The organism is Shewanella donghaensis, assembly GCF_007567505.1.
Classification (GTDB): domain Bacteria; phylum Pseudomonadota; class Gammaproteobacteria; order Enterobacterales; family Shewanellaceae; genus Shewanella; species Shewanella donghaensis.
Genome location: NZ_CP041783.1, coordinates 288358 through 346028, shown reverse-complemented (window position 1 = coordinate 346028; position 57671 = coordinate 288358). Strand labels below are relative to the sequence as shown.

Sequence of the window (57671 nt, the reverse complement as noted above, 5' to 3'; positions counted from 1 at the left end):
TCAAATACAAAACATTCACCTTCCCAAAGACTTTGCTCTTGCTTCACTTCTTCAAGGTATTTTAAAATGCCACCTTCAAGGTGATAGACCTCTTCGAAGCCCTGCTCTTTAAGATACGCTGTCGATTTTTCACAGCGAATTCCACCAGTACAGAACATAGCCACTTTTTTGTGTTTCGCAGGATCGAGGTTTTCTTTAACGTATTCAGGAAATTCTCTGAAGGTTTCAGTGACTGGGTTGACTGCGTTTTTAAAGGTACCGATTTGAACTTCGTAGTCGTTACGGGTATCAACTAATAACACTTCTGGATCTGAAATCAGCTTGTTCCAATCTTGTGGTTTTACATAGGTGCCTACCACTTCACGAGGATCAATACCTTCAATGCCCATTGTAACGATTTCTTTTTTCAATTTTACTTTCGTGCGGTAAAACGGCATTTCATCATCAAATGATAATTTGCACACGATGTCATTTAAACCTTCTTGCGTTGCCAGCCAAGTCAGTAAGCTATCGATACCCTGCTGCGTACCGGCTACTGTGCCATTAATTCCCTCATTCGCGAGCAATAAGGTACCTTTAATCTCCTGCTGTTCCATATGCGCTAATAAAGGCGCTTTAAGTGATTCAAAATGTGGCAAAGCAACAAACTTGTATAATGCGCAAACGACAACTTGTGACATGAATATCTCCGCTAGCTGGAACTTAATTTCCAGTGCAATTAATAATAAAAAGTAAACTTGGCGACTAAAAAGGTGATACACCTCAAAATGCGGCGCAAAATTGTAACTTAATCACATATTCATAGCTAGTTATAGTGCTAGTTATAGCGTTAATTGTAATAAGTGAAGCCCTTATCATTAGGCCACCACTAAAAATATCTCACACAGTTATTGTAAATAAACATAGAATAACGCCATTCACTTTTCTCACTTTATGATAACAAACTATGTCTTCTGCCATTCTTTATACTTTCAGGCGCTGTCCATACGCCATGCGTGCTCGAATTGGATTACATTTATCCACTTTAAACCCAGAGGTTAGAGAAATCGAGTTACGCAATAAACCTGCAGAAATGATACAGGCTTCCCCTAAAGCCACGGTGCCCGTTTTGATTATTGAAAACCTCGATATCGATAGCTCAAAAGTATTAGAAGAAAGCATCGATGTATTGAAATATTCGCTATTAAATTACTCAGATAAAAATAGTGAATATTTATGCACTGATGAGTACTCGTTATTAATGAAGTCAATAACAGATAACAAAGCCATGGAACTGATTAGTTTAAATGATAACCAATTTAAGCCTTGGCTGGATAAATACAAATATGCCGATCGCTTTTTAGAACAACCTGAAGCGTTTTACCGCGAAAAAGCATGTGAATTTATTGAAGTTTTAGAAACTAAACTAAGCGAAAATAATCAATTAATTACTAGTTCACCGACCATTGCTGATTATGCTATATTTCCATTTGTTAGGCAGTTTGCACATGTGAATAAACCTTGGTTCCAACAAAGCCCGTATGTAAAGGTAAAACAATGGTTAGAACTGCACCTAGAAAGTGAATTATTTAAAGCGGTTATGACAAAATACCCTTTATGGTTAGATATGCCAGAGACGGTTACAAGACTAAAATAACAGCAATTAATCAATAATTGCTTATATAAAATGCGCCATGTCAAACTTTTGTATATTTATTCAAAACTATAATTGATAACAGGCATAAATATACGCTATCTTGTGTCACCTATAAGATGGATTTTATATTGATTTTACTGCTAATTTTCAAAATAGGATTAAGCTTAAATAAGTCTCTTAGTAGTAACCAAGGATGTAGACATGGAACAAATGGATTTGGTGGTTATACTCGTGCTGCTTTTAGCCGTTTTACATATTATGTTTTGCTATCGTGCAATCAACAGCGCGGCTAACATTGATAATATAAAACGCTTTCTTTGGGTTACCATAAGCCTAATTTTAGGGCCTTTGGGATACTACCTGTTTCAAAACTTACTACCTTTAGATTCTTTAGATCCTAGCGATTGAGTTTGTAAACGTCCCCAATAAATTAAACTAAAGGCTCAAAATGAACCTTTAGTTTATATTGATATTCTCATACCACAATCTTCAATTTTTTATTTCAAAAATCGTGCAAATTGACGGCCAGGCTTTAACGCTTTTAGTGGCGCTTTAACTGCTGGCGTACCGACATATAAAAAGCCGACTATCTGATCATCCAGACCTATTCCTAAGCCTTCATTAACAATTGCACTAAACGCAAAGTCGCCAGTTCGCCATACAGCACCTAATCCTAATGAGAATGCAGCTTGTTGCATTGCCATCGTGGCACAACCAGCTGCCAGTTGTTGCTCTAATAGAGGCACTTTGGGATGCTGCTGGCTTTTTGTTACAACAGTAATCACCATTGGAGCTCGGTGAGGCATGCCTTTCACTTTCGTTAAATAAACCTCATCAGCGCCTGTTGATTCTGCAGCCTTAACAAAAATGTCTGCCAAAGTATCTAAACCTGACTCTGTTGCAATAATAAATTCCCACGGCGTTAACGCCCCATGATCCGGCGCTCTTGCGCCCGCATTAAGAATAAAATCTAATTGCTCTTCACTAGGTGCAGGAAGTGTCAGTCGAGGTGTTGATTGGCGAGTAAGTAGTAGTTCTGAAGCGTCCAATTGAATGTCCCTGTCTTTCAATGCGTGAACCCATTAAAACAAAGGTTGCACGAGAATAGTTGAATACAAAATGATATTAACAAAAATCCCACATTAGAGTGGGATTTTTGTATGTAAAATTGAATAATGATTTTGCAGCTCAATTAAACAAAGACTTAAACAATATCTAAGCCTAATTTGACTATTTGATTAGCTTACACGCTTAGCTTAAACGCTTAGAAATGAAGTAATCGACACTGGTATAACGCCCACCGCCTAATACCACTAAAGCAAACAGCATAATTAAATAGGTTATAGCAAACTCAATACCGTTATTTAAAATCACGAAATTACCTGAACTGGTCAGCCATTCATAATTGCCATGTTGTTGTAAAATTGATTTTGCCGCTGCCAGTTTTTCAGCAGACTCGAGAACCTTGTCGTTTGCAAGCCACGAACTCGCATCAGCAATCGCTAACCAGCCATTATTGATATGCACAGCAAATGCTGCGACAAACATAGTAAACATCATCGGAATAGCCACTAATCGAGTAGCCAAACCAATGAGTAATAATGCTCCGCCAAATAGCTCTGTACCTGCTGCTAGCGCTGTCATTACTTCTGGCATAGGTAAGCCTAACCCCCAATCAGGATTACCAAACCACGCGGCGGTATCGCTAAAATGGGAAAGCTTATTGTATCCAGCTTGCATTAACACTGGCGCTAAATAAACTCGCAGCGCAAGTGGCGCTAGGCCTTCGATATGCTTCAGTAAATCTAAAAACTGTTGGTATAGTTTGACCATGGTAATTCCTTTTTATCTCATTATTAAATCACTAGACCTTAATACCAGCAGTTATATTTCATCGCTTTGCATCGTCTTTTACAGCTACTCGTTCATATCTGCTGATAATTCGTTTAAATCGACAATTAATTCAGCCACTTTTTTGTTCAAATGTCGGCGCTGTTTATCAGATAAACTGTTATTGATATCAATCATTAACTGCCCAAACAGTCGTGTGTTTTCATTAGCATTTTCTTGATATATTTCTGATTTTAGCTCGTCTGGTTGGGTCATCAATAAACGCATTCGTTGTTCAAATAATTGATGATCAGAGCGTTGACTTAAGGCTGACTCAAACTGTCTTAACCATTCAAGCCTGTATTCAAGCCACATATCAAGTGTCGCAAGCCGCTGTGCATTAAATAGTTTTATGAGCTGACGTTGTTCAGATGTAACATTACCGAGCCAATCATCAGTCCTATCAACCATTCTTTCATTGGCGTCTTCTAATAACTGTAGTTGAGTTTTGCCTGCGTACTTTGAATTTAATTCAGTGTTGTCAGTATTGAGCTGCTTTATAAACTCTTTAACTTGTTGATCACTGAGGCTAGTTAGGATGGGAAGTAAATCGGGTAACACAAAATCAAAGATACGAAACCAATGCGCTTTGGCGCCAGTAACCTGTTGCTGCCAAATTTCGGTAGTTAAGGTTTGTTGATTCACTGATGTGGAAAGTGCTTGTAATTGTGCACTGTAGCGCAACAATTCTTCTTGTTGATGCCAAATTAAAAACTTATCCAGCAGCTCATCAAACTGGGCTTGTTGTTTAGTATCCAAGGTGACGTACTCTTCCACCCGCCACTCAATCGCCCAGTCTAAAAAGAAGTAACTAAATTTGGTTGAACACCCTGCTAAAAAGATAACAAGTATTATTGGAATCAATGGTTTTTTCAACGACAATTCTCCTATCAACAGCTTAGACTTAAAACTAAATAGTTTTAAAACAACACTATTTTAGAATAATGGCGTTAAGGCACTAAAGATAGGTATTTATTGAATAGGTCAAAATATTGCTGCTGTGGCAATTGTGTATTGGATGCCATCATTAATGCCCAAGCGGCGGCATAAAGCCAAAAGCAATGACTCATTTCCCCAAGAAAACTGCTTGCTGTATCGGTCAAATTAGGATGTTGCTGCAAATACTTTGAGGTAAGTTCATCCGCTTGCTGCTGCGTTAATTGGTGTGTTACAACGACAGCGACTAAATCAAATAATGGATGACTGGCAGCGCAGTATTCAAAATCAATACATTGTAATTGGTCACCATCAAACAAAATATTATAGGGAGATAAATCTCGATGGCAAAATTGTGGATTAACTACACAAGCTTCTAATTGTACAAGCCATTCTTGCATGTCAGAGTGCTTTTGAGTGAGCATATAATAATGACTCAACCAAGTTTTAGCTTTAACATGAGTGCTGCTTGAATCACTTGACTGAATTCTTGATTCAGCCAATAACTGAGACATGGAAGCGGAGATATCCAACAATGACTTAGCGTAGTAATCCCACTGCTCGGTTACGGTAATTTGCTTTGGAGGTAAAGCTAACATCGATAACGGCGATAATAAATCTAATAAGTAGCTGACAGGATCATATTCACCAAATACTGAGGCTTGCGGGCGACTTGGATCTTCAAAGCGATATTCACCATAAAAACCTGCCCATTTAAACTGTCTCGAATGAACAAGTGAATCTAAAGGTGGATAAAAAGCTGTATTAATCGATTCACAGCTTGGAACGAACAGCGATTCATTGATGAATTTACTGAGGTAAAAATGTTTATCATCACTGAGCCAAATGAGTTCAGGTGCTCGATTTATCGCTTCCGTTAATCTCCAGCAAGTGACTTCGTTGCCGCGATCACACCATTGGGCATTATCTTGATTCACTCGTAACACCCAATCACTGTTACTCATAAAGTTACGATCGTTTTTAACTTTTCTGTTGTTTTCAATAGTACTGCAACTCTCAATATTATCCTGAAAGCCATTTTCACTATTGTTATCACTACCGCTTTCGCTATAAGGGGCTGACAAAACAATATGAAAGTTCTGATTGCTCAGCCCATCAGATAGCAAGTTAACTTGATGACATTGTTGATTAATGACTTCTACTAATTTTCTGGGCAGTAATGTTTTTAACACTAGTGGTAAGTACAGCCAAGGATTAAAGTCCGTCATCATTTATCCGTCTTAACTCGCAACCGCTAGGTCATGATAGCTTGATGTTTGTTGCATTTTCTTACGCCACATGAAGTAGCCACTTAATGCCATAAACACATACAAGATGAATAAACCAGATGTGAGCATTAGGCCTTTTTGGAAATATAAGTAGATAGATACAAAGTCTATTACTACCCAATACAGCCAATTTTCTAATACTTTTTTAGCCACTAAATAGGTAGTCATTATCGCAAAGCAAGTGGTTAATGCATCGATATAGGGGAAAGAGGCAGTAGTTTTTGTGGCCATGAAGTATCCCACGATTAGCGAGACTACAGTTGTAAAACCAATGAGCAGTAAATGAGTCTTAAGCGACCAACTGGTAATGACTAATTCATTGCCAGCACTATCTGTGCTGTTAGTCTGATGGGTTGAGCGCCATAACCAAAAACCATAAATAGCCATCGCCATGTAATACACATTAAGCACCGACTCCATCAATAATGATACTTTCCAAAACAACACCGTATAAATTGCCGTACTCGCAAATGCGGCAGCCCAACACCAAATGTTGGTTTTCATAGCTAATAGCAAATAAGCCATTGCAAGAATCACTGCGACGGCTTCCCAGCCTGTCATGACAGAGGCTTCCGTGATGGCAATTTGAACGGATTGAATAATCTCAGATAACATAATGATGGCTACTATGATTTTGAATGTATGTGAATGGTTATAAACAGTTATTCGGTGTGGCTTAAATCCAGCTCACCACCAATAAATTTACACACAAATACCGCTTTGCCCCACTTTTGATGAGCAGCTTCCATTTCAATGGCAAGCATAGACATCACATCTGCATACTCTCCGCATACTTGAGTCGCCATGGCATTGGTTTTTCTTTCAATATTTGAGTAACTGTCTACACGGCCAATAAACCACTTAATCGGGTCTAAATAGTTTTCATTGAACGGGTACATGCTGATTTCGGCAGTCAATTTCATGGAAATTCCTTAATCGAGGTAAAAATACTGCCACAGTTTATCAAAGTTTGAGATTAAAAAACTTATCAATCTTTTTTAAATCATGGCAGATTTTGATCGTTAAACATTGTTATTAATGATAAAAATATGACTACATAAATAACTTAACGCAGCATTTCTGCAACTACATAAACTTTACGTTTAACGTGATACCAAGTTGACGAGGATCACCATAACGAACATATTGCTTATCAGACCAATCTAAATCTGGCTCGTTTCCAAAAAAGAAGCCTCTCGTACCGTATTGCTCATCAAATAAGTTACGCCCCCACAAATACGCTGACCACATTTGAGTTTCATAACCTACTCGGGCATTAAATATAGTATAAGCATCTGATTTAGATTCGTTACTGTCAGAATAGTAGAAGTCACTTTTACCACTGGCATTTAGGTTAGTAAACCAACCTGAATCGCTGACGTAACTCATACCTGCGCTATAGGTAAACTTAGGAGCATGAGCTTGGTCACGACCACTTAAATCAACAATATTGCCGTATTTATCATTGTATTGATAATCGCCGTATGTCGCATCTAACCAACCTGCGCTGCCATAAAACTGAATGTTATCTGTTGCGTAGTATTTAAAATCGACTTCTGCACCAAAGTTTTCTGAACTACCGGCATTTTCGGTATAGAGAATAAATCGTTGTTGGTCTTCTGGATCTTGCTGTGATGCTGATACTTGTTGATCGCGTCTATCCATATAGAAAAAGGCGACGTTAGTATCTAACTGACCTTGCAGCCATGAAGATTTAAGCCCTAATTCGTAGTTATATAAAATTTCAGTATCAAATTCTTTTTTATCAGCTAGTTCTGGTGGTAGTGTCATATTAAAACCACCCGCCTTGTAGCCTCTAGCCACACGAAAATACGCATTGTGATCTTCATTTAATGCTTTAGATAAGGCTAAATGACCGCCCCACATACTTTCTGTTGGCGAGAACTCATCGCCATTTGAGTCAGAATACTCACTTTCGCGGCGCTCTAGACGAACGCCGGCAGAAAAGACATAGTCATTGCCAAACTGGGTATCTGTTTGAGCAAATATGGCATAGTTAGTCGCTTCGTATTCTGATTGTAATACTTCATCAGGCCAACCGTTGTACTCAGAATATAGATCATTGTCTTCTTGCAAGTTCATGCCATATAAACCAACAAGCCAATCAGTCGAGTCTGAAAATATTTTGCCCGCTTCATTTGAACTTATACGGAATTCTTGAGAAATAGTCTGGCGTTCGCCCTTTTTGTCCCAGGTGTAATCATAAACGCAAGGCTCTGTGCCAATAGCATTCCAATTGTCATCGTAAGCAGCACACTGCTTAGACGCCCAGTAATCAGGATTAGCCCAGTCGCCATCGTAGTTATGATGATGATCAGTATTGGCAAATGAAGTTAATGAAGTCAGCTCAAATTTGTCAAAACTGGTAAAAATAGCTTTTAAGCCTGCACCTGTGGTTTTTTGCGCATCGACACCTGGCGCATCAGTAATGGTTTCAAAACCATTATTATCTAACGTCCAAGCATCATAGCCATTATCAAAATTGGCGTGTAATAAAGTTAAATCAAATTGAACGTCATCAGAGGCATACCAACGCAATTTAGCCCGAGCAGTGAACTCGTCACGGGCATTAGTATCTTCACGTTCTAGGTAAGTATTATCGCGGTAACCGTTTTGAGAATGTTGCTCTAAAGAAACACGGTAAAGTAATTTACCTGAGTCGGTTAGCGGACCAGAACTAAAACCTGAGAAAGTTTGTAAATCATCATCACCCATCGACACTTGAGCGCCATGCTCAAATACATCGGTAGGATCATTACTTTTTAAATAGATAAGACCCGCTAAAGCATTGGCACCGTATTGAGTCCCTTGAGGACCTCTAAGCACTTCAACTTGTTGCATATCGTACATGCTAGACACCATGCCTATGCCTGATAAATCGATATCATCAACAATGAAACCAACAGAAGAGTTAGGTGCACCTTGATACTCTTCTTGCTCACCCACACCACGAATTTGGAAATACTTAGGACGAGAGCTACCACCGGACCAGTTGAAGTTGGCAATAGAGTTTAAGACATCTTCAAAATGTTGCGCCCCTTCATCTTGTAGTTGTTGGCTGTCGATGACGGTAACACTTGATGGCACTTTATCTAGCGCAATATTACTAAAGTCAGCGTTGACAACAATCACTTCCATTTTTTCAGCATTTGGCGCAACTCGCTCAATATTTTCAGTTTGAGCGACAACAGAAGTGGATAAAGCAGTAAGAATGGCAATCGCTAATGGCGATTTAGATTTGATAACAAACATAGGACCTCAAATAATAATTTTGAGATCCGGCAAGCATAGTGAATTATTGGTGTGCATCCATGACAATATTTTTAGCAATGCAGCCTATTCCTACGCCGGTATTAGCCGGATCAGGTTCTAAGGGTTCGTCTTTATAGACATCTCAGTTTATCGCAAACGATAAACACCCCTTGGCGACGCGGATTATAAACTATCAATCATTAGTGCGACAGCTTTACCGCGTACTTTTCATTAACTATTTAAGTACAAATTTATATCAGCTAGATTATTTAACTATTAGCTAGAAAGATCCTATAAACATTAAATACTAGAAAGTCAGCACTAATTGGAAAATGCTTTTCTAACATACACTTCAAAGCGGGTCGCATTTGCATTAGGGGCAACTGAAGCCACCTGTATTTGTTGCATCCCATGTAACTTTACTGATTTCCAACTATTGCCTTCATCTTCAATGGTAAAGCCGCCTACATCGTACCAGGTGAACTTGTATTGAAGCCTTAGATCTGTTGATACCTGACTTTTAATTAAGGCAGAGCCTTGCAACAAGTCTGACTGGGTCCGCACCTTTACTTGCTCCACGGCCACTTCTCGTGCGAATGAGTTGTTATCCACTCTCACTTCCCCCGTTGAACTGGCTGATACGCCAGCTGTGTGGTTCGCACATGCAGATAACATTAATGCCAGCGATACAATGACTACCGATAGTTTCATATGTTGTTCCTTATTGAACTTCAACATTAGTTGAACTTAAAATTAGTTTAACGTGAGAGAAGTACCAAAACCAGACTTCAGCTCATCAGTTTCGATGGCCATGATTCAATGATGGCAATATCAATTTTTACTGTTCAAGTCATTTACTGCTCAAGCAAAAAGTGCGCTCTTGCTGTCGCAATTAATTGCTTTCTGTTTTTCTGCCAACAGTTGATACTTACATTGGCAACGCGACGACCTTGTCTGGTGATTTTACATTCCGCAAACGTATCTTGATGTAGGCCTGCACGTAAATAATCAATTGAAAAATCAATTATTTTTGGCACTTTCTTAGCTTGCATAAATACCATTAACTGAACAATCGCTGACATTTCCATAAAACCAGCAATGACACCACCGTGAATAGCGGGCAAAATTGGATTACCAATATTGTCATCTTTTGCAGGAAGCTTAAACACCATTTCATCACCAAAGCGATCAACACTCATGCCGATAAACTGGGTGTAAGGTACTTTAGCTAATAGATAACTATAGTCATTTAAATCAATTGCACGCTTAACGACATCATGAACCTTTAAGTCATCAACTGACACTGTCGCATTTTCTAGCGTATTAGCTACTGGATGATTGAGCGCATTTTGTTTATTGGTTGGTGTTGATAGCGCTTTCCCATCTAGCTCGTCAGGGTTTCCCATTAAAGCTTGTCGAAATTCCTCACCCACCATTTCAGGGCTGATACGCATAAATGAACCAACAGCATGGGCAATAGGATCATCAATACTGTCTTGATAAGCAATCGCACGAGTAAAGGCAACATTTGACGATAAACGATAGCACTCAGCAAATGCATAAAGTGGCTTATTAGGCTCAGCAGGCTTCATATAATCGACTCGCAAATCTAATGTCGGCGATATTTCTAACGATTTATATTTCTCGAGAATGGCGCAAACCACCGATGTACCAGATGCGGTATCAATGATGGTCGTCACCACCCCACCATGGATAACACCGGTATCAGGATCGCCAATGATATCTTGGCTATAAGGTAATTCTAATAAAACATGGTGTTCACTGGCTTCCAATACGCTTATATTTAAACGTCCACAATGGGCAAGCTGATTAACAAATCGGCTAGCTACACCAGTTAACGGGAAAAAATCACTGTTTATTTTCATGCGAATATTATTAATCCAGACGACTTAGCATTGGTCCTAATGGCTTACCGCCAACCAGATGCATATGGATATGGTAAACCTCTTGTCCACCATGTTTATTACAATTCATAATCAAACGATAACCGTCTTCTGCAATACCGGCTTCTGAAGCAAGCTTGGCAGCAACGGTCATCATACGACCTAATGCTAATTCATCTGATGCTTTTATATCATTAGCAGTAGGAATGAGATGGTTAGGGATAATCAAAATGTGTGTTGGCGCTTGGGGAGTTATGTCACGAAACGCGGTAACAAGCTCATCTTGAAAAAGAATATCGGCAGGAATTTCTCGACGGATTATTTTACTGAAAATCGTTTCTTCAGCCATGATTGATCATCCTTTTATTTATTATAATCAGAATAGTGAAAATCAAATGGAAAGCTAAACTGATTATAACCAGCTAAGGTCTGTTTAACTATATAATACCCATTTGAGTGTTTGTCACCTTAGCAAAGCAAGTTTTACACTTTATCCTATTCGCTTTTTAGTTCTGTTTGCACAATCAAAGCGATTTTGGCAGCATGGTAGCACTTCTAGCTAGCATTTTTTTTGAAACACCCACTTACTTGGAATTTGTTCATGCATTATCACATCATTGCTATCGATCCTAAAGCGCATTTATTTGAAGTCACCCAAACTATTGAAACTGCATCAGCGCAACAGTCTTTATATTTACCCGCCTGGCTCCCTGGTAGTTACATGATCAGAGACTTCGCCCGTAATATTATCGAAATCAATGCTGTAGATGACAACAATCAAAAAATTGATGTTCTCCAGTTAGATAAACAGACTTGGCAATGTCAGAATCAAAGCGGTTTTATCAAGTTAACGTATCAAATTTATGCATGGGACCTGTCTGTTCGTTCAGCTCATTTAGATACCACTCATGGCTTTTTCAATGGTAGCAGCGTGTTTTTAGCAGCTAAAGGACTCGAATCAACAAAGCATAGCCTGACCATAGCTAAATCGAGTTTATCAGAACTGAAAGACTGGAAACTAGCCACCAGCATGCCGAGAACATCTGGTGAGCAATTCGGTTTTGGTGAATTTTATGCCAATAATTACGATGACTTTATTGATCACCCAGTTGAAATGGGAGATTTAACCATTGATAGCTTTGTAGCTTGCGGTGTGACTCACGATATTGTGCTGAGTGGTAAGCACCGAGCGTCAATGGCTAGGCTTTGCCAAGATTTAAAAGCCATTTGTGAATATCAAATCAATTTATTTGGCGGACCCGCTCCATTTGAGCGCTATGTATTTTTAACCACCGTATTAGGTAATGGTTTTGGCGGTTTAGAACATCGAGCATCAACTGCATTAATGTGCTCAAGAAAAGATTTACCCACTGACATGCATCATGAAGTGAATAGTGATTACCGCACTTATCTTTCTTTGTGTAGTCATGAATACTTTCACAGCTGGAACGTTAAACGTATTAAACCTGCTGAGTTTACTCCCTTTGATTTATCTCAAGAAGCCTATACCCAGCAACTATGGGCTTATGAAGGTATCACGTCCTATTTTGATGATTTTCTTACTTACCGAAGTGGTTGTGTTGATAAAAAGCAATATCTCACTATGCTTAGCGAAACCATGACCCGCGTATATCGCTCACAAGGCCGCTTTAAGCAAACATTAAAATCATCGAGTTTTAATGCGTGGACCAAATTCTATAAACAAGACGAAAATGCCAATAATGCTATTGTCAGTTATTACACTAAAGGTGCTCTATTCGCGCTATATCTAGACTTGACCATACGTTTAGAAACCCAAGGAACACAGAGCTTAGATAATGTAATGCAAGCACTATGGCTACAATACGGTAAACCAGGTATTGGCACCGAAATAGACAGTCACCAAAAGATTGTAGAAACAATCCTTAATCGTAATTGTGACGAATTATTTAGTTATCTTGATAATACTAACGATATTCCTTTAACACCGCTGCTGACTAGTGTTGGTATTGGCATGGAAATTAAAGCAAGTTCAGGCACGAGTGATGTCGGCGGAACAGAAACCAAAGGGAATAGCATTGCCTTTGGCGCTAAAACAAAACCTGAGAGCTTAGGTTTAAAAATAATGACTGTGGTTAATGGTAGTCCAGCACATCAAGCAGGTTTGAGCGCGGGAGATTTATTAATCTCAGCAAATCATTTACAAGTGGATAATCTATTTGAAAAGCAGCTACAAACTTTTCCTGTAGGTGAGGTATTACAATTACATTGGTTTAGACGTGATGAACTTATGCAGGGTGTTTTTGTTATTACTGCAGCGGTTGCAGATACCATTAATTTAACCATCGTCGATGAGGAAAAGCTTACCGCTTGGTTATAATCTTCGGTTAAAAATGAGTTGCATTGAAGATAGTTTAAAATCTGATTTAAAAACTCAAAAAAAAAGGTGCCTAAGGCACCTTTTTTATTATTGAAGCTAAACCGAATAACTAACCACGTTTAATTCTGGCACTAACTTGAGCGTCATTATGCGCTTCTAACCAATATTTCTGTAATGTGGTATTTTGTAAACCTGTAGTTGCGTCGCCCAACTTCCAAGCACCTTTCCAAATACCATCGGCAATCAAATGCACAACTGCACTTTCAATCGCAGAAACAACACATAAACTCACAGGTTCATTTGAGGTGTAACCGACTTCAGCTTCTAATAAATCTTGCGCATCAATAAACTTGAATACACCAGCGGTAATTTCTTTTGAAACAATAGCTTTAGTCGTCGTAACACTGCTCAATAAACGGCCTGTACGAATATCAACAGCACGTAAATTAACAGTAATGCTATCAACACGATATTGACCAGATGCTCCGATACCTAAGTAACGAGCTCCAGCTCCGCCAGTTTTAATATTGGTATCGTATGCAACAATACCGCCTTCCATTAATACTTGAGCACTGTTTAACTGCGGCAGTTTACTCGCATCGCCTTTTAATCCAGCGCGTAAAATCTTACGCTCTGTTAATAAGTTCTGCAGCCCTTCACGTTCAACGGGGATAAACCAAGCTGAATCATTCAGTGATTGCGCTAAAAATGCGGTGCCTGATTGTGGTACTGCAGTTGAAAAGTTACTTGATGGAATCGGCTTATATTGACCCGTTTGATCTCTAAAATCATAAACGGCTGCAATCATTGCCCCTTGTGGAAACGGTAAGCTAGTAAGATCGTAATAGGTCTCACCTTTTGGCATTAGACTTGAGGTGACATCAATATCTTCAAATTGGTCATCGACAGATGAACAAGCTGATAGCGATAATACAAATAAACTCACAATTAATTTTTGCATCATTAGCCTCCTGTACCGTCATCAACAATGCCACCAACTTCAATAATGGTCGTTTCGCCTGTTAGCACATCAGTAATATGTACAATCAATGCGCCATCTTCATTAACTACGTTGATTTCAAAATCATCGGTTTTTAAATAACCTTCACCGCCGTTTGCTGCATCATTAAATAGTTGGCTCATCAGTCTCGATTGCAATGAACTTGAGAGGCGCTCTAGGGCCGTTGGTGCAACATAACCTGAGCCTCCACCATCATGATCATTCTGCGCGGATGCGTTAGCGAGTAAATATGAACCGTTTAAATAACTGCCACCGAAAGCTGGGTTTACTGGTTGATAAACCAGTTGAGTTGCAAAGCAATCAACTGAGAATATTAGTAAAATTGAGGTAAACAATATTTTTTTCATTTTGGCGTTCCCTGCTTATATTTCGTCAGGAGCAAGATCTGGATCAAACAGCGCACCCAAGATTGCTTGTTCATTTTTCTTAATAACCGCTGCATTTACACGCTTTGCAGCATAATTGACTTGATCATCCATATTTCTACTAATAGGCGATATAAAAGTAACAAAAATGGTTTTTCGATTTTGTTGAATTAATATCTTACTGCCACTTCTTGCTGTTGCTTGTTCAACGACGGTGAGACCTGAATGCTTGCTATTGCCACCAATATCTCTATATGCACCAACAAACTGACGGTAAAATCGATGACCAAGTCGCGTCATTGCTCTATTTAAAATAAGACCATCAATAAGATCTTTTTCGTTTTTAGGAATCGCATCGCTAATATCTAATGGCTTTAACGCTGGTGCCTTTTGAATATTCTTATCAGTTGCTGACGTTGCTGGCTCTTTCGCATTATCTAGCTTATCAACTTGAGACTGATCAATTGGCGCTTCATTCTTAGAATTAGATTGTTTGATAGGAACTTCAGTGACCGATGTTTCAGCCGCTATCTGACTTTCAGCAAATACAGTACTTGGAAATAGTAATAAAAAAAACATCACTATGATGTTTTTCATACTCTTACCTCATGCATATGAGTTTGTGCCCATGCAATAGCTTGGCCTCGACTTGATACACCAATTTTTCTAAAGGCACGATATAAATGTGTTTTAATGGTGCTTTCACTAACGAATAGCTGATTAGCAATATCTAAGTTAGTGCTGCCTGTGAGTAAGGCTTGCAATACTTCTCTTTCGCGGATAGTTAAATGCTCGCTATCATCGTCAGTATCATCATTAGTAATCGATTTATGTAAATCAATTGGAATGATACTTCTACCTTTTAGTATTTCATTAAAACCGCTGCTGATTTCAGCAAGATCCGCATCAGTATAAAATGCACCCGATGTGGTTGCAGGATGAATTAAAAACTTGGCATCAACCTGTTTTGGAAAATTAATGAATACTGTTTTAACAGCATAATGCTCTCGTTCAATTAATCTTTGTAACTGATACGCTTGTTGCAAATCGATGGTTGCTAAATCAAACACAACTAAAGATGTTTGTTGAGTCGCGAGTAGTGAACTCATTGTTGCAGGGGTTGCTTTGGCTAACTTGACTAAAAACTCTTGAGGCCAACGGCAATCAAGCAAATCAACGAGTAATTGAGAACGAGAAACGATCATCCAATTGATAACTTTAAACATCACTTACACTCCATGTGAATGAATAAAAAAGGTGATTAAAAAATCTGATACGGTACCTGTATCATTAAAGCCAGATTAGCAAGCTAATCTGGCTGATACAATTAGCCAAAAGGGTGTTTATTCACCCTTAATTAGACTTTTGTACTACATACCTTGAGTTACCATTGCATTGTTACTTGAACCAGTTTGATTAATAATTGCTGAGTTACCAGAATCAAACTGCGTAATTGTCGCAACATTCATTGAACCACCAAGAACAAAGATTTCACCGTAATGACCACTGCCATCTTGAGTAATATTCAAGTCATTAGTATCGCCAGTCCAAGACTCTGCTAGTGCTACGTTGTTTAACCCTGTTTGCATGATATCAACAGTTGAAAATGAATCAGCAGAATCTGCATAAGCAAGGTTGCCTGTACCATTTTGATCAATTGTTACAGTGTTATCATTTCCGAATGTACCAGCACCAATATCTGCACCATAATAGTTATTTGCATTAGGATGATTACCAACTACGTTACCAGTACCTGTTTGAGTAATAGTCACAGTACTTCCAGCACCTAAATCAGTAGCTGCACCTGCGATGTTAGCTGTACCAGTTTGAGTAACCATAATTGTGTTACCAAAGCTATCACCACCTTGATCTGTCACAGCAACGTTTGAATCACCATCTTGTACAACTGTAGCAAAATCACCACTACCGGATTGCATAACATCAGCTGTATTACCAGTACCTGCACCAGAACCACTTTGAGTCACTGTTGCAGTATTGTTTTCATTGCTTTGTGTCACTGATGCCATTTGATCAAAGTCAGACTGAGTTACTGTCGCTGTTTGATTGAAATCTGACTGCATAACAGTTGCTTGACCGTTTTCGCCAGTTTGATTTACTGTTGCCCAACCACTATTACCTGTTTGGTCAACATCAGCCATATTATTGAGATTAGACTGTGTAACGTAGGCTTCATTAGCATTACCTGTTTGCATCACATTTGCATCGTTAGATAATCCAGTTTGCCCCACATTACCAATGTTACCATCACCAAATTGATTAACTATCGCGACGGTATCATCAGTTCCTGCAGCGTAAGCGAAGTTTTGAGTGTCTTGAGTGACCAATGAACTGTTACCTATGCCATCTTGGGTAATTGATGCAGAAGCAGCATCAGATGATTCTTGACCAATTTTGGCAAAGTTACCTGGTCCACCAGCTTGCGTGATAGTTGCATCTGCATTATCTGACCAATGGTTATCAATTACAGCGGTATCGCCAGAACCATTTTGAGTAATAGTCGAATTAGCTGAATCACCATCATCTTGCAAGATATTTGCGTTGTTATCATCACCATTTTGTGTAACAAGCGCTGCAGCGCCAGCACCATTATTGAACTGCTGTTCAACAAATGCTACGTTACCGTCACCAGTAGTATCGATAATACCTGTCGCTGATTGAGTCGCGTCATGCTGAAGTACAGTACCAGTGTTGCCATCACCTGTTTGAGTGATTGAACCCATTGTTTCAGACGTATCAGCCTGCTTTACTGTTGCAATGTTTGTATCACCAGATTGTGTTACAAAAGCATCATTCAAATCACTATTTAGAATTTGCTCAACAACCGCGGTGTTTCCATTACCTGATTGATCAACTGTAGCTTCATTGTCAGAACTTGCATAAGCACTGCTAGATGCAAAAATTGCTGCCGAAACTAATATTGCTAATTTTGAATGTTTCATTATCGTATTTCCCTTTACTATTTATGATTAATTAATTTTTGAGCTTAATTACTGCAACACCTTTGAGTAATTTCAACATGTTGTGAATTTCCCCATTGAAGTACACCTACAGCATTCCCAGATCCGTACTGCTGAATCCCAATCGAATTTTCGTAACCACTCTGATGTATTAAAGCTACATTTCCAGTTCCTGTTTGCATCACATCTAAAAATAAATTCTCACCGTGCTGCACAGAGACAACCGTATTTCCAAACCCTACTTGTAAAATCTCAGTTTCAATATTCACACCCGACTGTTTAAATCCAGCAAAGTGCTTAGAGCCTTGCTGATTAACATCAATTGAATTATATGAACCGAATTGATTAGAGCTAAATACGTTGTCCATACCAGATTGATTTAAGTTTAATGAGTTATCATTGCCATCTTGTAAAACTCGAGTAACATTTGCCCCGATAGCAAGTTCGTCAAAATCACTTAAATCTGACTGACTGAAACTAGGAAAAGAAGCTAGACAGATAACAAGAGCAAGCATCCCTGCTGTTGTGTTTAAGCGATGTAATATTTTACGCTTGAATAAGTCCATGCTTCCTGCCCTTAACAAAGTAAATGAATAAGTCCATTCACATTTCCAGTAAGTTCAGTATTGATCGTTATTTAATGTTATGAATCCTCCCCGAGTATTAAAGGAACTTAGACCAATAGGCTAAAAAAAAAGTCCCCCCCCACTTTAGTACTAGAAAAGTCACTGTTACTAAACTTGATAATGCATTGATTTAATTGATATTGACTAAATAAGGAGGTTTTATTGGTCTATAATGAAAGATTGGGGGGTAAGTCTTGTTAAATAAATAACAGGTTTCAGCGTTGTTTATTATCTAAACAGCAAATACATTGACCAAAGCAATAATACTGCACTAATACTTTGCCAAAATTTAACAGGATTACGTTGAATAAACGGAATGGATGTTTTCGAAGAGGTTGAAGCGGGAGTGGTTAACGCATGCAAGAATTCACTGCTATCAGCAAAACGTAAAGCGGGTTCTATAGATAATGCTTTTTCTAATGCTTTATCCATCCACTCAGGCACCATAGGATTGGTTGCATAAACAGGAATATAAACCAGTTTTTCAAAATCTTTTCGGCTTAAGCATTTACCTAATTGGCCTTTAAAAGGTTGATCACCGGCCAACATCTCATAAGCAATAACAGCAAACGAGAATAAATCAGCACGGCCATCAGATTGATAGCCCAGTATGACTTCAGGTGCGGTATAATCTGCTGTGCCGAGTATTTTATCCCGCTTAAGTGGCGTGCTTATCTCTGCAATGCCTTTAATAAAGCAGGCACCAAAATCAATGATTTTAACAATCCCCTCACGAGTAATGAAAATATTGTCTGGTTTTAAATCTTGATGCAGAGTTTCTTTGCGATGAAAAGCGCGAATACCTGCTTCAACTTGTTTTAAAAGCTGCAATACATCTTCAACGGGGCCGCGCTTATGTTGCACCATCCAATCAGCTAAGCTCAAACCCTGTAAATAATCAGTTAGATAATACAGCGCTGACTTAGGCACATGATGATCGACAACTTTTACCACATGAATACTGTTTATTCTGTGCCCTATCCAGCTTTCAAGCATAAAACGTTCAATATAAGCCCCGTCATCAATATAGTTTACTGATGGTGTTTTCATGCAACGTTCAATACCTTGCTTGTCTTTTACCACATAAACCTGGCTTCGCTGACTTTGATGAATAATCCCAGTGACTTCATAGCCATCTAGCTTCATTCCCACTGATAATGGCGGCGGAAAAGGTCGACTGGCGAGTTTATGATAAACGTCGTCAATCGCTTGAGTTGGCAGCTGTGCTATTGAAATTAATTGCGCACTGAGGTTATCTTGACTATCTAACTGATAGGCTTTATCGACGAGTTTTTGGCAAAAGGCTTCACATAATTCATCAGTAATTTCAGCATGGCTTTGTTGTAGATGAATCAGCATTTTCGACAATTCATGATCGGTCACCACATCATGAATGCCATCAGTTGTGAGTAAATACATATCAGCTAAAGCAAGGTTAACCTGCTTATAATCAACCTCTAAATTCACATCCATGCCAATAGCGCGGGTAAGATAACTGGAAAATTGATTAACTGAAGTACTGTGGTCACGACTTACCTTCATTAATTCACCATCGCGAAAACGATAAATTCGTGAGTCGCCAACATGCAGCATATGCGCCGAGCAAGACTTGAACACCAGCGCACTAAAAGTGCACACATAGCCTTTTCTGGCATCGCGATAATCCTGCCCTAAACCATATAACCAGCGATTTAACGCGGTAAGTACGCGGGTACTGGATGTTTGAACGCTCCAAGACTCTGGGGTTGAATAGTAATCAGCGATAAAGTTACTCACACTGATGGCAGAGGCTTTTGCCCCCCCTTCAGCTGCGCTAACCCCATCGCTGATGACACTCACTATTCCCTTGGTAGTTAACATTAACCCTGAAGGAATTTTAATGCCTATGGCATCTTCATTATCTGCTTTTCTGCCTTTATCAGACACTTGCCCAGCCTTTACCGCCAACACGCCTGAAATAGGCAGTTGATCCTGCTTTTGAGTATCCTCAAGCTCAGTGGGCTTAAGCTTAGAACTAGACTTAGAGCTAAAGTTAGATTCAGACACTGACTCAACCTTTTTAATAGACGACAACACCGCTAAATTGATTAGCGGTGTTTTCAGGGTTAATAACAATAGCGTTTATCATTATTTATATTAACTAATAGCCAATAATATAAACTAGTTAACACTGATCAATGTGACTTCACCTTTTTCATTCACCTCAGCCATATGACCTTTGGGTTCAGTCATGAAGAATAAAGTGATAAACCCTAGCACTGCACTGACAGCAATCACATTAAAGAACACGGGTGTCGGCACCATAGAATAAACCGTTAAAAAGAATACCGCTCCGACATTACCATAAGCGCCTGTCATGCCTGCAATTTGCCCCGTTAGACGACGTTTAATGAGTGGTACTGCAGCAAACACAGCACCCTCGCCGCCTTGAACGAAGAATGAACACGCCATAACCACCACAATCGCTAAAGGTAATGACCAGGTTCCATCAATGTGGCTTACTGCAAAATATCCAATTGCCAGACCTGCAGTTAAAATCATCAATGTTGTCTTACGGCCAAACTTATCACTTAACCAACCACCGCCCGGACGAGACATTAAATTCATAAAGGCATAGCTAGAGGCAACCATACCCGCTTGCGCCATCCCTAAATCAAATGTCTCAGCAAAAAACAGTGGCAACATTGATACTACAGCCAGTTCAGAGCCAAAGGTCGTGAAGTAAAGCACATTAAGCACGGCCACTTGTTTAAACTTATAACGTTCAAACTCAGGCACTTCTTTCACAAAAATATCTTTATTCACTTCGTAGGTTTTATAAACATCAAAAATGAATATGACGACTAATGAAGCATAAATGATATAGGTCATTTGTTGCTCAATCATGCTCACACCTGCTGGCGATAACTTCCATGCCAGTAATGCAAGTGTTGCATACATCGGGATTTTCATGAAAATTAGTAATGCGAAATCACCTTTACTGGTTACCTCTAAACCACCCGCTTTTTTCGGTTTAAAGTAAGTCGAACCCTTAGGGGTATCAGTGACGTTAAAATAATAAACAAAAGCAAATAAGAAGCTCATTAAACCAGTAAGACCAATGGCATAGCGCCAGCCATCTTCGCCGCCAAAGTAAATAGCAACCGCTGGTAAAGTAAATGCAGCAGCTGCACTACCAAAGTTGCCCCAACCGCCATATATGCCTTCAGCAGTGCCTAACTCTTTAGCTGGAAACCACTCACTGACGATACGAATACCAATAACAAAACCCGCACCAATAAACCCAATAAGAAACCGAGCCATGGCTAATTGTTCGAACGAGTCGGCAACCGCGAACATAAAACAGGGAATGGAACAAACCCCCATTAGTACCGAGTAAGTCAGCCTCGGGCCGTATTTATCAGTGACCATGCCGATGATAACGCGAGCTGGAATCGTTAAAGCCACGTTCAAAATAAGTAAGGTTTTGATTTGTGATTTTGTCAGCCCCAAGCTATCAGCAATAACACTTAATAAAGGCGCGGCGTTAAACCACACCACAAAAGTGATAAAAAATGCCACCCAACTTAGGTGCAAGACTTTCATCTTGCCCGAAAATGAAAATAGATTAAATTTCTGAGAACTCATACTGCACGTCCTTATTTAGCTAAAACCAATACCTGGCCAGCTTCCTTTTTAATTTCGTATGGCGCGGCAACCAAAGCACTGTCTTCAAGACAGACACCTGTTGCTAGGCTGTAGTGCTGCTTATAAAGCGGAGAAGCAACACACAAGTTACCTTCAACTTCGCAAATTAGTCCACGCGCTAACAAACTCACACCTGTTGCAGGGTCAACATTATCAATGGCAAATAAACCGTGTTTTCCTAAATCAAAAATGGCAACGGCTTTACCAGCAACCCATGCGGCAATACCGGTACCTTGCGGTAAAGTAGACTCATTACATACATTCACCCAACTCATACTAATTCCTCCGCAGTTTCTGATTCTGATTCAACTTCTTTAATAGCAATGTTGCCAGCTCCTGTTGCTTTGGCGACAGGGAAGCGTTGCTCACGAGCACGATGATAATGGTGTGTTTCACCTTCTGGCTTGTCGTCAGGATTTACAAACTCATTAAAGCGCGCCAAGAATTCTGGTTTTTCAAGGCTGGTTTTCCATTCACATTGGTAAGTATCAACAATTTTTGCCATTTGATTATCAAGCTCAGCAGCTAGACCTAAACTATCCTGTATAACCACTGATTTGAGATACTCCAAACCGCCTTCTAACGAGTCCATCCAGGTTGAGGTACGTTGTAACTTGTCAGCTGTTTTGATGTAAAACATCAATACTCTATCGATGTACTTAATCATGGTTTCAGTATCTAAATCGGTAGCAAATAAATCACCATGACGAGGACGCATACCGCCATTACCTGCAACGTATAAGTTCCAACCTTTATCAGTTGCTATCACGCCAATATCTTTACTTTGCGCTTCAGCACATTCACGAGTACAACCCGATACCGCAAATTTAATCTTATGGGGACTACGCAGACCTTTATAACGATTCTCTAAATCAATCGCGGTGCCCACTGAATCTTGCACGCCGTAACGACACCAAGTGCTGCCAACACACGACTTAACTGTGCGCAGTGATTTACCGTAGGCATGGCCTGTTTCAAAGCCAGCATCAATTAACTTGCCCCAAATAGTCGGTAACTCAGATAATTTTGCGCCAAATAAATCGATACGTTGACCACCGGTTATTTTGGTGTACAAGTCATATTCTTTGGCAATGGCACCTATGGCAATTAGGCCATCAGGGGTTATTTCACCGCCGGCAATACGCGGTACGACTGAGTAAGTACCATCTTTTTGCAAGTTACCTAGATATGCATCATTGGTGTCTTGTAATTGCACATGGCTGCTATCTTGGTTTAATACATATTTATTTTGTAATGATGCAAAGATTGAACCCGCTGCAGGTTTACAAATATCACAACCAAATGTCGATACCGCATTGGTACCTGCATGTTTACCATGACGTGTAATCAATGTGTCAAAATCGGTGATATTTTCAACTTGGCACAAGTGATATAAAGACTGTCTATCGTGTTCAAAATGCTCACAAATTCCGGTATTACACTCTAGGCCTTCGGCCAATAATGCTTCATCCATAATTTGTTTAACTAATGGCGCACAACCGCCGCAACCTGATGCCGCTCGGGTACATGACTTGATTTCAGCAATGGTATGGTTACCGTCTTTCACTGAGTTAACGATGTCAGCTTTAGTCACTTGATGGCATGAACAAACAATTGAAGAGTCTTTTAAATCAACTGCAGATTCATCACCACCAAGCAGTAATTCAACGGCGTTACCTTCAATTTCATCCTGCGATAAATAACAATCAAGTAAACGGCTATAGTCACTGTTGTCACCCACTAATACCGCGCCTTTTAAGAATTTACCTGTTTCATCCAACCACAGTTTTTTGTAAATCCCGGTTTGGTTATCAGATAACTCCACAAATTGTGCATTTTCAAAACCGCGACTTTCACCAATTGCAGCAACATCGACGCCGAGTAACTTCAATTTAGTGCTCATGTCTGCACCCGTGAACGCTATAGCAGATGTAGACTCTTCTGCTGCGCTAGCGGCAATATACGATACCGCAACACGCGCCATTTGATAACCCGGTGCAACCAAGCCAAAAATACGGTTTTGCCATAAGGCACATTCACCAATGGCATATACATCAGGTGCAGAGGTTAAGCAGTTATCATCAATTGAAATACCGCCGCGCTCACCCATTTTCAAGCCACTGCTACGTGCTAATGCATCTTGAGGACGAATACCCGCAGAGAAAACAATCATGTCAGTTTCAAGGAAACTGTCATCATTGAATGTCATGCGATGTACTGCGCTTTCACCGTCGATAATTGCCGTGGTGGCTTTAGAGGTATGAACAGATACACCTAACTCATTAATTTTACTTTTAAGTAAATCGCCCGCTTTATCATTTAACTGTACTGGCATTAACTGCGGTGCAAACTCAACCACATGAGTCGTTACCCCAAGTGCCATTAATGCATTCGCCGCTTCAAGTCCTAATAAGCCACCACCCACTACCACGCCCACTTTTGATTTTTTCGCTGCCGCTTCAATATCTTGTAAATCTTCAATGGTTCGGTATACAACACAGCTTTCGCGGTCGTTACCTGCTATTGGTGGTACAAAAGGATAAGAACCTGTTGCCAGTACTAAACTGTCATATGAAGTGGTAACGCCCGCTTCAGTCGTCACCGTTTTATTGGCTGTATCAATCGCCGTAATGCGCGTATCCAAATGCAGCGTCACGCCCCAATCTAAATAATCCTGAGCACTTGTCAGCATTAGCTCATCAGCACTGCCCGTTTCAAAGTACTTTGAAAGTTGCACACGGTCATATGCAGGACGAGGCTCTTCACCAAACACCTCTATATCAAATTGCTGCTGCAACCCTTGGCTACATAATTGCTCAATAAAGTGATGGCCAACCATGCCATTACCGATCACTACAAGCTTAGATTTTGCTTTCTCTATTGATGTTGAATTAGCCGAAGCTGCTGCATTAGCCATGAAAGGCTCCTTAATTTTATTTTGAAGCCCTAAAAACAAAAAAGCGCCAGTCTCTGCGTTAACAGAGCTGGCGCCATTGCCAAGAACATTCAAATTTTCAATATAAACTGTTTAAACTGATTTAATTAACTAACAACACAGATTGAAACGCCATTGCTTCTGCTGGTTGATTACTTAATTTGAATTTGTATTATCTAAACGAACAAGTCGTTACCCATTATTCATTTTTTATCACTAATTTATTGTTTGCATTGACCGTGCCAACAAGAAAAGTAACGTAAACAACTGATTATTAATAATTTTATTTTATTACCCTTAACAGTTATGATACTACTCTGTTCATTGCAGGAGCGTTCGCACCAAATTGGTGCGAACGCTTTGCATCATCTTGATCTGCATCTATCTTGTTTGCTTTAATTTGCTGCGCTGCAGTAATTATTTTCTGCGCCATTTCAGCCACCGTAATCCCATGACTCATCGCTTGCTGCTGGATCAGTTCATGAGCCACTTTTTCGGTAATACCTTGCTGTTGCAATAAGGATTTTGCTTTTGATACAAACCTCATTGATGAGCACTTTTCATCAAGAATTTTCACTTTTTCAAGCATGTTAGAGGCATTGTTAAAGCGAATTTTTGCAAGGTTTAATAGCGACATTAATCGGGTAGATGACAGCTGTTCTGGTACAAATGTCACCCTGCCACATGACAATAAACTGGCGACATTATCGTCATTCCATACATGGGCATTGACAATAAGTGGCAATGCCGTACTTGAAAGTAAACGACCAATAAAGGCTTGCTGTAACGCCTGCAATTCATGAGTTAAAAATATCAAACATAAGCCTTTACCACTAAGAACATTTTTTTCTAATTCGCTCAATGAAGTCACTTCAATACAAGATTCTGACTGGCTTAATTGCGTAATATAATCGTTAAATAATGCATCATTATTAAATGAAGGATCGCGATAGATATAATTCACCATAAGCTTAACTCCCTGCGCCAAGATTTATTGAGCGACTCGCCTGTTCAGGTGAATCCCAAAGGTTACTGGGTATGCACATATTTTTACTCATATTTTGAGTGCGATTAAACCATGCTTTTTTAGCCTGTTTTAAAGCATCACTTATCATTAACTCTTTGGATATCAGCACATTTACCAATGCCATTGTGGCAGTAATACTGGCAATTGCTTGTTGTAATTGCGTGGTGGATAAATCCTTTTCTGCTATGTCTTCACCGCGCCAAAGCTGTGCAAGCACGACTACATCTAAATCTGACTGGCCGACTTTTGCACCAACAAAGGCCTCTAACTGGGTTGGCAAATCAAATGAGCTGAGTTTAGCTATATTGTTTGCATCAAAACGAAGCAAATTCACTTTTGTGCTGACCCTTGGATTAACTTCTGTTTCACCCTGTAAGCCTTTAAAAATAGCAATATCAGTAGCTTGAAATTCAGTTTGCCCATCAGCATTTTTTACAGATTTTTCTGTCATTAATTGTGCAACCTGATGATGCAAGGAGTCTAAACCGGGGTGAAAAAAACTACGTAAACTAAAAGGGGCATTGCATGGGTTAACACAACGAACAGACATTTGAATTAAGCTGCGTAAACCTAACTCCTGGTGTAATGCACGACAGTCATTTAATACCGGAATAAAATCAGCGGAGTTAACATAAATAACCCCATGTTCAGCCAGCATTTCAGCCGCTTGCTCAGGTGTTTTACATTGCGGAATCGCTAATGCCGCAATATAAGACTCTACATGGCGTCGATGGGGTAAAGACTGGCTGTCACCATGCAGTACTAGAGTTTTACCCTGTTTAACTAACATTTTTGCGGCCAGTAACAGCCAAGGTAATTGTTCACGTTTACCAGCATATACCGGCCAGTCAATGTCAGCGTTAATATGTTGCCATTGAGGCGAAACTAACTGTTTTAGACCTGATGCAACGCCTGCAAGTTCTTCAACTGACTCACCACGCACCCGCATTAGCATCATTGCAGCTGCCATTTGCGCCTTGGAAATATCACCAGCAGAAAACCCTTTAATTAAATGCGCCGCTTCTTCAAAGTTGAGTGTTCTACAACCCTTAATCCCTTTGCCAAGGGCTTTAACGAGCTTACGATTGTCAAAATCATTTGAGTTCAACATGTCTTGGGTTTGTTGTTCAACCATTTACAACCTCTGCCATGGGTTGTGGATTGGCTTTAATATCTGCCAGTAATGTCGCTAACTCCTGACCTACAGCAACCACCTCACCAATGATGATTAACGTTGGGCCACTGTCTTTGATTAATGTCGCTTGTTCAGCCATATTGCAGACATTGGCATAGGTAATTAATTGATTAGGTCTGCCGCCATTGGTGACAAATGCCACAGGTAATTTAGCATCGGCGTTAACCGCCATAAGGCCTGCTGAAATGGCTGTTGCTTGCTCTTTACCCATGTAAAAAACCAGTGTTGATTCTGCTTCTAGTAAACCTTTCCAATGGGTTGGCGACTGATCAAATTTAGTACCTGTCACTAAGGTCACTGAACGAGCGGTTCCGCGATAAGTTAACGGAATACCGGTTGTAGAAGCACAGCCTAACGCTGCGGTAATACCCGCTGTAAAACGGCTGGTTATACCCAATTTTGCCAAATATAACGACTCTTCAGCGCCGCGACCAAAAATATGTGGGTCACCACCTTTTAAGCGCACGACCTTAAGCCCTTGTAAGGCAAGCTTTGCTAGCAAGGCATTTATGTCATCTTGCTTATAGCTTGGTTGGCCACAACGTTTACCGACAAAGTGACGCTGACAATCCACAGATACTAATGAAAGTATGTCACTACTCACTAAGCTGTCATAAACTAGTGCTTCTGCTTGTGACACAATTCTCGCGGCTTTAATCGTCATTAAATCTAACTGGCCACAACCCGCGCCGACAATTTCAACCTCACCTGAAATCAAATCATTATTGGAGGCTAATGCTCTATTAAAGTTAACTAGCTTATTTAATGAATGGCTCATCACGCCACCTCCTCTTGGGTTGATTTTCGTTCTTGTTCTGGTAATTGTGCTGCTATGTCTGCCAAACCAATATTCCAAATGTCTTTTGCACACTGGGTGACTTCACTATGGCAACTACCACACTGTCTGCCGCAACCTAACTCTGTTTGCGTTTCATCTAAGGCTTTTACGAAATCGGAGTGAGTAATCGCAGTCGATTGTTCTAGGCTACTAGCGCGTTTATTAAACACGCTGTCATCCAATTTTTGCAGCATGGCATCTTGAATATTGGCTTCGGTCACACCTGTACAGGCACATATAAGCGGACTATTACCCGCCTTTATCAGTTGATGTAATTGACCCATTAACGCCACATTAACCGTTTGACCAATTAATAAATGCAGCGGTTCTAATGACACCGCGACCTTCGTTTCACTTAACAGTTTCAGCGACACTAACTGACTCTTATTAACGTTACATTGCACATGAATAATTTGCTGAGTAGCCAGTCGCACCGTCCACTTCAATGAGTGCAAGCTTGATTGAAATGCAAAACCCGCGTCTGCATCTTCAAAACCAATATGATGACAAGTACCTGCTGATAATGTTTGCTGCACATTCCAATTAACGCCTTGTAATTTCGGATCATGAATGCCAAAAATAACCCCTTGAAGTGCCAGCGGTACTTTGATTAATTCAACGGGTTGGCCTTTAAATGCAGGTTGTTTTGAATGCGGGTCGAATTGGCTATCAAGTGCAACGTTGACACCTTGACCCATTGAAAACTGATTTGACCAATGCATCGACATAAAGGCCATATCCAGGGTTTGATTATCATCGGCAACCACTCTTGCTACTGGTCTATTTGATACAGCTAAAGAGGCTGAAGATAAGGATAAATTCTCACGAAAAGCGACAAAGTCATCTTCGGCAAGATTGAGTTGATTCAATGTCGATGGATGCAACGAAATAACAGGCTCAGGAATACTGGCACGAAGACTGGCAACATGGCCAGTTCGAGTCATGGTGTGCCATTGATCACGGCTGCGGCCACTATTTAATCTTACTTGTGTTTCATTTAGCGGGCTTAAAGTAGATTGCGTTGTAGTTTCAATAAATTGGGCTTTGCCTGATGCAGTAGAAAACACACCATCAGCATACATACGCTGGCTATGAAGCCCGATATGACGGCTTTGTGCTACAGGCCATTGGGTCGGTAGTAAATCGTCATACTGCGCATCAGTTAATTCAGCCAAGCCAGATAAATCAAACTGCTTTTGCGGGAATGCTTGCTTAACGGTTTTTGATAATTGAGCAAATTCTTTAAACACTGCAGCGCTATTGTTAAAACTAAAGCTTTGCTCAAAACCCATTGCTTTAGCCACTTCAGCTAATGCCCACCAGTCAGCTTTAGCTGCACCTTTTGCCGCAATAAATCCACGTTGGCGAGTAATAACACGCTCACTGTTGGTCACAGTGCCACATTTTTCTGACCACCCCTGAGCAGGCAATAAAACATCAGCCATTTGTGCTGTTGTTGAATCTTGGGTAATTTCAGACACTACTACAAACGGGCAAGTTTCTAATGCTTGAGTGATTTTCGGCGTATTAGGCATGGAAACCAAAGGGTTGGTCCCCATTATCCACAGCGCTTTAATTTTACCCTCTGCCATAGCATCAAATAACTCAACCGCAGTTAAACCTTTATTTTGTGCAATTACATCAGATTGCCAAAAATCGCCTAACAACTGACGCTCTGGTTCAGAAAAGCCCATATGACATGCAAGCTGCGTCGCTAAACCACCCACCTCACGTCCACCCATTGCATTCGGTTGTCCGGTAAGTGAAAGAAAGCCGCTACCAGCTTGGCCCATATGGCCAAGGGCAAGATGGCAATTAATCATCGCATTGGTGGTGTCAGTACCTGATACAGACTGATTTACACCTTGGCAGCTAGCAGTCATCACCTTGTCGTTATCGATAAACAACTGATAAAAATCAGATAACTCACTGGTTGATACTAATAAGTCCTTAGCAAGGTTTTCGAAATCAGCGCTTTGACTAGCCACATGCACTAATGTTTGCGCGAAGTTTTCTGTGTGCGCATCAATATATGGCTGATTTAAGCTATCGTTATTAGCGATAAAATTCAGTAAACCATTAAACAGTAATGTATCGGTACCCGGCGCGATTTGAAGATGCAAGTCAGCCTGGCTTGCCGTTGCTGTTTTAGCAGGGTCAATCACAACAATTTTAGTGCCGTTAAGCTGGCGGGCTTTAATCATCCGTTGAAATAAAACCGGATGGGTCCAAGCTGTATTTGCGCCAACAAGTACAATCACTTCCGCCTGTTCAAAATCGTCATAACAACCCGCTACAACGTCCTCTCCAAATGCGCGCATATGTGCACTTACAGCTGAAGACATACACAAGCGAGAGTTGGTATCTACGTTTGAAGTCCCAATAAAGCCTTTTGCGAGTTTATTAGCGACATAATAGTCTTCAGTTAATAATTGACCTGAAAGATAAAAAGCGACTGAATCGGCACCAAATTCTGCAATCGTTTGTTTAAACGTATCAGCAATAGTTGAAATCGCTTCAGACCATTCAACGGGTTTACCAGACTTTAATTGGGGATATCTGAGTGTATTTGGCTGGGCTAAGCTTTCTAATAAGCGCTCGCCTTTGGCACATAACTGACCTTTATTCGCTGGATGATTCATATCACCCTCAAGCTCAAATCCAATGCTGCTTTTTGCACTAGGCGTTAAGCTTATACCGCAGCCGACCCCACAATAAGCACAACTCGATTGGATATTAGACATGCGACTTCCTTTTACTCACTCGTTTTTAATGTGAATAACATCGCAAATCTTGTGCCAATTACTAATGTTATGATTTTTAATAGATTTGTCTATTTTGTAGCGCATACTCGCTGCTACATGTTCGACATAGGTGCACAAAACCGCACCAAAAATGCGCATGTCATTGATAACACTACAAATAAACTACCTCTTTAGAGGTAGTTTATGGAAGTTAAATCACAACTAAACTTGAGTTTAAGAGTACAAGATATGCTAAAAACCTGAAGAGCTTAATTTTACGAGGTTCATGATTAATTCAATATCATGGCTAAATGACTGCAACTGAGTCGATCCATTATTGTAGATTTAAAATTGACCCAATAAAAAAGCGCTGAATAATCAGCGCTTTTAAAATCATTAAGTGAAATCTAAATAAACATCAGTTATTTAGCAACACGGCCATCATCATGGCAGCTATCACATGTAGGTACATCACCTACATTCATGTCATGTGGAGCATGACAATCAGCACACATTAACATGCCATCATGCGGCGTATGATTTTCGTCCATTTCCGCAAGTGTTCCGTGACAGTCTTGACACTGTTCGAATTCATATGCGCCATCAGCTGATGGTTCACCATCTGCATGACAACTTTCACAGCCACCCATATCAGAATGGAAATCTGCAAGATTTTCATCTGCAGCAAAAGCGTTCGACGACAAAGTTAATACAGCTAAAGCTGCTGCAAACAATGCTACAAGAATTTTATTGCTCACTATAGTACCCTCCAGTTGTGATAATCGAAAAAGCTCTCATCAATGTAACTTTCATTCATATCATTTATCAGCACGACATTCTTCTGCTCATATATAAACTTAGCTAACACTGGTTGATTTAGCAACACTAAATACAAGTGAGTAAGTTTAACAATCACCTAAGACTTCCTTATCTGTTACACAATGTAACAACATAATAAAAGTGGGGTTATTCTAACGATTAAATCACAAAAAGAAAGCAATAAAAAAGGAGCCAAGCGGCTCCTTTTTCTATTTAGATTAATCGATTAGCTATTTTTTAATGCACTAATACGCTTTTCTAATGGTGGGTGACTCATCAAGAATTCAGCCATTGAACGCTTACCGTTAATGCCTAAAGCCGACATCTGTGCTGGCATAGCGCCGGTTTCAGGACCGGTTTTTAAGCGCTCCAAAGCAGCAATCATTTTCTCTTTGCTGGCAAGTTTTGCTGCGCCTTCATCAGCTTTGAACTCACGAATACGAGAGAAGTAAGCTACGATCATTGATGCAAGAATACCAAATAACATATCCATCACGAATACGACTGCCATGTAAGCAAACATGCCTAGGCCTTCACCGTCTTCACTGTTATTAGCTACAACGTTATTCACAATACCTGCGACTACGCGGGCTGCAAAAATAACAAAAGTGTTCACAACGCCTTGAATTAGCGTCAAAGTTACCATGTCACCGTTGGCTACGTGACTGACTTCATGAGCCAGTACACCTTCAATTTCGTCTTGAGTCATGCCGTAAAGTAGGCCTGAACTTACCGCAACAAGCGCATTATCTCTACTCGGTCCAGTTGCAAAAGCATTCATTTCTTCAGATTGATAAATAGCAACTTCTGGCATTTTAATGCCTGCTTGCTTAGCTTGACGAGTTACCGTTTCAACTAACCAACGTTCAGTATTATCACGAGGTGTGGTAATGACTTCACAGCCCATGGTTTTCTTTGCCATCCACTTTGAGATAGCTAAACTGACAAACGCGCCGCCAAAACCAAACATAGCAGCAAAAATTAATAACCCACTCATGCTTGAGGTACTAACACCTAGCAAAGACATCACAATCGATGCTACAAGCAAAATGGCTAAGTTAGTGCCAATTAATAAAAAAATTCGTAACATTACAACTCCTATCTGGCATAGATGCCGATTCAAACACAAAGTCTAATATTTAATACTTTGGTTTACTTAAATGACTAGGATTCAATTTAAACACTAGGGTTTATTTTTAGTACTAGGCTGCAAAAACAAGCTGATTTAAACAATAGTGTATTCTTAAACGCTTAAAGACATAATATGTCCAAAATTTCAATTTTCAAGGTTGATATCTAAAAATGTGACATAAAATGTCAAATTTAATAAGAGAATACCACTCCCAACCCTAACCTAAGCTGAACACTTAATTTATCAGGCCGGAGAGTCTAGGCAGAGAGTATTAACCTAAACTTAAATCACACTGACATTTACTCAAAACCTTAGCTATGTCCTATTGAATCCAATTAATCTTTGTTAATATCAATTTAAGCACAACAATAATTAATTTAATCAGTTAAAGGATTTAATCATGGCAATGAATGCACTCATGCTCAGCAGCTCAAGAGAAGGCGATACGCCCTATTTAGCCCACGCGATTGAATACATCAAACCGCTGACAGCACATGCCAAAAATTGGATTTTTATCCCTTATGCCGGTGTTAGTATAGATTACGACCAATATCTAGAGATGGTAACGAAAGGCCTTGCCGAGCTTAATATTCACATCACCAGTATTCACCAACATAGTGAACCTAAGCAGGCGATTAAAGACGCTGATGGTATTTTTGTTGGCGGCGGTAATACCTTCCAGTTGTTGAATGAGCTTTACCGCTACGACCTTATTCATTTAATCAATGAACAAGTGTCTAATGGTAAGCCTTATGTCGGTTGGAGCGCTGGGTCAAACATTACCGGGCTAAGCATCCGAACCACTAATGATATGCCTATTGTTGAGCCAGCGTCATTCACAGGTCTTAAATTACTGCCTTTTCAGCTAAACCCTCATTACACCAATTACCAAGCTCCTGGTCATAATGGCGAAACCCGCGCACAGCGTTTACTAGAATTTACCAAGGTTGATCCATTAACACCGGTTATTGGTATTCAAGAAGGCACAGCACTATGGCGTCAAGGAGATAAATTGTCGTTAATAGGTGATAAACCCGCTTATTTATTCCATGGTAAACAACAAGAGATTGAAATTACAGTAGGTAGTGATTTAAGCAGTTACCTTGATTAAGTCAGCTAGACATTAGAAATAAAAAAGCCTTAAATCCATCTAGATTTAAGGCTTTTTTAGCTCAAGACTAATAATTTCTTAGTATCAGTCTAGAACGTGTAATTAACTTTTACGCTGAAATAACGGCCAACTTGGGTATAAGTGTCTTCCGTTACACCCAAATTGCTCATTAGGAACTTAGATTGTCCTGCAACATCTGAGTACTCGATGTATTCAGTATCAAATATATTGAACACACCAGTACGCAACGTCCAGTTATCACTTAACATCACATTCGCAGTCACATCAAACACGGCATAGCCTGCGGTGTTAAATACTTCGTTGAAATCCATGCCTGGAATAGGAAGCGGGAAAATATCTAAATCCGTAGTGCGATCCATTTTGTCTGCAAAACGTGCAGTTAAACCAAAATCGACTTCTTTATTAGCAATATTAGCGTAATAGTTAACCCCGACATTGCCTTTTAAAGGACTAACTGAATTTAAGTAATCGCCATTTTCATCTTCACCGTGGGTATAAGCAATGTTACCCCAGACTTCAATATCATCATTTAACCACTGACGAAATGACGCTTCAGCACCATACAAGGTCACTTTATCGTAGTTAATATAACGGTACTCTAATGAGGTTGGTAAAGCACAACCTAACATGCCACCACAACCAACGAATTCCCAATCAATATAATCATTAGCTTGGGTATAAAACGTAGTGAACTCGTATTGAGTATCGCCGTGATGACCACGCACACCTACTTCGATGGTATGACTTGACTCAGATTCTAAGTCATAGTTAGCTTGTATCATTACAGGAAACGGCATTTTGCCATCTTTTACTTCTAGCTCACCCCATTTTTGATCAGGAGTTGGCATTTTGTAACCATAAGCATACTGTGCATACACATTAACGTTTGGCGTCATGTGATATACAAGGCCAAGCTTAGGAGACCAAAAACCATCACTCATTTCATTAAAATCAGCGGGGTCACGACCTGCTTCTTCAGCTTGTTGTTGATCAGGAGTATTTCTGAAATAGTCATAACGTAAACCTAAAATGGCATTCAATTTACCGTCATAAAAAGTAATATCATCCTGAACAAACGCACCAACACGTAAGCTCTTAGTATCAGCAAATGAGAAAGTATCAGTATCAGAAGGAACCCAATTCCCTGCATCATCCATCACTTGGTAATCACGTGGACGACTCATTTCTGACTGTTCAACATCGACACCATAAATAATGTTGTGGTCATGGCCAGTTAATGACAAAGATTTAGCAAACGTACTGGCGAAACCAACACGGTACTCATCAAATTGGTAATCTCGATGCTCGGTAATATCACGTGCACCGCTTTGCGTACCATCATAGTAATCGCGTTTTTCACTTTGGTCGGTTTTTCCGTAATAAAACACAAAATCGACATTGTCATGAATTGAACGCTCTTTAGTTGAACGTAAGCGCAATGAGGTATTTAATGACTGAGTTTGACGGTCATAATCAATTGACTGACTATTGTCTACACTATTTTCCCAACGATCTAATTGCTGATTCATGTAATCAACGGTTAACTGTAAATTGGTATCATCGTTAAAGTGATACTTACTTTTAACGAGAAAACTATCTGTCACTAAATCACTTTCAGGCAAGGTGCCATCATAGTTTTGCTGTTCTTCACCTTCACGGCGTTGATAAGTGACTAAGTTATCAAAATCACCAGCAGAAAAGGCACTGGTGAAGCCTGCACTGTACTCATCATTCATGCCGGTATAACCCGCATTCGCTGAAAAGTAATAATCGTCGCCACGTAAGTAATCATCAGCATCCTTTGATGTCATCACTAATACGCCACCGAGTGCGTCAGAACCATACATAGTCGATGCAGCAGCTTTCAGTACTTCAACTTGCTTTAGGCCTTCAACTTCAGTTAATCCACGGCCGGTGCCTTCAGCACCAGGGCCTAATGGTGAAGCATATTGGTTGTTCACACGAACACCATCTTTGACCATCATCACACGATTGCCACCAATGCCACGAATCGTCACTGAACTTGGCTTACCTGCACCGCCTTTTACATCAACAGCAGCTTCTTTTTGGAATAAAGTCGAAAAATCTGATGTCAAATTACGTGCAATAGCTTCCTCATCTATCACTACTACTGAACCAGCAACTTGATCCAGAGTTTGCTCCATACGAGAGCCCGAAATAACAATCACTTCGTGAAAATTTGAAATAGATTGTTTAATTTCTTCTTGCGATACAACTTCACCTGTATCCGCTATAACTTGAGGGGATAATGCCGCAGCAATTGCAGCACTAATTAATTTAACAGAAAGTGGTTTCATCATCGCAATCCTTAAATAAAACTTAATAGGAATTAATCTCATCTTTAATGGCGCAGGAGTCTACCATGAAGATTTTTTTACATAGCGATCACGATCCCAATATTAATCCTTGATAATTAAACTTAAGCCTTTTCTTATAAACAGCTTCAAAGGATTAACGGTAATTTAAAGAATCATTAAACAGCGTTAACCTTTACGAGCTTATTTAACAACAATGTAGAGTTCATGTATCAAGGATAATTTGAGTAGAAAGAGAAATTGAAGCGACCTAAAATTAACGATTTATCGTTAATCAGTAAGAGGAAGTCATCACATTATGCTGATTGTTGAATAGAATAGTTCAAACAACTGGGCAGAGAGTTATATCTGCATTTATACCGTTAATATTATTTTTGAGTAATGATGCTGGTTAATTTACCTGCATCTATCGAGCTATTTTCATCTATCTCAATAAAATAAGGTAATTGCCAACGCTGAGTTTTTCTCCCTGAGGCTGAAAACACCTGAGTACCAACCTCACCTCTGTCATCACTCCAAGGGGGAAACACTCTAAATCCAGTTTTGCCTTTGCTTATGTCTGTTGAAATGATCCCTTTTTTCACCAGCAGTGATACTGGAAAGATAAATAGTCCGGACTGTGGTATTTCTATGACATTATCTTTATTGGTCGAAACAGAATGCGCTTCTACCTGTACAAATAAAAAGTCGAGATCATTAGTGCTATATGGAATGGGCTTATGACTTCCTGAATAACAAGGTGATGGACGTTGCCAAATAGCGAGAAAAGCACCAGGTCTATCTGCAGTCACCTTCCCCTTTCGGTAAATTATATTGTGGTCATTTATAGAGAAAGTGAGTCCTCCATATTGAGCACTTTCAGGAATAGGGTCTAGTTCAATATTTTTAGTGACGTTATAACCAGCAGGAGTAAACCCTTTGATTAAAAGCGACTCGAGTTCATCTCGATATTTTTGACTAAGCAACAAAGACTCCAATGTTATTATCTGTAATTTTAAATAACGCGCTAAACATCATTAACCGTTTTTGGCAGATACGAACCATCACAAATACTAAAATCCATATCTGCAGGAGGTGTTTTCGGCATTTTATCAGCTTGAAAACAGCCCCAAACACCAAGGCCAATAAAGAATATAGGTAACGCAATGCATGACAATGATTTAAGTTTTGCTTTCCAGCCGCGAAGTATCGGAGTGGGCTTGTATACCTTAACGCCCATGGGTGGAAACTGTTGCTCTTGTAAACCTTTAATTCCCATCGGCAACAGTGAAAAACTCACCAGAAAAAAACAGAAGATAGGTAGACCGACAAAGACTGAATACCAAAGCACTGTAATGCCAGAAAAACCGAAAGGAGTATGACAGTGAGCAGTAGTCGCATACCAAGAAATATAGGGAAACACCCACTTGTTATGAGTTATGACGATTAAAGCCCCGAGTAAAGCATACAATGTCACTCGGCGTATTTTCTCAGCTTGGGTAAACTCTGGGGCGAATTCGATGATTTCTCTCCTTGAAAATATCAAATGCTAAAAGCTATTACTTGTAAGCTAAAAAGGCAAACACTAAAGCTAAAATTTAAAACCCTATAGCGCTGAATTATCAATATGCTCAGCGGCATTTAAAGCAGTTGGCTCAATTAAATGCGGCACATAACCCAAGTATGGCGCTTTCATTAATGCTTGTAAGCTTGATAAGTTCTCATCTATTTCACTCATTTCAGGGTCAACTTGATTGGCGACCCAACCTGCAATGTTAAGCCCGTCAGCTTCAATGGCTTCTTGGGTTAATAAAGCATGGTTAAGGCAACCGAGTTTCATGCCCACTACCAAAATAATACCAACATCATTTTGCTGTGAAAGTTGCTGTACTGATTGCGATAAGTATTGACCTTTGCTTAAAGGTAATCGCCAACCACCAGCACCTTCAATTAATGCGAAGTCGGCACTATTGAGTACATCGATTGGCAATAAATCAACCACGGCATTGGCGGTTAAATTCACCCCTTGTTGCTTTGCAGCAATATGCGGCGCAATGGCAGGTTTGAATGCGATAGGGTTTATTTTATTGTAATCGAGCGAAATAGTAGATTGTTCAATTAGACTCAGTGCGTCGCTATTACGAAGCCCTGCATCTGTTTCTATGCAGCCTGAAGCGATGGGTTTTACACCGAGGGTTTTAGGTTTTTCATTAACAACTAAAGCTTGTCTGCTAGCAAGATTAAGCAATGCCGATGATATAAGGGTTTTACCGCTATCGGTGTCCGTTCCTGTCACAAAGTAAATCATCGAGATATGCCCTATTTTTTATCAAATTGGCTAAGTTTAGCGTTTGGCGAGTCTTAAATAGCTGATGTTATAGCTTAAAGGTAAACCGTTTGCTTCACGTAACTTTTCCGCTTTATCCACTAACGCGAGCCAATCTTTTCGGCCACGTAATCGACTGTTATTTTTGGCTGCTAAGGTTTTATCTTGGTATTCACTCACTGAAGCGCCAACACCTTTAATGGAATAAAGTAATGCCTTTAAATCGGTAAAATGCACTTGTTCGGTTGTGGTCTCAGCAAATAGAATTTGCCATTGAGTGGTATCAATCGCGGCAATAATGTCATCTAGATGCCGAAAGGCATTATGGCCTAGCCCTAAAGTTTCAAGCTCTGAAAGACTGCCATCACTTACCACACTAATCAGTGCTTCACTCCGAGGTGTTAATACTCGATTAAGCTCGCTGAACACCTGATTTAAATCACCACACCACTGCAATACTAGGTTGGAGTAGATGCAGTCCATGCTGCTAGCCGCTATAGGAAGGCTGGCTGCATCGGCACAAATAGTGTGATATTGAGGAAACGATTGCTGCACGGCTTTTAGCATTTCTGCAGAGAGGTCCACAGCTGTTACTTTCGTAACACGACCTTTATTAATATTAAAGTCAGTACCGGGTCCACAGCCTAAATCCAGTAAATGCCCTTTTAACGCAACGTCTGCTGTATCCCCTGCACTAGCAAGCTGCATTAATCTACCAGCTGTAATCCGCTGCAATACATCATGCTGCTTATAGGTTGCTGCAGCTTGGGAAAATTTAACCGCTACAGGGTTTTCTAAATTCATTAAAATACTCATGTTAACTGTACTACTAAGGCGTCAACTAATTGAATTATTTGCTTAGCATTATGGGTGGCATTGATAGTCACTCTCAGCCTTGCTTGTCCTTTAGGCACTGTTGGCGGCCTAATCGCGCCGACCAATAACCCTTGTTCCCTTAATGCCTTAGCTATCGTGACTGTGCGTTCACTGTCACCAATTATTACCGGCTGAATAGCGGTTGTAGACTCGGTTATGGCTATATTTTTAGCGTCACAAAGTGATTTAAAGAGTGCGATATTGGCAAGTAATGTTGATGCTTTATGAGTTTGCGACTGAGTTAAATTAACCGCTGTTAGCGCTAAGTGCGCACTGGCAGGCGAAAGTGCGGTTGAATAAATGTAATGACGTGATTGCGCCACCATATAATCAATCACTTGCTGTGACGCTAACACGCAGGCACCTTGGCAGCCGAGCGCTTTACCAAAGGTAATGACTTGAATATCGCATTGTGGTGTAACGACTGAACCACTAACGTTAAGGCTATTGCTATTCGCGTTTTCATCATTTTCGTCATCAAGATCAAAATAGTCGATACCAAAACCATGGGCATCATCAACCACTAACCAGCTATTATGCTGCTTACACAGGTTTGATAATGCTTTTAACGGCGCAATATCGCCATCCATACTAAAAACACTTTCGGTAAATAAGGCACTATTTGGGAATCGATTAAGTAACTGCTCAGCATGGGCTAAATCGTTATGTTTATAACGTTTAAGTGAAGCGCCGCTGTCTTTTACGCCGTCTATCACTGATGCATGAATAAGCTTATCGGCAATAATTACATCGCCTGCTTCAAATAAGGTTTTGATTAACGCTTGGTTGGCACTGAATCCTGAGCAAAATAATAGCCCTGCTTCATGGCCAGTAATATCACATAGGCGTTGTTCAAGCTTTAGATGGGCGTCGCTATAGCCTGACACTAATGGCGAGGCTTTACTGCCCACACCATATTTTATCGCGCCAGCATGAATAGCGGCAATCATTTCGGGATCATTGGCCAGACCAAGGTAATCGTTGTGACTGAAATCAATAATATTGGGAATTGTTGGAGCTAAGTTGTTAGCCGATGCCTTATCTAACTCAGCTAACTTTCTTTGCCTTAGCAAGCCATCGGTTTGCAGTTGCTGCAAACGATGACTTATTCGATCTGATATTGGGTGATTTGCCATGAATACTGCCTTCTACTGACAAATGTGTATCGTGTTATAACGCTGCAGCATCAAAAAATTGTTGCGTTGCTTTATCTTTTTTTGCATTGGCTTTAGCCATTAACGCACTGTCAGATTCAATGTCAGCTGATGGCCCTTGTTCAGGATGCAGACCTAAACGTCTAAATAGGCTCATGTCATCGTTCTCTTCTGGGTTTGGTGTCGTCAATAACTTACAACCGTAGAAGATAGAGTTAGCGCCAGCAAAGAAACACATTGATTGTAATTCATCAGTCATACTTTCACGCCCTGCTGATAATCGCACTCGAGATTTCGGCATAATGATACGTGCAACGGCAATGGTGCGCACAAATTCAAAGGGATCTAAGTCATCTATCTTTTCAAATGGCGTGCCAGCAACTTTAACCAACATATTGATTGGTACTGAATCAGGATGTTGTTCTAAATTAGCGAGTTGTTGCAATAAACCTGCTCTGTCAGTCGCTTTTTCGCCCATACCGACAATCCCGCCAGAACACACTTTCATGCCTGACTGACGCACGTTGGTTAAGGTATCAATACGGTTTTGATAAGTACGCGTGGTGATCACATCGCCATAATATTCAGGTGAGGTATCAAGGTTATGGTTGTAGTAATCAAGACCTGCGCTTGCTAGCTCATCTGATTGCTCTTTCGATAGCATACCCAGTGTCATGCAAGTTTCCATGCCTAACGCTCTAACGTCTTTAACCATTTGGGTTAAATACGGCATATCGCGCTCACGGGGATTACGCCACGCAGCGCCCATACAAAAACGAGATGCGCCAGCAGCTTTAGCGCTTTTCGCTTCCACTAATACTTTATCAATTTCCAATAAACGCTCTTTTTCAAGACCGGTATCGTAACGCGCACTTTGCGGACAATACTTACAATCTTCAGGGCAGGCACCGGTTTTAATCGACAGTAAACGACTAATCTGTACTTCGTTGGGATCAAACGTCTCACGATGAATACTGTGGGCTTTAAACAGCAAATCGTTCATCGGTAAAGCAAATAACGCTTCTATTTCTGCTTTGGTCCAGTCTTGACGGATGGCTGACAACGACATTGATTAATCCTTTTTTATTCATTTTATATTCACTTTATATTGGGTTAGGATACCTTCAGCACGTAAACTGTCAATGCTATCGCGCATTGCACCTTGACTAACGGTTAAATTATGAACAATTCATTTTCTCAGCAATCATCCCAAACGATCGACTTCGAGTTTGATAAACAGCATATCTGGCATCCCTATACCTCGATGAATCAAGCCGCCAGTGTAACTGGAGTCCAAAGTGCTGACGGCTGTGAACTGACCTTAAGCGATGGCCAAAAGGTTATTGATGGCACCAGTTCATGGTGGGCCTGTATTCACGGTTATAACCGCCCTGAGATTATTGAGGCGATGCAGCAACAGCTTACAACCCTGAGTCATGTTATGTTTGGCGGTATTACCCACGCTCCAGCAGTCAATCTATGTAAGCAATTAGTTGACATGACTAGCCCTAATTTAACCAAGGTTTTTTTAGCAGATTCTGGCTCTATTGCTGTCGAAGTCGCCATTAAAATGGCCATGCAATACTGGCAAGGTAAGCAGCTGCCGCGAAAGCAGCGTTTATTAACCGTTAAACGGGGTTATCACGGCGATACCTTTGCTGCGATGAGTGTATGCGATCCTGATAATGGCATGCATACCATGTTTAGCGCTGCAGTGACTGAACACTTATTTGCCCCAGCGCCACAATCTGTTTTCGGTGAAGCATTAAAGCATGGTGATACTGATGCGCTTGAGGCGATTTTAGCTGAGCATCACCAAGATATTGCCGCCATAATTATTGAACCTGTGATGCAAGCGGCTGGCGGGATGCACTTTTATTCAGCCGAGTATTTATCTGCCATTAGAGCCTTATGTAATCAATACAATGTACTGCTCATTCTTGATGAAATCGCCACTGGCTTTGGTCGTATCGGCAAGTTATTTGCTTATGAATATGCCAATATTGAAGCCGATATTTTATGTTTAGGTAAAGCCTTAACTGGCGGTTATATCAGCTTAGCAGCCACTCTATGTAGCGATGAAGTCGCCAAAGGCGTCAGTGACTCCCCAGCGGGCGTGTTTATGCACGGACCGACATTTATGGGTAACCCGCTCGCCTGCGCTGCAGCCAGTGCAAGTATGAGTATTTTACAAACGAGTGTTTGGCAACAACAAGTCAGCGATATTGAACAACAAATGAAAACGGAGCTTGCACAGGCCATCGATTATCCACATGTTGTTGATGTCAGAGTATTAGGCGCTGTTGGCGTAATCGAAATGGACAGTGTGATTAATACAGCGAAGTTACAGCAGGACTTTATTGAATTGGGTGTATGGATAAGACCTTTTGCCAACGTTATTTATATCACTCCGCCGTATACCATTGGCAAAGAGCAACTAACAAAACTAACGCAAGCGATGAAAATCATTGCATCCAGCATAACCAAAGAACAAGTCGCTGGTGATACTTTCAGTAATGGCTAATTGTGGTGACTTAAATTGGGATATTCGCTGGAATAAAAGCTGAGCTATTCTGATAAACAATGCGAAGATGTACAGAAGATGAGAGCGCTATGATTTTTACATTATAATCATAGCGCTTTTTATTAACTGACTTAAGTAAACAATAGGGTTAATCCACCAGCTCTATATCTAAACTTTCAAGTAAGCTTAACGCTTCAAAACGTGAGAACTTAGCTTGGGCAATGCGGTTTTGCATTACATCAATCGTAAAATCACTTGAATCACTAAAATCGACGTTTTGTAAATTGGTTTTCATAAAAATACTATTAGTAAAATCACAAAAAGTCATTGTTGAATTAGCGAAGTCACCATTGCGAAAATCAACGTCATGTATCTTACATTCAATCAACTTTAGTTCATTCAACACTAAACCGAAAAACGAACAATCGTTAAGAATACAGCGGTTAAAACTTAATTGAGAGTCTCGATGAAACGATGGCCAATCCGCCTTAGTCCAATCAACACCCACCATCTTACAATCATTAAAGTCCACCTCAAAAAAACGCGTCAATGGCACTTTCATCAAGCTCAAATTACAACGATTGAATGAGCAATTTAAAAACTTACAATGTTTAAAAATAGCATCCGAAAAATCACAGTCGTTAAACTCGCACTCTTCAAACTCACAATCAGCTACCGAAGGTATCACTTGCTTGCTAAAGGTAACCTCGAAATATTGATTATTGTTAGATATGTTGTCCATTAACTCTTCTTTTAAACTAAACTGGCTAAGATAAATAATGTTACTACGAATAAAAGAAATGGATGCTGAAATTACTTGAAACTGCATACAGCATCGCATCTATTATCAAAATATCACAAATGTCCTTGCTAACGACCAGCAATATCTACTCACCCCTCAGCTTGTTCGTTACCCGATGTTTTTTCAAGCTCGGCTTTCATTTCATCACTGGTCAAGACACCGCCGCCAAGCGCTCGATAAAGTGTGATCATTGATAATAATCGGTCACGTTTTACCAGACTTAACGTCAACTCAGCACTAAATAGGCTACGCTGTGCATCCATCAGATCTAACGAACTAGATACACCATTACGATACCTTAACGTAGCTAATCGAGTGTATTCAGTTGAAGCCACCACTAACTCCTTCTGTGCTTCAATCGCCAGTTCTGAACGTCTGAAACTGTTCATCGCATCGTTCACTTCAAAGTAGGCTCCGAGTACCGTACTTCTATAACTGAGCATCGCTTGTTTAGCATCTTCTCTGGCTATGTCATATTGAGCTGAAATACTACCAGCATTGAAAATTGGCGCAGTTATCCCACCCAATAATGCCCAAGTGACACCTTGACTATCAAAAATATCACTTAAATCTTCTGACTCTGAACCATAACTTCCGCTAATGGTAAATTTTGGAAAAAATGCTGTTTTAGCCACGCCGACATTGGCATTAGCCGCGACAAGTGCCTGCTCCGCTGATTTAACATCTGGCCGCTGTGACAGCATCTGTGATGGGATCCCAACTGCGAATGAATCAGGAAATAATGCGCTGTCAGCTTTTAATTCAGCTTCAGTTTTAGGGCTTAAAGGATATTTAAATTCGCCCAATAAAATCCTTAACTGATTGGCCTTTTCACTGCGCTCATAATCAAGGTCTGGCAGTGTCACTCTGGCACTTTGATATTCAACTTCTGCTTGTCTAACTTGTAAACCTGAGATCACCCCATTTTGCTTACGCAATCGAGCAAGGTCTCGTTCTTTCTTACGAAGATCAACGGTGTTTAATGAAATTTGATAGCGCTGTTCAATATCAAGCCATTCATAATAGCAACTGGCCACATCGCTGATTAAGCTGATAGTGGCTAAGTTCAGCGCTTCTTGTGACGAAAGAAAGTTAGCAAATTCAGCTTCACTTCTTCGACGATTGGCGCCCCAAAGGTCCAGCTCCCAAGAAACGGTACCTGCCACATAAAAGGTATCTTCTTTAATGGGATCAGTATTGGTTAACGCACTGTCTAATGCTCGTTCACCATCTACTTCAAGGCCTATAGCAGGAAACAATGCCGCATCGGTTACGGTAACGCCAGCCCTTGCAGCTATTAACCTTGATCGAACGCCTTCTATATCGAGGTTTTGATCCAGAGCATGTTCAATCAGTACCTGTAAATCAGGATCCAAATAGAAATCACGCCAATGCCTAAGCCCTACATTTTGTCCGTCAGTCTGCTGTAATTCATTATGAAACTGATCGGGAATATCCAGTTCAGGTCTTTGATAATCAGGCCCCATAGCGCAACCAGAAAGCAGCATAATACCGGCAGATAAGGCCATTGATAACTTTTTCAATTTACAGCTATTTATTGCGATCATATTGGTGAGTGTCTGATTATATTGATTAGGCATGAGTAGATACCTCCGCGGTATCGGCTTTGGCGCTAATTTTAGATTTAACCCAACCTGCTGTTGTCACAAAAAACAACGGAACCATTACAATCCCAATGGTTGTCGCGAAGATCATGCCGCATAAGATAGGGATAGAAATACTTTGTCGACTCACCGCACCAGGCCCCACAGACAATACCAGTGGTAACACCCCGAGAATAAATGCCAATGACGTCATTAGAATCGGCCTAAAACGCATATTAGCCGCTTCGAGTGCGGCATCTAATCGACTCTTACCTTCTTTATGTAACTGATTCGCAAACTCGACAATCAATATCGAGTTTTTCGCAGCCATACCAATCAGTGCGATAAATGCCACCTGGAAAAATAAATTACTTTCCATACCGCTAACTAAAGTCCCCAGTGATGCGCCTAACATTGCAATTGGCGCGATAAGTAACACGGCAATTGGCAAGGTCCAACTTTCATAAAGCGCTGCAAGGAACAAGAACACAAACACCATTGCTAAGGTAACCGCTATAGCTGTTTGGTTGGCAGACTGCACTTCTTGATATGTGATACCTGTCCACTCGTAACTAAATTCATCGGGTAGTATGGGTTTAGCTACCCGTTCAATTGCCTTAATCACATCACCAGAAGCATAGCCCACTGCGGGAGATGCATTTATCGACGCACTGGTGAACATGTTGTAATGAGTCACCGCAGCAGGTCCTACTGAGTAATCATATTTAGCTAATACGCCGACTGGCACCATGGCGCCCGATGATGAACGTACATGGTAATTCTCTATTTGATCGGGGAATTGACGAAACTCCTCTGAAGCTTGCACTTTCACTCGATACACACGACCAAATAAATTGAAGTCATTAACCGTCGATGAGTCAGTAAAGGTTTTAATCGTGCCATAGATATCGGAAACCTTAACCCCAATGGCCATCGCTTTAGCCTCATCTACGCTGAGGTGTAATTGCGGAATAGCCGTTTGTAGCGATAATCCTGCGGTGGCTATCTCAGGTTGTAGCTTTAAGGCTTCAACCAATTCATCAGCGGTTTCCATCAAGCCTTTAAAATTACTGCCTGAGGTATCTTGTAGTTCCATTTCAACGCCAGAACCATTACCAAGACCAGGAACTGCAGAAGGTAAATATATTTTGAATTCAGCTTCCAGCACATCATGGAGTTCTTGCTTAATATCGTTCATTACCTGCTGTACTGTCGCATTAGTATCAACGCGATCAGACCAAGGTTTTAGAATAATCTCAAACTGACCGTTAGCTTGATTAGAGCCTGAACGTCTGTTCTCTCCCGCAAGGGTAAATGAGTAGGCAATAGCTGGATGGGCAAGCACTGTGGCTTCTGCTTTTTTAAGCACATCTTGAGTACGATTAACCGTTGCGCCATTAGGCAAAGACACATCGATAAAAAAGCGCCCTTGATCTTCATCTGGCATAAAGCTTGATGGTAGTGTGCTCATAATTAAATACACTCCGCCTACCATTAGAATAAACAGCAAATAACTGCGTTTAGCATATTTATTTGTTAAACTAACCAACCATACATATTTAGCAGTTGCGGTGTCTAAACGGTCATTCATCCATTTGAAAAAACCAGAGGTGGCTTTATCACCTGGCTTAAGTAATAACGCACAAAGTGCGGGTGAAAGGGTCAGCGCAACCACAGTCGAAATCAATACTGCAACCGTTATGGCTACGGCGAACTCACGATACATAATACCGGTGATCCCCGACAAGAAAGACACGGGCACAAATACAGCAGCAAGCACTAGGCTGGTAGCGATAAGTGCACCAGACAACTCCTTCATAGCAACCTTGGTGGCTTCTGATGGACTTAGTCCTTTCTCATGCATTAAGCGCTCAACATTTTCCACCACCACAATAGCATCATCGACCACAATACCAATGGCCAGCACCAACGCCAACAAACTCACAGTATTGATGGTAAAACCAAAGGCCAGCATTGCGGCGAGTGTACCGATTAATGACACAGGTACCGCAATAGCAGGAATGAGCGTGGCGCGGATATTTTGCAAGAATAAAAACACCACAATGATAACCAAAATTAATGCTTCAACTAAGGTTTTAACCACTTCATCAATGGAGTTTTCAATAAAGACTGACGCATCAAAGAACACTTCCCAATTCATCCCTTGAGGGAATTTTAGGGCAAGTTTTGCCATTTCACTTTTAACTTTTTTAGTGACTTCGAGCGCATTAGCCCCTGGTAATAAGTAAACCTGCAAGATCGTGGCATTATCACCATTGAGCTGAGATTGCAGCGTATAAGATGATGAACCAAGCTCAATACTGGCAATATCACGCAGTCGAATAATCGAGCCATCGGCGCTGGCACGAACAATAATTTCGTTAAATTGCGGCACACTACTCATGCGCCCTGCAGCAGTGATAGGCATAGTCATACTCAGCGTATCGGCATTAGGTTGTGAACCAATACTGCCTGCTGGAGACTCTTTGTTTTGCGCTTTAATCGCATCAATAACATCAGAGGTCGTGAGTCCATAACCCGCCATGGTGTCGGGATTTAACCACACTCGCATTGAATAACTACGCGACCCCGTGTTTCTGACTCGTCCAACACCTGGAATGCGTTTTAACGCTGACTGAATATTAATGGTGGCATAGTTACTAAGATAAATTTCATCGTAGCGTTCGTCTTCTGAGGTTAATGCTAACTTAAGCAGCTCAACAGAAGCCTCTTTTGATACTGAGACCCCTTCAGTTTGTACATCAATGGGTAAACTGCCCGTAGCTTGTTGAGTAGAGTTTTGTGCATCAACCGCAGCAAGATCTGGGTTAGTACCGACATCAAAGGTAATCGTGACATTGGTACTGCCAGAATTAGTACTTTTAGAACTCATATAAATCATGTTTGGCAAGCCGTTAAGCTCTTGCTCTAAGGGTGTAGCCACTGATTCTGCAGCAGTAGTTGATGTAGCACCTGGGTAAGATGCTGATATTTTTACCTGAGGCGGCGTAATGTATGGATATTGGTCGATGGGTAATTGAAACATGGCAATTAAACCCAGCAACACAATAACAATCGAAATTACACTAGCAAAAACAGGGCGATTAACGAAATATTGTGCCATTAGTTACCCTCCTGTTCCTGCTCAAGCTCTTGTTGTTTTAATGCTTGTTCTTTTTCTTTAACATCTTCTTTTTTATAATATTGTTCAGCGGTTAATGGTTCGGCAAGTTGTCCGTGGCGAACCCGATGCATGCCTTCAACAATCACCAGTTCACCGGCTTTAAGGCCACTTTGCACCACCACACCCATTTCACCTTGATGCTTAATCACAATAAAACGACGTTCGACTTTATTATCTGGCAACACCACCATCACATAGACGCCACCTTGGTCTACCTGGGTGGCTTTTTGTGGAATAACAATCGCATCATTCACTTCACTGAGTTTTATTCTAACCTTGGTGTATTGACCAGGAAGTAATTCTTTATCTGGATTAGGAAGTTCAGCACGAACCTGAAAAGTGCCAGTTTCGGGATTAACTGAAGGATCTGTAAAACCCACATCCCCCAAGTAACGGTATTGACTGTTATCTGGCAATGTAATGGTTACAAAGCCCTCAACAGCTTTACCCTCAGAATCAGCAACCTTTTGGGCGCTATAACTTGCCATACGGCGACGGGCATTAAGATAATCCAGTGCCGACATATTAAACGTCACATAAATAGGGTCTACTTGCTTCACCCGCGTTAATAACGATTGACCGCTGCTCCCCACTAATGCGCCGATATCGACTTCTGAACGACTTACAAGACCTGAGATTGGCGATTTAATTTCGGTATAACTCAATTCAAGTTTGGCTTCTTCAAGCTCTGCTTTGCTCGCCGCAACACTGGATTTTGCTTGAGACTGGACTGAAAGTGCATTATCAAAATCTAACTGGCTGGCAGCATCTTGTTCGTACAGCGGTTTTAATCGTTCCACATCACGCTTGGCCTTTTCATAGGCCGATTGCTGTGACTCAACGTTGGCACTTAAACGGTTAACTACGGCCACATAGGGACGATTATCAATCCGGTAAAGCAATGCGCCCTCTTTAACCGCACTCCCCTCAATAAAACTCTTATTCTCAACAAACCCGTCAACCCTTGCTCTGACTTCAACATCTAAAGACGCTTGAGTCACACCAACATAGTTGCCATATAACGGCACTGTGGCAGTTGCAACCTTCTCAACAACGACTAATTTGGGGGTGATTTTTATTGGTTCTTTTTCGCAGCCAGAAATAAGCGCCAGAGATGAAAATAGCAGTGCAAATTTAAACGCGGTGTTATTGAGATGATTTGGCATACTTTCGTCCCGGAAATGTGCTGATAACGAATGTCAAAACGGTGCTTTTGAAATCAATTAGATCTAATTGAATACACACCAGTTATTGTTGTGATAAACATGTAACTCCAGTGTAGTTTCTATGTGTAGATAACAGCAAGAGCTAGCGCAATTTATATGGTGTTTCATGCCTACACCGCTCAATAATTAATCAATATTTTAGGTGAGTGAATGAATATAGGGATTTCAATAAAAAGGTTTTAAGGAATACGACAAATTAAGCATTGAAATAAAAAAGCTTAAGGTGCCAATAACCCCATTATTAGACCATAGAAGAACAGCTAATTTAGGCGTCGATTTGTAGCATAAAAATGAAGCAAAAGTCGATGGAGAAATATCGATTCAATGGCTCTGCCTTTAATTCATTAAACCATCATCTGCGGCTTTTTCTAATTGCTGTTCGAGTTCGAGCCAAAGAGCATTACTGCCTTTAGCGATGCGCTCACCATTAAGAGTCATAATCTCCAACGGGTTTAGTATTACGAATTACCGACTTTAACTTTTCTATTTCGACTATAAATTCAAGCATGGCTTTAATCTCATTCAAACCTTACCGCCTTGTAAATCAGCCGTTCTGCATTAAATAAACATTAGTATTTTTTGGTGAGAAAAATCCTTTCTGGGCTGCCAGTAAATGCTGCCACACTGCCTGCTATCTCAAAACCCAGCTTTTTATAAAACTCAGGCGCTTGATAATCTAACGTGTCCAATTGAGCAAGAACACAGCCTCTTTTTATCGCTTCAACTTCAGCCATTTCCATTAATTGACGACCAAGACCTGAGCCCCTGGTTGCTTTATCGACCCAAAGCACTTCAATTAGAAAGTTTCTGTAGATGGTTCGCCCAGCAATACCGCCAAGGATATGACCATTTTCATCACGAGAAACCACAGATAAAGGTTTAGTATCTTCCGATCCCATATGTTCAAATCGGTGTTCGCGAACACCATTTACAAGAGTCTCCAAGACTTCTTTATTCTCTTCATTAATCACTTCAAATTTCACAAAATAATCTCCATATTGTTTTACTATTTTTTAATTATTGATTGCGATACTAAAGTACGTTGAAGTTTATGAAAATCGTAAATCAAAACGAACCAGACTGAGTAAATGTCAATTCAATAAAATAGCTTTAAACAAAGCCAAATAAAATCCCGATGGCAAATATTGGCCAAAACCAACCACTATTCATAAAGCGATCAAGCAGCCAAAAATAAATGGCAGCAAAGACAAACGATATAATTGAGCCAATTAAAGCATCAACAAAGCCTGTACCTATTGAGAACGATAAAACAAAAAATATTACACTATATATCGCGGCGCACAGGAAAGGTTTTTCATTCTGCTCAAGTAATTTGACCAAACCGAAAAGTATTAAAAGTTTTAATATAAATATCATCTAGAGTGATTACATCCATTGTAAATTATGATTTTTTTAGATTAATAAATTAGAGGGGTTTATGTAACCTTCCCACTTTAAATTCAGTCAGGGCTATTCCAACAATCCCCCTTCATATGAGGCAGCATAACCTCGCTGTTGTAACTGTTTAACTATTAGTTCCATTTAATAATTCCACCTTCTCGAAGTTGAAAGTTGAAAGTTGAAAGTTGAAAGTTGAAAGTTGAAAGTTGAAAGTTGAAAGTTGAATTTTTAATGCTATTGGTTAACTTGTTGTGATTTTTTTATTTGCTCACGTTCATTAGCTGTGAGTTCACCATAAGGCTTGGGGTATGGCCAACCATACCCCCAACGAAAAGACGTTGGAAAGTACGCTGAGCCACCAACGCGCACACCAGCTAACATAATTAGCCCAATATCCTCTTTGCCAAGAGCTGCAACACATTCTTTTAAAGCAATATCTGATGCGTCTTTTTCTATTAACGTGCCACCCTTCCAATACGCAAAATCATGGGCGGTGCAGCATCCAAGCCATAGTTCTTTTTGCATCAATGTGCCATCAGGAAACACACTGCAACCATCACTGGTAAATGGCTTAATTTCTGCACTTTGTGTATTAAAAGAACATGTTACCAGCAACATAACAAAAATGCTTAATGTAATGATATATTTCACAATTCTTGATATTCCATACTAATGATATTCATCATTAAAAATTAACAAACCACTCTACGAATCAGCCTTTCATCTCAAATATAGAAAGACAACGCTGTGTTTATACTAAATGATACAACAACTCCGCGCTATAAATGCAGCCCGAAGCCCCTATTATTGCTATCTATTATCAATTAATCAGCCCATACTGAAAAAGTTACCAACTCGTTTTCAGTTTATGTATTTAGGTAGCGCAGTCCTCAGGCTGAACTAAACAGACCTAAGGTTTATGGCATTACAACAAATGGAAGGCATTATGAGCAAAGGACAAGACAGTAAGAAGAATGTTAAAAAACAACCACTTTTAACAGCTAAAGAAAAGAAAGCAGCAAAAGCAGCCAAAAAATCTGAAAAAAGCATTATCAGTCATTAATAATTAGTTATTAAGTATCAGACATAAGCTTTAGTGGCCATCGAGTTCCTTCGATGGCCGATATTAACTTTCTACAAATTACTTATATTCTCAAGCCCACCAGTAAACAGCCAACTACATCATCTGAAAAATCCCAAGAGTTTAATCCCATCAAAACACTAACATATCCCTTTTTCCTACTACACTATTGTTCTATGCCGTTTATTTAACTCTTTAAAAGTGCTTGTTTAGCATTTAATACTCTAGAGGAATACCCTTGCAAATCACACGTCCATGCATTGCTCTGATTGTATTTTATCTTTTAGTCAGCTATCAGGCTCTTGCACGAGTCAACCCTTGGGAATTGGCTACCAGTATTTATCAAGGCGACAGTGCGGCTATCGGCAGTTACGCTAACGGTTGTTTATCGGGTGCGCAGGCACTGCCATTAACTGGCGAAGGCTATCAAGTTATTCGTAGTCAGCGACAGCGTTATTATGGTCATCCCAATTTAGTCACTTTTATTAGTCAATATTCAAAACAATTATCCCATGAGGGGATCAATAATATTCTTATTGGTGATATGTCGATGCCACGAGGCGGCCAATTCGATTTTGGCCACAGTAGTCATCAAATAGGCTTAGATGTCGATATCTGGTTAAAGCTTACAGATCGCTCATTAACCAATGAACAGATTCAAAAACCAATGCATCAAAGTGTGGTCAACAAAGCCAGTTTTAGCGTTAATGATGCTTGGTTAAATAAACACAGAACCATGCTTAAGTTAGCGGCACAACACGATCAAGTTGCACGCATTTTTGTTAGCCCTGTAATCAAGCAGCAACTTTGTAATGAACGAAATAAAAATGATTTATGGCTACAAAAAATCCGGCCTTGGTGGGGGCATACTTCACATATGCATGTACGTTTAAAATGCCCGGAAGGTAATAGCTTATGTAAAGACCAAAAAGCCATTAAACCAGGCCATGGATGTGAAGAATTAACCTGGTGGAAAAATCAGATGAAGCTTGCTGCTAATCAAAAAACTACCGCAAAGCCTAAATCTCAAAATGAGGATAAACCCAAACCAAAACCGTTAAAAACCAAGCCTCTATATTGTGACGAATTGGTACAAAATGGATAAGTTAACTACAACATCCAATATCTTAAAAGTGTCACAATTATCCATTTATGACGAAGATCAGGCTAAACACGTCAAAATATACAATAAACCGAATTGGTTGCTCGACATATGACCAGTTTTATCTGTATAATCCGCGCCTGTTTTACCTACGCAAATGCTCATCCTATAATGGGTTAGCTTTTACCTGCTTAGTTTAGCCATTTCAATCGTACCATTTAACGTACCTTGAACTTAACTTTGCATCATTAACCGTCAGGATATTCCTTTGATTTCTACCGCAAATATCACCATGCAGTTTGGCCCAGAGCCATTGTTTGAAAACATCTCAGCTAAATTTGGCCACGGAAACCGTTATGGTTTAATCGGTGCAAATGGTTGTGGTAAATCAACCTTCATGAAAATTCTAAGTGGTGAACTTGCACCGACCTCTGGCAACGTGTCTATTACTCCGGGTCAAAAAGTCGGTACCCTAAGTCAAGATCAGTTCGCGTTTGAACAGTACAGCGTTGTTGACGCAGTAATTCAGGGCGATCCTAAACTTTGGGAAGTGAAGCAAGAGCGTGAACGCATTTACTCTTTGCCAGACATGAGCGAAGAAGACGGTATGAGAGTGGGTGAACTTGAAAGTGAGTTTGCTGAAATGGACGGTTACAGTGCAGAAAGTCGTGCTGGTGAAATTCTACTTGAAGCCGGTATTGATGAAGAATACCACTTTGGTTTAATGAGCCAAGTAGCCCCTGGTAAGAAGTTACGTGTGTTATTAGCACAAGCCTTATTCTCAAATCCAGATATTTTGCTACTTGATGAACCAACCAACAACTTGGACATTCATACTATTAGCTGGTTAGCAGATGAGCTAAACAAGCGTAAATGCACCATGATCATCATCTCCCATGATAGACATTTCTTGAACACTGTCTGTACCCATATGGCTGATATCGATTACGGTGAATTACGTGTATATCCTGGTAACTACGAGTACTTCCTTGACGCTGCAGGTTTAATCCAAGAGCAATTATTAGCAGGTAACGCTAAGAAGACCGCTGAAATGGCTGAACTTCAAGACTTCGTTAACCGTTTCGGTGCTAACGCATCTAAAGCTAAGCAAGCCAGTTCTCGTGCTAAAAAACTTGATAAAATTTCGTTAGATGAAGTTAAATCGTCTAGCCGTATGACGCCTTCACTACGTTTTGACGAAAGTAAGAAAATGCATCGTCAAGCGCTTATCATGGAAGAAGTCGGCCATGGTTTTGAAGATAACACCTTATTCCAAGGCGGTAATATTATTCTTGAAGCAGGCGCCAAGCTTGCTGTTATCGGTGAAAACGGTGTAGGTAAAACTACCCTACTACGCTGTTTAGTGAACGACCTGACGAACAAAGAAGGTGTGGTTAAGTGGTCTGAAAATGCCGCTATCGGTTACTGCCCACAAGACAGCAGTAAAGACTTTGATAATGACTTGAGTTTATTCGATTGGATGTCGCAATGGCGCACACCAAAACATAACGATTTAATGGTACGTGGCATGTTAGGCCGTCTTTTATTTACTGAAGATGACTCAAACAAGAAAGCCCGTAACTGTTCAGGTGGTGAAAAGAACCGCCTATTGTTTGGTAAGTTAATGATGATGGATATCAACGTGCTTATCATGGACGAACCAACTAACCACATGGACATGGAAGCGATTGAAGCGCTAAACAATGCCCTTAAAGAATTTGAAGGCACATTGATTTTCGTCAGTCACGATAGAGAATTCGTTTCATCTCTTGCGACTCACATCATTGATGTGAGAGACCAGCAGCTAATAAACTTCCATGGTACCTTTGATGAGTACATGGCAAGCCAAGCTGAAGCAGCAGCGCTTATAAAGAAGTAGCCATTAAATCACTTGGTGTTTATAAAGCATCCAATAAAAACGCCGATAGACTGAAGTCTATCGGCGTTTTTTGTTACTCATTTTAAATTTTATTACTCACTTTAAAAGTAATGCAGTCGCGATGTTTAAGCATTCTGACTTATATTTAAAGCATTAATACATATGCTGGCTTACACTTTAAGCTTTCATGTTTTTAGCCACTATAATACCTCAATTCAAATCTACTTCTGCTCATCGAGTCGTTTTTTAAGATTAAGCGCTGCATCTGCAGCTAATAATCTCATGAACTCAGAACCATTATTTTGTCCATCTTGCCCACCACCAATCACAATTTCAGGCACTAAGCGACTATTCCCAAGACTGTTAAATAACGCCGTTTGAATGGTAACTTCGGCCTTCAATGTTTCATCGAAAACATATTTTGGATCCAGTGCCGCAGATTTAGCTCTTTGACGCGCTTCAGCAAGTACATCCATACCTTGAGCTTCTAGGCGTTGCTGCTTAAGTATTTCAGCTTGCTCTTTCGCTAGCTCAGATTTAACCGCAACACGTTGCTGCGCCGAAATAATCGCATTGGCTTTGACCCTTTCAGCATCAATTTGTTCTTTGATTTTTAGCTTTTCAGATTCAGCTCTTTGCTTAGCAATCGCTTGTTCACCTAGCGCGACTTCGGTACGTGCTTGTTGCTCTGCTTTTTTTAGGTTTTGTCTTGCTAATGCTTCATCTGCTGCAGCTTGCTTTTGCGCTTCAAGTCGCGCATTAACCTTACTTTCGTAATCAATATCGATAATACTCGCATCAACAACCGTAATACCATAAGCGCCTAAAATTGGGGCGTTTCGTAATGGGTTTCCGTCACTATCTTGTTTAATTTTAATCGTTACGCGCTGCTGCTTACTGAGGTTATTAAACTCCTGAGTTTTATTGCGGCCTGTATTACTGAATATCTGTTCAGTAACAAAAATACCGTTAACTAATTGATCAGAGAAATCTTGACTTAATTGACCATTGCCCCCTGAATAATGCTGTTCAACGGACATCATTCTGGCTGATGCCTTCACATTTTCAGTTGTCGCACGCATCAGTAAATTTGATATTAATGTTTCTTGTGAGCCAAACTCTTCATGAATTTTAAGTAGGCCACGTAATGTACCAGACTCAGCTGATGGAACGTTTCCAGGTAATCTAAAACGCGATACACCTCTAGCATCACCAGTGGTGGTATCAAGAAATCGAATCGGGATTAATGGTACCAAAGCACTGGCTGTTGCGCCTTTATCGCCAGTAAAGTTTATTGAGATCACTTTCTTATAGGCAGATACAGTACCAAAGGCTTTAAAATAAGGACCCGCCTGGTTAATCACGGTGAGATTACCAGTAAAAGCCGATTGATGAACTAAACGTTCATCTGCTTCATTCCAAGCAATCATCTGAGAGATCAGAATGGCAATGACCACTAAAACAGTAATGACTGCTGAAATAAGAATGATATTTCTTCGGCCAAAGTTACTGGAAAAAGATTGGTTTTCACTTTGTTGAGCGGGTTGAATCTTGTCGTCCATTTTTATTACTTTCCTTGTGTGTGACTATCCATATTTAATTTCTTTTTAACAAAGTAAATGATCTCTTGCTCAGTCAATTGTGAACAAAAACTACCAGACCGATGCAACTCTATAAAAGTCTCCAGAATGTCAGCTTTACTTTGCTTGGTTTTATCTACATTTTCTTGATTTTGATTCTTCTCGATAAGTTGCGTAATTAACTCATCAACAATGGTATCTTCATCAAATAACACATTGAACTCTTTTGATTTGCTAATCCTGCCTTTATTGATATTGCGATAAATAACATAAAGTGCGCCGCACAAAATACAAAAAAGCACGCTTAACCCGATAATATAAAAAAACATAATATCTACTTATATTGGTTTGAATACTCGATTGAACTCAATGAAGTACAACCGTCAGCATAGGAATGTTGCAACAATGCATTTTACATGACTAACTTGTAAAAATCAGGCTAAAAAGCATCTATTATCTTGATGAGTAAATGGTAAGCCAAGCTGAAGCAGCAGCGCTTATAAAGAAATAAGCCTTATTAATTAAGATTACTCGTAATATAGCCGCCATAAAAAAGCCATTTGATTAATCAAATGGCTTTTTGTATTAACAACAACATCAAGTTTAAGAACTTATAAGTAGGTATTTAAAAATTCGAGATATTTATTAGAAGCACTAATACGGTTAGCTTTTTTACTAAAGCCATGGCCTTCATCATCAAAAACTAAGTAATCAACATATGTGCCGCCCGAGCGGATCGACTCGACCATTTCATCACTCTCAATTTTTAGCACTCGGGGATCATTCGCCCCTTGCACAACTAATACCGGGCTTTTCACTTGTTCACCAAAA

At 40.2% G+C, this 57671-nt stretch carries 49 protein-coding genes, 2 pseudogenes and 1 riboswitch (2 of these 52 only partly in view); of the genes and pseudogenes, 7 read left to right on the top strand and 44 right to left on the bottom strand.

Annotated features, from left to right (window positions below; translation table 11 throughout):
- Positions 1-680, bottom strand: partial view of an oxygen-dependent tRNA uridine(34) hydroxylase TrhO gene (gene trhO / locus FPK91_RS01435; protein ID WP_144206982.1) — the 5' portion only. 301 nt of this gene lie to the left of the window's left edge; only the first 680 of its 981 coding nucleotides appear in the window; the start codon lies at positions 678-680; its stop codon lies off the left edge, out of view.
- A gap of 266 nt (positions 681-946) precedes the next feature.
- On the opposite strand from trhO, the gene FPK91_RS01430 reads away from it, so the two are divergent.
- Together FPK91_RS01430 and FPK91_RS01425 are read left to right on the top strand one after the other, a co-directional pair.
- Positions 947-1636 carry a glutathione S-transferase gene (locus FPK91_RS01430; protein WP_144206980.1) on the top strand — a complete coding sequence of 230 codons (690 nt, stop codon included), beginning with the start codon at positions 947-949 and terminating at the stop codon, positions 1634-1636.
- A 201-nt stretch (positions 1637-1837) separates the two neighbouring features.
- The gene (locus tag FPK91_RS01425; RefSeq protein ID WP_144206978.1) at positions 1838-2044 is read left to right on the top strand and encodes a hypothetical protein; all 207 of its coding nucleotides are present in this window, start codon (positions 1838-1840) and stop codon (positions 2042-2044) included.
- A gap of 89 nt (positions 2045-2133) precedes the next feature.
- On the opposite strand, the gene FPK91_RS01420 is transcribed toward FPK91_RS01425, so the two are convergent.
- The 10 genes from FPK91_RS01420 to hinT form a co-directional block, all read right to left on the bottom strand.
- Positions 2134-2685, bottom strand: coding sequence for an NAD(P)H nitroreductase (locus tag FPK91_RS01420; RefSeq protein WP_144206976.1), 552 nt, complete (start codon positions 2683-2685; stop codon positions 2134-2136).
- Positions 2686-2887: 202 nt separating this feature from the next.
- Positions 2888-3475: an HvfX family Cu-binding RiPP maturation protein gene (locus tag FPK91_RS01415; protein ID WP_144206974.1), complete on the bottom strand. Its 588-nt coding sequence runs from the start codon at positions 3473-3475 to the stop codon at positions 2888-2890.
- A gap of 78 nt (positions 3476-3553) precedes the next feature.
- On the bottom strand, positions 3554-4402 hold the full coding sequence (locus FPK91_RS01410) for a DUF6279 family lipoprotein (RefSeq protein WP_144206972.1): 849 nt from the start codon (positions 4400-4402) through the stop codon (positions 3554-3556).
- Positions 4403-4476: 74 nt separating this feature from the next.
- Positions 4477-5694: a phosphotransferase family protein gene (locus FPK91_RS01405; protein ID WP_144206970.1), complete on the bottom strand. Its 1218-nt coding sequence runs from the start codon at positions 5692-5694 to the stop codon at positions 4477-4479.
- A 9-nt stretch (positions 5695-5703) separates the two neighbouring features.
- Complete coding sequence (gene pnuC, locus FPK91_RS01400) at positions 5704-6366, bottom strand: nicotinamide riboside transporter PnuC (RefSeq protein ID WP_144206968.1); 663 nt, start codon at positions 6364-6366, stop codon at positions 5704-5706.
- A 47-nt stretch (positions 6367-6413) separates the two neighbouring features.
- Positions 6414-6674 carry a YkoF family thiamine/hydroxymethylpyrimidine-binding protein gene (locus FPK91_RS01395; protein WP_144206966.1) on the bottom strand — a complete coding sequence of 87 codons (261 nt, stop codon included), beginning with the start codon at positions 6672-6674 and terminating at the stop codon, positions 6414-6416.
- Between the two features lie 163 nt (positions 6675-6837).
- Positions 6838-9024 carry a TonB-dependent receptor gene (locus tag FPK91_RS01390; RefSeq protein ID WP_144206964.1) on the bottom strand — a complete coding sequence of 729 codons (2187 nt, stop codon included), beginning with the start codon at positions 9022-9024 and terminating at the stop codon, positions 6838-6840.
- Positions 9025-9093: 69 nt separating this feature from the next.
- A riboswitch (TPP riboswitch) is annotated at positions 9094-9205 on the bottom strand.
- A gap of 140 nt (positions 9206-9345) precedes the next feature.
- Complete coding sequence (locus FPK91_RS01385) at positions 9346-9735, bottom strand: YcfL family protein (RefSeq protein WP_144206962.1); 390 nt, start codon at positions 9733-9735, stop codon at positions 9346-9348.
- Positions 9736-9878: 143 nt separating this feature from the next.
- Positions 9879-10910: a PaaI family thioesterase gene (locus FPK91_RS01380; protein ID WP_144206960.1), complete on the bottom strand. Its 1032-nt coding sequence runs from the start codon at positions 10908-10910 to the stop codon at positions 9879-9881.
- 10 nt (positions 10911-10920) lie between these two features.
- Positions 10921-11277: a purine nucleoside phosphoramidase gene (gene hinT, locus FPK91_RS01375; protein WP_144206958.1), complete on the bottom strand. Its 357-nt coding sequence runs from the start codon at positions 11275-11277 to the stop codon at positions 10921-10923.
- Between the two features lie 252 nt (positions 11278-11529).
- On the opposite strand from hinT, the gene FPK91_RS01370 reads away from it, so the two are divergent.
- A complete protein-coding gene (locus tag FPK91_RS01370) occupies positions 11530-13287 on the top strand; it encodes a M61 family metallopeptidase (protein WP_144206956.1) in 1758 nt (585 codons plus the stop codon).
- 109 nt (positions 13288-13396) lie between these two features.
- On the opposite strand, the gene FPK91_RS01365 is transcribed toward FPK91_RS01370, so the two are convergent.
- From FPK91_RS01365 to htpX, 17 genes and pseudogenes are all read right to left on the bottom strand, one after another.
- Positions 13397-14251, bottom strand: a complete 855-nt coding sequence (locus FPK91_RS01365; protein ID WP_405127332.1) for a CsgG/HfaB family protein — start codon at positions 14249-14251, stop codon at positions 13397-13399.
- The gene (locus FPK91_RS01360) at positions 14251-14655 is read right to left on the bottom strand and encodes a curli assembly protein CsgF (protein ID WP_144206954.1); all 405 of its coding nucleotides are present in this window, start codon (positions 14653-14655) and stop codon (positions 14251-14253) included. Before FPK91_RS01360 ends, FPK91_RS01365 begins: the two co-directional genes overlap by 1 nt.
- Before the next feature lie 15 nt (positions 14656-14670).
- Positions 14671-15270 (bottom strand): curli production assembly/transport protein CsgE, encoded by a 600-nt coding sequence (locus FPK91_RS01355; RefSeq protein ID WP_227006655.1) that lies wholly within the window; start codon positions 15268-15270, stop codon positions 14671-14673.
- Positions 15267-15899, bottom strand: coding sequence for a LuxR C-terminal-related transcriptional regulator (locus tag FPK91_RS01350; protein ID WP_144206952.1), 633 nt, complete (start codon positions 15897-15899; stop codon positions 15267-15269). The genes FPK91_RS01355 and FPK91_RS01350 overlap by 4 nt, the downstream gene beginning before the upstream one ends.
- Positions 15900-16043: 144 nt before the next feature.
- Positions 16044-16859 (bottom strand): annotated as a pseudogene (locus FPK91_RS21240) (beta strand repeat-containing protein); the annotation flags it as partial.
- A gap of 573 nt (positions 16860-17432) precedes the next feature.
- Positions 17433-17633: pseudogene (locus tag FPK91_RS21235) on the bottom strand (curlin repeat-containing protein); the annotation flags it as partial.
- A gap of 44 nt (positions 17634-17677) precedes the next feature.
- Positions 17678-18217 carry a curlin gene (locus FPK91_RS01340; RefSeq protein ID WP_144206948.1) on the bottom strand — a complete coding sequence of 180 codons (540 nt, stop codon included), beginning with the start codon at positions 18215-18217 and terminating at the stop codon, positions 17678-17680.
- Between the two features lie 288 nt (positions 18218-18505).
- Positions 18506-20323 (bottom strand): protein kinase domain-containing protein, encoded by a 1818-nt coding sequence (locus FPK91_RS01335; protein ID WP_144206946.1) that lies wholly within the window; start codon positions 20321-20323, stop codon positions 18506-18508.
- Between the two features lie 114 nt (positions 20324-20437).
- Positions 20438-21904, bottom strand: coding sequence for a NarK family nitrate/nitrite MFS transporter (locus tag FPK91_RS01330; protein ID WP_144206944.1), 1467 nt, complete (start codon positions 21902-21904; stop codon positions 20438-20440).
- A gap of 11 nt (positions 21905-21915) precedes the next feature.
- On the bottom strand, positions 21916-22239 hold the full coding sequence (gene nirD, locus FPK91_RS01325; protein ID WP_144206942.1) for a nitrite reductase small subunit NirD: 324 nt from the start codon (positions 22237-22239) through the stop codon (positions 21916-21918).
- On the bottom strand, positions 22236-24881 hold the full coding sequence (gene nirB, locus FPK91_RS01320; RefSeq protein ID WP_144206940.1) for a nitrite reductase large subunit NirB: 2646 nt from the start codon (positions 24879-24881) through the stop codon (positions 22236-22238). Before nirB ends, nirD begins: the two co-directional genes overlap by 4 nt.
- Positions 24882-25203: 322 nt before the next feature.
- A complete protein-coding gene (locus FPK91_RS01315) occupies positions 25204-25866 on the bottom strand; it encodes an ANTAR domain-containing response regulator (RefSeq protein ID WP_144206938.1) in 663 nt (220 codons plus the stop codon).
- A gap of 4 nt (positions 25867-25870) precedes the next feature.
- Positions 25871-27061 (bottom strand): glycosyl transferase, encoded by a 1191-nt coding sequence (locus tag FPK91_RS01310; protein WP_144206936.1) that lies wholly within the window; start codon positions 27059-27061, stop codon positions 25871-25873.
- Entirely contained in the window at positions 27054-27899 is an 846-nt protein-coding gene (cobA, locus tag FPK91_RS01305) for a uroporphyrinogen-III C-methyltransferase (protein WP_144206934.1), read from the bottom strand. Before cobA ends, FPK91_RS01310 begins: the two co-directional genes overlap by 8 nt.
- Complete coding sequence (locus tag FPK91_RS01300) at positions 27899-30703, bottom strand: nitrate reductase (RefSeq protein ID WP_144206932.1); 2805 nt, start codon at positions 30701-30703, stop codon at positions 27899-27901. The genes cobA and FPK91_RS01300 overlap by 1 nt, the downstream gene beginning before the upstream one ends.
- Positions 30704-31125: 422 nt before the next feature.
- Positions 31126-31461 (bottom strand): tetraheme c-type cytochrome CctA, encoded by a 336-nt coding sequence (cctA, locus tag FPK91_RS01295; protein WP_144206929.1) that lies wholly within the window; start codon positions 31459-31461, stop codon positions 31126-31128.
- A gap of 287 nt (positions 31462-31748) precedes the next feature.
- The gene (gene htpX / locus FPK91_RS01290; RefSeq protein WP_144206927.1) at positions 31749-32612 is read right to left on the bottom strand and encodes a protease HtpX; all 864 of its coding nucleotides are present in this window, start codon (positions 32610-32612) and stop codon (positions 31749-31751) included.
- A gap of 442 nt (positions 32613-33054) precedes the next feature.
- Between htpX and pepE the strand changes: the two genes are divergently transcribed.
- Positions 33055-33765: a dipeptidase PepE gene (pepE, locus tag FPK91_RS01285; protein ID WP_144206925.1), complete on the top strand. Its 711-nt coding sequence runs from the start codon at positions 33055-33057 to the stop codon at positions 33763-33765.
- 89 nt (positions 33766-33854) lie between these two features.
- On the opposite strand, the gene FPK91_RS01280 is transcribed toward pepE, so the two are convergent.
- The 7 genes from FPK91_RS01280 to bioB form a co-directional block, all read right to left on the bottom strand.
- The gene (locus FPK91_RS01280; protein ID WP_227006654.1) at positions 33855-36107 is read right to left on the bottom strand and encodes a TonB-dependent hemoglobin/transferrin/lactoferrin family receptor; all 2253 of its coding nucleotides are present in this window, start codon (positions 36105-36107) and stop codon (positions 33855-33857) included.
- A gap of 383 nt (positions 36108-36490) precedes the next feature.
- Positions 36491-37087, bottom strand: coding sequence for a MepB family protein (locus FPK91_RS01275; RefSeq protein WP_227006653.1), 597 nt, complete (start codon positions 37085-37087; stop codon positions 36491-36493).
- A 41-nt stretch (positions 37088-37128) separates the two neighbouring features.
- A complete protein-coding gene (locus FPK91_RS01270) occupies positions 37129-37647 on the bottom strand; it encodes a hypothetical protein (RefSeq protein ID WP_144206921.1) in 519 nt (172 codons plus the stop codon).
- A 60-nt stretch (positions 37648-37707) separates the two neighbouring features.
- A complete protein-coding gene (bioD, locus tag FPK91_RS01265) occupies positions 37708-38406 on the bottom strand; it encodes a dethiobiotin synthase (RefSeq protein ID WP_168926936.1) in 699 nt (232 codons plus the stop codon).
- Between the two features lie 39 nt (positions 38407-38445).
- On the bottom strand, positions 38446-39231 hold the full coding sequence (locus FPK91_RS01260; RefSeq protein WP_158638058.1) for a methyltransferase domain-containing protein: 786 nt from the start codon (positions 39229-39231) through the stop codon (positions 38446-38448).
- 8 nt (positions 39232-39239) lie between these two features.
- Entirely contained in the window at positions 39240-40439 is a 1200-nt protein-coding gene (locus tag FPK91_RS01255) for an aminotransferase class I/II-fold pyridoxal phosphate-dependent enzyme (protein ID WP_144206916.1), read from the bottom strand.
- 34 nt (positions 40440-40473) lie between these two features.
- The gene (gene bioB / locus FPK91_RS01250; RefSeq protein ID WP_144206914.1) at positions 40474-41526 is read right to left on the bottom strand and encodes a biotin synthase BioB; all 1053 of its coding nucleotides are present in this window, start codon (positions 41524-41526) and stop codon (positions 40474-40476) included.
- 111 nt (positions 41527-41637) lie between these two features.
- Here bioB and bioA point away from each other — a divergent pair, with 111 nt between their 5' ends.
- Positions 41638-42981 carry an adenosylmethionine--8-amino-7-oxononanoate transaminase gene (bioA, locus tag FPK91_RS01245; RefSeq protein ID WP_144206912.1) on the top strand — a complete coding sequence of 448 codons (1344 nt, stop codon included), beginning with the start codon at positions 41638-41640 and terminating at the stop codon, positions 42979-42981.
- A gap of 148 nt (positions 42982-43129) precedes the next feature.
- Here bioA and FPK91_RS01240 read toward each other — a convergent pair whose 3' ends face one another.
- From FPK91_RS01240 to FPK91_RS01205, 6 genes are all read right to left on the bottom strand, one after another.
- Positions 43130-43810 (bottom strand): pentapeptide repeat-containing protein, encoded by a 681-nt coding sequence (locus FPK91_RS01240; protein ID WP_227006652.1) that lies wholly within the window; start codon positions 43808-43810, stop codon positions 43130-43132.
- Positions 43811-43872: 62 nt separating this feature from the next.
- Positions 43873-45312, bottom strand: a complete 1440-nt coding sequence (locus FPK91_RS01235) for an efflux transporter outer membrane subunit (protein ID WP_405127352.1) — start codon at positions 45310-45312, stop codon at positions 43873-43875.
- A 64-nt stretch (positions 45313-45376) separates the two neighbouring features.
- Entirely contained in the window at positions 45377-48511 is a 3135-nt protein-coding gene (locus FPK91_RS01230; RefSeq protein ID WP_144206908.1) for an efflux RND transporter permease subunit, read from the bottom strand.
- Entirely contained in the window at positions 48511-49737 is a 1227-nt protein-coding gene (locus FPK91_RS01225; RefSeq protein ID WP_144206906.1) for an efflux RND transporter periplasmic adaptor subunit, read from the bottom strand. The genes FPK91_RS01230 and FPK91_RS01225 overlap by 1 nt, the downstream gene beginning before the upstream one ends.
- 629 nt (positions 49738-50366) lie before the next feature.
- The gene (locus FPK91_RS01215; RefSeq protein WP_144206905.1) at positions 50367-50780 is read right to left on the bottom strand and encodes a GNAT family N-acetyltransferase; all 414 of its coding nucleotides are present in this window, start codon (positions 50778-50780) and stop codon (positions 50367-50369) included.
- A gap of 652 nt (positions 50781-51432) precedes the next feature.
- Positions 51433-51849 carry a DUF3430 domain-containing protein gene (locus FPK91_RS01205; protein WP_227006651.1) on the bottom strand — a complete coding sequence of 139 codons (417 nt, stop codon included), beginning with the start codon at positions 51847-51849 and terminating at the stop codon, positions 51433-51435.
- A gap of 668 nt (positions 51850-52517) precedes the next feature.
- Here FPK91_RS01205 and mepA point away from each other — a divergent pair.
- Both mepA and FPK91_RS01195 read left to right on the top strand, forming a co-directional pair.
- Positions 52518-53384, top strand: coding sequence for a penicillin-insensitive murein endopeptidase (gene mepA, locus FPK91_RS01200; protein ID WP_227006650.1), 867 nt, complete (start codon positions 52518-52520; stop codon positions 53382-53384).
- A 265-nt stretch (positions 53385-53649) separates the two neighbouring features.
- Positions 53650-55260, top strand: coding sequence for an ABC-F family ATPase (locus tag FPK91_RS01195; protein ID WP_144206901.1), 1611 nt, complete (start codon positions 53650-53652; stop codon positions 55258-55260).
- A 221-nt stretch (positions 55261-55481) separates the two neighbouring features.
- On the opposite strand, the gene FPK91_RS01190 is transcribed toward FPK91_RS01195, so the two are convergent.
- The 3 genes from FPK91_RS01190 to FPK91_RS01180 all read right to left on the bottom strand — a co-directional run.
- Complete coding sequence (locus FPK91_RS01190; protein WP_144206899.1) at positions 55482-56822, bottom strand: SPFH domain-containing protein; 1341 nt, start codon at positions 56820-56822, stop codon at positions 55482-55484.
- Positions 56823-56827: 5 nt separating this feature from the next.
- The gene (locus tag FPK91_RS01185; protein WP_144206897.1) at positions 56828-57169 is read right to left on the bottom strand and encodes a methanolan biosynthesis protein EpsI; all 342 of its coding nucleotides are present in this window, start codon (positions 57167-57169) and stop codon (positions 56828-56830) included.
- Between the two features lie 282 nt (positions 57170-57451).
- Positions 57452-57671, bottom strand: partial view of a S9 family peptidase gene (locus FPK91_RS01180; RefSeq protein ID WP_144206896.1) — the end only. 1721 nt of this gene lie beyond the right edge of the window; only the last 220 of its 1941 coding nucleotides appear in the window; its start codon lies beyond the right edge, outside the window; the stop codon is at positions 57452-57454.

Excerpts from the sequence above, each read along its gene's own strand:
- FPK91_RS01350 (WP_144206952.1), bottom strand. The coding sequence starts at position 15,899 with ATGTTTAAAGTTATCAATTGGATGATCGTTTCTCGTTCTCAATTACTC.
- FPK91_RS01385 (WP_144206962.1), bottom strand. The coding sequence starts at position 9,735 with ATGAAACTATCGGTAGTCATTGTATCGCTGGCATTAATGTTATCTGCA.
- cobA (WP_144206934.1), bottom strand. The coding sequence starts at position 27,899 with ATGAGCCATTCATTAAATAAGCTAGTTAACTTTAATAGAGCATTAGCC.
- FPK91_RS01185 (WP_144206897.1), bottom strand. The coding sequence starts at position 57,169 with ATGTTTTTTTATATTATCGGGTTAAGCGTGCTTTTTTGTATTTTGTGC.
- FPK91_RS01360 (WP_144206954.1), bottom strand. The coding sequence starts at position 14,655 with ATGAAAAAAATATTGTTTACCTCAATTTTACTAATATTCTCAGTTGAT.
- htpX (WP_144206927.1), bottom strand. The coding sequence starts at position 32,612 with ATGTTACGAATTTTTTTATTAATTGGCACTAACTTAGCCATTTTGCTT.
- nirB (WP_144206940.1), bottom strand. The coding sequence starts at position 24,881 with ATGGCTAATGCAGCAGCTTCGGCTAATTCAACATCAATAGAGAAAGCA.
- pnuC (WP_144206968.1), bottom strand. The coding sequence starts at position 6,366 with ATGTTATCTGAGATTATTCAATCCGTTCAAATTGCCATCACGGAAGCC.
- FPK91_RS01355 (WP_227006655.1), bottom strand. The coding sequence starts at position 15,270 with ATGAAAAACATCATAGTGATGTTTTTTTTATTACTATTTCCAAGTACT.
- FPK91_RS01315 (WP_144206938.1), bottom strand. The coding sequence starts at position 25,866 with ATGGTGAATTATATCTATCGCGATCCTTCATTTAATAATGATGCATTA.
- FPK91_RS01310 (WP_144206936.1), bottom strand. The coding sequence starts at position 27,061 with ATGGTTGAACAACAAACCCAAGACATGTTGAACTCAAATGATTTTGAC.
- FPK91_RS01380 (WP_144206960.1), bottom strand. The coding sequence starts at position 10,910 with ATGAAAATAAACAGTGATTTTTTCCCGTTAACTGGTGTAGCTAGCCGA.
- pepE (WP_144206925.1), top strand. The coding sequence starts at position 33,055 with ATGGCAATGAATGCACTCATGCTCAGCAGCTCAAGAGAAGGCGATACG.
- bioB (WP_144206914.1), bottom strand. The coding sequence starts at position 41,526 with ATGTCGTTGTCAGCCATCCGTCAAGACTGGACCAAAGCAGAAATAGAA.
- FPK91_RS01280 (WP_227006654.1), bottom strand. The coding sequence starts at position 36,107 with ATGATGAAACCACTTTCTGTTAAATTAATTAGTGCTGCAATTGCTGCG.
- nirD (WP_144206942.1), bottom strand. The coding sequence starts at position 22,239 with ATGAGTTGGGTGAATGTATGTAATGAGTCTACTTTACCGCAAGGTACC.
- hinT (WP_144206958.1), bottom strand. The coding sequence starts at position 11,277 with ATGGCTGAAGAAACGATTTTCAGTAAAATAATCCGTCGAGAAATTCCT.
- FPK91_RS01425 (WP_144206978.1), top strand. The coding sequence starts at position 1,838 with ATGGAACAAATGGATTTGGTGGTTATACTCGTGCTGCTTTTAGCCGTT.
- FPK91_RS01260 (WP_158638058.1), bottom strand. The coding sequence starts at position 39,231 with ATGAATTTAGAAAACCCTGTAGCGGTTAAATTTTCCCAAGCTGCAGCA.
- bioA (WP_144206912.1), top strand. The coding sequence starts at position 41,638 with ATGAACAATTCATTTTCTCAGCAATCATCCCAAACGATCGACTTCGAG.
- FPK91_RS01225 (WP_144206906.1), bottom strand. The coding sequence starts at position 49,737 with ATGCCAAATCATCTCAATAACACCGCGTTTAAATTTGCACTGCTATTT.
- FPK91_RS01340 (WP_144206948.1), bottom strand. The coding sequence starts at position 18,217 with ATGGACTTATTCAAGCGTAAAATATTACATCGCTTAAACACAACAGCA.
- FPK91_RS01235 (WP_405127352.1), bottom strand. The coding sequence starts at position 45,312 with ATGGCCTTATCTGCCGGTATTATGCTGCTTTCTGGTTGCGCTATGGGG.
- FPK91_RS01255 (WP_144206916.1), bottom strand. The coding sequence starts at position 40,439 with ATGGCAAATCACCCAATATCAGATCGAATAAGTCATCGTTTGCAGCAA.
- FPK91_RS01190 (WP_144206899.1), bottom strand. The coding sequence starts at position 56,822 with ATGGACGACAAGATTCAACCCGCTCAACAAAGTGAAAACCAATCTTTT.
- FPK91_RS01370 (WP_144206956.1), top strand. The coding sequence starts at position 11,530 with ATGCATTATCACATCATTGCTATCGATCCTAAAGCGCATTTATTTGAA.
- FPK91_RS01405 (WP_144206970.1), bottom strand. The coding sequence starts at position 5,694 with ATGATGACGGACTTTAATCCTTGGCTGTACTTACCACTAGTGTTAAAA.
- FPK91_RS01365 (WP_405127332.1), bottom strand. The coding sequence starts at position 14,251 with ATGATGCAAAAATTAATTGTGAGTTTATTTGTATTATCGCTATCAGCT.
- FPK91_RS01395 (WP_144206966.1), bottom strand. The coding sequence starts at position 6,674 with ATGAAATTGACTGCCGAAATCAGCATGTACCCGTTCAATGAAAACTAT.
- FPK91_RS01230 (WP_144206908.1), bottom strand. The coding sequence starts at position 48,511 with ATGGCACAATATTTCGTTAATCGCCCTGTTTTTGCTAGTGTAATTTCG.
- FPK91_RS01390 (WP_144206964.1), bottom strand. The coding sequence starts at position 9,024 with ATGTTTGTTATCAAATCTAAATCGCCATTAGCGATTGCCATTCTTACT.
- FPK91_RS01430 (WP_144206980.1), top strand. The coding sequence starts at position 947 with ATGTCTTCTGCCATTCTTTATACTTTCAGGCGCTGTCCATACGCCATG.
- FPK91_RS01300 (WP_144206932.1), bottom strand. The coding sequence starts at position 30,703 with ATGTCTAATATCCAATCGAGTTGTGCTTATTGTGGGGTCGGCTGCGGT.
- FPK91_RS01330 (WP_144206944.1), bottom strand. The coding sequence starts at position 21,904 with ATGAGTTCTCAGAAATTTAATCTATTTTCATTTTCGGGCAAGATGAAA.
- FPK91_RS01240 (WP_227006652.1), bottom strand. The coding sequence starts at position 43,810 with ATGCAGTTTCAAGTAATTTCAGCATCCATTTCTTTTATTCGTAGTAAC.